This is a genomic window from Nonomuraea sp. NEAU-A123, assembly GCF_018603905.1.
GTDB lineage: Bacteria > Actinomycetota > Actinomycetes > Streptosporangiales > Streptosporangiaceae > Nonomuraea.
Map to the genome: position 1 here is coordinate 544,690 of NZ_JAHFZZ010000007.1, position 56,436 is coordinate 601,125.

54 protein-coding genes and 1 pseudogene (2 of these 55 cut by a window edge) are annotated in these 56,436 nt (G+C 68.8%); 26 read left to right on the plus strand and 29 right to left on the minus strand.

The annotated features are described in order from the left end of the window. The 3 genes in view from KLK06_RS24715 to KLK06_RS24725 are tightly spaced (at most 10 nt apart) and all read left to right on the plus strand, a layout consistent with a single transcriptional unit that may run on beyond the window. On the plus strand, positions 1 to 24 hold the end of the coding sequence (locus KLK06_RS24715; RefSeq protein ID WP_214637937.1) for an ABC transporter permease. 702 nt of this gene lie to the left of the window's left edge; the window shows 24 of its 726 coding nt (coding positions 703-726); its start codon lies off the left edge, out of view; the stop codon is at positions 22 to 24. A 10-nt stretch (positions 25 to 34) separates the two neighbouring features. After that, on the plus strand, positions 35 to 1,147 hold the full coding sequence (locus KLK06_RS61575) for a sensor histidine kinase (protein ID WP_214637938.1): 1,113 nt from the start codon (positions 35 to 37) through the stop codon (positions 1,145 to 1,147). Beyond that, a complete protein-coding gene (locus tag KLK06_RS24725) occupies positions 1,144 to 1,752 on the plus strand; it encodes a DNA-binding response regulator (RefSeq protein WP_214637939.1) in 609 nt (202 codons plus the stop codon). Before KLK06_RS61575 ends, KLK06_RS24725 begins: the two co-directional genes overlap by 4 nt. 52 nt (positions 1,753 to 1,804) lie before the next feature. Here KLK06_RS24725 and npdG read toward each other — a convergent pair whose 3' ends face one another. After that, positions 1,805 to 2,455 (minus strand): NADPH-dependent F420 reductase, encoded by a 651-nt coding sequence (gene npdG, locus KLK06_RS24730; RefSeq protein ID WP_214637940.1) that lies wholly within the window; start codon positions 2,453 to 2,455, stop codon positions 1,805 to 1,807. Positions 2,456 to 2,595: 140 nt separating this feature from the next. Between npdG and KLK06_RS24735 the strand changes: the two genes are divergently transcribed. Further along, positions 2,596 to 5,157, plus strand: a complete 2,562-nt coding sequence (locus KLK06_RS24735) for a M14 family zinc carboxypeptidase (protein ID WP_250905899.1) — start codon at positions 2,596 to 2,598, stop codon at positions 5,155 to 5,157. Between the two features lie 15 nt (positions 5,158 to 5,172). Here the strand turns inward: KLK06_RS24735 and KLK06_RS24740 are convergent, their stop codons facing one another. Further along, positions 5,173 to 5,475: a hypothetical protein gene (locus tag KLK06_RS24740; protein ID WP_250905900.1), complete on the minus strand. Its 303-nt coding sequence runs from the start codon at positions 5,473 to 5,475 to the stop codon at positions 5,173 to 5,175. Between the two features lie 733 nt (positions 5,476 to 6,208). Here KLK06_RS24740 and KLK06_RS24745 point away from each other — a divergent pair. Continuing rightward, a complete protein-coding gene (locus tag KLK06_RS24745) occupies positions 6,209 to 6,646 on the plus strand; it encodes a hypothetical protein (RefSeq protein ID WP_214637942.1) in 438 nt (145 codons plus the stop codon). Positions 6,647 to 6,746: 100 nt separating this feature from the next. Here KLK06_RS24745 and KLK06_RS60085 read toward each other — a convergent pair. Both KLK06_RS60085 and KLK06_RS24750 read right to left on the minus strand, forming a co-directional pair. Next, positions 6,747 to 6,914: pseudogene (locus KLK06_RS60085) on the minus strand (ATP-binding protein); the annotation flags it as partial. A 12-nt stretch (positions 6,915 to 6,926) separates the two neighbouring features. After that, entirely contained in the window at positions 6,927 to 8,111 is a 1,185-nt protein-coding gene (locus tag KLK06_RS24750; protein ID WP_214637943.1) for a DUF2786 domain-containing protein, read from the minus strand. Between the two features lie 193 nt (positions 8,112 to 8,304). On the opposite strand from KLK06_RS24750, the gene KLK06_RS24755 reads away from it, so the two are divergent. Further along, complete coding sequence (locus KLK06_RS24755; RefSeq protein ID WP_214637944.1) at positions 8,305 to 8,739, plus strand: hypothetical protein; 435 nt, start codon at positions 8,305 to 8,307, stop codon at positions 8,737 to 8,739. On the opposite strand, the gene KLK06_RS24760 is transcribed toward KLK06_RS24755, so the two are convergent. After that, positions 8,661 to 9,380 carry a DUF4429 domain-containing protein gene (locus KLK06_RS24760; protein ID WP_214637945.1) on the minus strand — a complete coding sequence of 240 codons (720 nt, stop codon included), beginning with the start codon at positions 9,378 to 9,380 and terminating at the stop codon, positions 8,661 to 8,663. The two genes, KLK06_RS24755 and KLK06_RS24760, sit on opposite strands and share 79 nt — an antisense overlap. Positions 9,381 to 9,864: 484 nt before the next feature. Here KLK06_RS24760 and KLK06_RS24765 point away from each other — a divergent pair, with 484 nt between their 5' ends. Further along, positions 9,865 to 11,280 carry a hypothetical protein gene (locus tag KLK06_RS24765; RefSeq protein WP_214637946.1) on the plus strand — a complete coding sequence of 472 codons (1,416 nt, stop codon included), beginning with the start codon at positions 9,865 to 9,867 and terminating at the stop codon, positions 11,278 to 11,280. 50 nt (positions 11,281 to 11,330) lie between these two features. Here KLK06_RS24765 and KLK06_RS24770 read toward each other — a convergent pair whose 3' ends face one another. The 4 genes from KLK06_RS24770 to KLK06_RS24785 form a co-directional block, all read right to left on the minus strand. After that, positions 11,331 to 11,675, minus strand: coding sequence for a hypothetical protein (locus KLK06_RS24770; protein ID WP_214637947.1), 345 nt, complete (start codon positions 11,673 to 11,675; stop codon positions 11,331 to 11,333). Positions 11,676 to 11,681: 6 nt separating this feature from the next. After that, complete coding sequence (locus KLK06_RS24775; RefSeq protein ID WP_214637948.1) at positions 11,682 to 12,155, minus strand: hypothetical protein; 474 nt, start codon at positions 12,153 to 12,155, stop codon at positions 11,682 to 11,684. 224 nt (positions 12,156 to 12,379) lie between these two features. Then, entirely contained in the window at positions 12,380 to 13,141 is a 762-nt protein-coding gene (locus KLK06_RS24780; RefSeq protein ID WP_214637949.1) for a damage-inducible protein, read from the minus strand. 23 nt (positions 13,142 to 13,164) lie between these two features. Continuing rightward, entirely contained in the window at positions 13,165 to 14,091 is a 927-nt protein-coding gene (locus tag KLK06_RS24785) for a DJ-1/PfpI family protein (RefSeq protein ID WP_308168434.1), read from the minus strand. A gap of 318 nt (positions 14,092 to 14,409) precedes the next feature. On the opposite strand from KLK06_RS24785, the gene KLK06_RS24790 reads away from it, so the two are divergent. Continuing rightward, positions 14,410 to 14,898: a DUF5946 family protein gene (locus KLK06_RS24790; RefSeq protein ID WP_214637950.1), complete on the plus strand. Its 489-nt coding sequence runs from the start codon at positions 14,410 to 14,412 to the stop codon at positions 14,896 to 14,898. Positions 14,899 to 14,990: 92 nt separating this feature from the next. Here KLK06_RS24790 and KLK06_RS24795 read toward each other — a convergent pair whose 3' ends face one another. Continuing rightward, complete coding sequence (locus KLK06_RS24795; protein ID WP_308168424.1) at positions 14,991 to 15,974, minus strand: LysR family transcriptional regulator; 984 nt, start codon at positions 15,972 to 15,974, stop codon at positions 14,991 to 14,993. Between the two features lie 36 nt (positions 15,975 to 16,010). Here KLK06_RS24795 and KLK06_RS24800 point away from each other — a divergent pair, with 36 nt between their 5' ends. The 5 genes from KLK06_RS24800 (at position 16,011) to KLK06_RS24820 (ending at position 21,632) form a co-directional block, all read left to right on the plus strand. Then, positions 16,011 to 16,520: a nuclear transport factor 2 family protein gene (locus KLK06_RS24800; RefSeq protein WP_214637951.1), complete on the plus strand. Its 510-nt coding sequence runs from the start codon at positions 16,011 to 16,013 to the stop codon at positions 16,518 to 16,520. Positions 16,521 to 16,552: 32 nt separating this feature from the next. After that, positions 16,553 to 17,860 (plus strand): FAD-binding oxidoreductase, encoded by a 1,308-nt coding sequence (locus tag KLK06_RS24805; protein WP_214637952.1) that lies wholly within the window; start codon positions 16,553 to 16,555, stop codon positions 17,858 to 17,860. A 471-nt stretch (positions 17,861 to 18,331) separates the two neighbouring features. Continuing rightward, a complete protein-coding gene (locus KLK06_RS24810; RefSeq protein ID WP_214637953.1) occupies positions 18,332 to 18,508 on the plus strand; it encodes a hypothetical protein in 177 nt (58 codons plus the stop codon). Positions 18,509 to 18,735: 227 nt separating this feature from the next. Beyond that, entirely contained in the window at positions 18,736 to 20,256 is a 1,521-nt protein-coding gene (locus tag KLK06_RS24815) for a hypothetical protein (protein WP_214637954.1), read from the plus strand. Positions 20,257 to 20,807: 551 nt separating this feature from the next. Then, entirely contained in the window at positions 20,808 to 21,632 is an 825-nt protein-coding gene (locus KLK06_RS24820; protein WP_214637955.1) for a class I SAM-dependent methyltransferase, read from the plus strand. A 45-nt stretch (positions 21,633 to 21,677) separates the two neighbouring features. Here KLK06_RS24820 and KLK06_RS24825 read toward each other — a convergent pair whose 3' ends face one another. The 4 genes from KLK06_RS24825 to KLK06_RS62415 form a co-directional block, all read right to left on the minus strand. After that, positions 21,678 to 21,935 (minus strand): DUF1330 domain-containing protein, encoded by a 258-nt coding sequence (locus KLK06_RS24825; protein ID WP_308168435.1) that lies wholly within the window; start codon positions 21,933 to 21,935, stop codon positions 21,678 to 21,680. A gap of 148 nt (positions 21,936 to 22,083) precedes the next feature. After that, complete coding sequence (locus tag KLK06_RS24830; RefSeq protein ID WP_214637956.1) at positions 22,084 to 23,538, minus strand: MFS transporter; 1,455 nt, start codon at positions 23,536 to 23,538, stop codon at positions 22,084 to 22,086. Between the two features lie 26 nt (positions 23,539 to 23,564). Next, complete coding sequence (locus KLK06_RS24835; protein WP_308168425.1) at positions 23,565 to 24,023, minus strand: MarR family transcriptional regulator; 459 nt, start codon at positions 24,021 to 24,023, stop codon at positions 23,565 to 23,567. Positions 24,024 to 24,091: 68 nt separating this feature from the next. Then, positions 24,092 to 25,006, minus strand: a complete 915-nt coding sequence (locus KLK06_RS62415; RefSeq protein ID WP_308168426.1) for a transposase — start codon at positions 25,004 to 25,006, stop codon at positions 24,092 to 24,094. A 625-nt stretch (positions 25,007 to 25,631) separates the two neighbouring features. Here KLK06_RS62415 and KLK06_RS24845 point away from each other — a divergent pair. Next, positions 25,632 to 26,042, plus strand: a complete 411-nt coding sequence (locus KLK06_RS24845; protein WP_214637958.1) for a hypothetical protein — start codon at positions 25,632 to 25,634, stop codon at positions 26,040 to 26,042. 300 nt (positions 26,043 to 26,342) lie between these two features. Here KLK06_RS24845 and KLK06_RS61585 read toward each other — a convergent pair whose 3' ends face one another. Then, a complete protein-coding gene (locus tag KLK06_RS61585) occupies positions 26,343 to 31,223 on the minus strand; it encodes an RHS repeat domain-containing protein (protein WP_214637959.1) in 4,881 nt (1,626 codons plus the stop codon). A 57-nt stretch (positions 31,224 to 31,280) separates the two neighbouring features. Then, positions 31,281 to 31,727 (minus strand): hypothetical protein, encoded by a 447-nt coding sequence (locus tag KLK06_RS24855; RefSeq protein ID WP_214637960.1) that lies wholly within the window; start codon positions 31,725 to 31,727, stop codon positions 31,281 to 31,283. A 10-nt stretch (positions 31,728 to 31,737) separates the two neighbouring features. Here KLK06_RS24855 and KLK06_RS24860 point away from each other — a divergent pair, with 10 nt between their 5' ends. Together KLK06_RS24860 and KLK06_RS24865 are read left to right on the plus strand one after the other, a co-directional pair. After that, positions 31,738 to 32,223, plus strand: coding sequence for a hypothetical protein (locus KLK06_RS24860; protein ID WP_214637961.1), 486 nt, complete (start codon positions 31,738 to 31,740; stop codon positions 32,221 to 32,223). Positions 32,224 to 32,526: 303 nt separating this feature from the next. Continuing rightward, on the plus strand, positions 32,527 to 33,951 hold the full coding sequence (locus KLK06_RS24865; protein ID WP_214637962.1) for a cellulase family glycosylhydrolase: 1,425 nt from the start codon (positions 32,527 to 32,529) through the stop codon (positions 33,949 to 33,951). Positions 33,952 to 34,222: 271 nt separating this feature from the next. On the opposite strand, the gene KLK06_RS24870 is transcribed toward KLK06_RS24865, so the two are convergent. Further along, complete coding sequence (locus KLK06_RS24870) at positions 34,223 to 35,422, minus strand: cysteine desulfurase-like protein (protein WP_214637963.1); 1,200 nt, start codon at positions 35,420 to 35,422, stop codon at positions 34,223 to 34,225. Positions 35,423 to 35,522: 100 nt separating this feature from the next. Here KLK06_RS24870 and KLK06_RS24875 point away from each other — a divergent pair, with 100 nt between their 5' ends. Further along, positions 35,523 to 36,488: a LysR family transcriptional regulator gene (locus KLK06_RS24875; RefSeq protein ID WP_214637964.1), complete on the plus strand. Its 966-nt coding sequence runs from the start codon at positions 35,523 to 35,525 to the stop codon at positions 36,486 to 36,488. Here KLK06_RS24875 and KLK06_RS24880 read toward each other — a convergent pair. Further along, the gene (locus KLK06_RS24880; protein ID WP_214637965.1) at positions 36,485 to 37,633 is read right to left on the minus strand and encodes a lipase family protein; all 1,149 of its coding nucleotides are present in this window, start codon (positions 37,631 to 37,633) and stop codon (positions 36,485 to 36,487) included. The genes KLK06_RS24875 and KLK06_RS24880 overlap by 4 nt on opposite strands. 211 nt (positions 37,634 to 37,844) lie before the next feature. Here KLK06_RS24880 and KLK06_RS24885 point away from each other — a divergent pair, with 211 nt between their 5' ends. Next, positions 37,845 to 38,423, plus strand: a complete 579-nt coding sequence (locus KLK06_RS24885; protein WP_214637966.1) for a hypothetical protein — start codon at positions 37,845 to 37,847, stop codon at positions 38,421 to 38,423. Between the two features lie 42 nt (positions 38,424 to 38,465). On the opposite strand, the gene KLK06_RS24890 is transcribed toward KLK06_RS24885, so the two are convergent. Then, positions 38,466 to 39,458, minus strand: coding sequence for a LysR family transcriptional regulator (locus KLK06_RS24890; RefSeq protein ID WP_214637967.1), 993 nt, complete (start codon positions 39,456 to 39,458; stop codon positions 38,466 to 38,468). 71 nt (positions 39,459 to 39,529) lie between these two features. Between KLK06_RS24890 and KLK06_RS24895 the strand changes: the two genes are divergently transcribed. Together KLK06_RS24895 and KLK06_RS24900 are read left to right on the plus strand one after the other, a co-directional pair. After that, positions 39,530 to 39,781, plus strand: coding sequence for a hypothetical protein (locus KLK06_RS24895; protein WP_214637968.1), 252 nt, complete (start codon positions 39,530 to 39,532; stop codon positions 39,779 to 39,781). Next, entirely contained in the window at positions 39,778 to 40,422 is a 645-nt protein-coding gene (locus KLK06_RS24900; RefSeq protein WP_214637969.1) for a cyclase family protein, read from the plus strand. The genes KLK06_RS24895 and KLK06_RS24900 overlap by 4 nt, the downstream gene beginning before the upstream one ends. Here the strand turns inward: KLK06_RS24900 and KLK06_RS24905 are convergent. The 3 genes from KLK06_RS24905 to KLK06_RS24915 all read right to left on the minus strand — a co-directional run bounded on the left by KLK06_RS24905 (position 40,397) and on the right by KLK06_RS24915 (position 42,716). Continuing rightward, positions 40,397 to 41,398, minus strand: coding sequence for an NAD(P)-dependent alcohol dehydrogenase (locus KLK06_RS24905; protein ID WP_214637970.1), 1,002 nt, complete (start codon positions 41,396 to 41,398; stop codon positions 40,397 to 40,399). The two genes, KLK06_RS24900 and KLK06_RS24905, sit on opposite strands and share 26 nt — an antisense overlap. A 386-nt stretch (positions 41,399 to 41,784) precedes the next feature. Further along, positions 41,785 to 42,135, minus strand: a complete 351-nt coding sequence (locus KLK06_RS24910) for a hypothetical protein (RefSeq protein WP_214637971.1) — start codon at positions 42,133 to 42,135, stop codon at positions 41,785 to 41,787. A 404-nt stretch (positions 42,136 to 42,539) separates the two neighbouring features. Continuing rightward, the gene (locus KLK06_RS24915) at positions 42,540 to 42,716 is read right to left on the minus strand and encodes a hypothetical protein (protein ID WP_214637972.1); all 177 of its coding nucleotides are present in this window, start codon (positions 42,714 to 42,716) and stop codon (positions 42,540 to 42,542) included. A gap of 32 nt (positions 42,717 to 42,748) precedes the next feature. On the opposite strand from KLK06_RS24915, the gene map reads away from it, so the two are divergent. After that, positions 42,749 to 43,597, plus strand: a complete 849-nt coding sequence (gene map / locus KLK06_RS24920) for a type I methionyl aminopeptidase (protein ID WP_214637973.1) — start codon at positions 42,749 to 42,751, stop codon at positions 43,595 to 43,597. On the opposite strand, the gene KLK06_RS24925 is transcribed toward map, so the two are convergent. The 5 genes from KLK06_RS24925 to KLK06_RS24945 form a co-directional block, all read right to left on the minus strand. After that, complete coding sequence (locus KLK06_RS24925) at positions 43,584 to 43,973, minus strand: sensor histidine kinase (protein WP_214637974.1); 390 nt, start codon at positions 43,971 to 43,973, stop codon at positions 43,584 to 43,586. The genes map and KLK06_RS24925 overlap by 14 nt on opposite strands. Before the next feature lie 205 nt (positions 43,974 to 44,178). After that, complete coding sequence (locus tag KLK06_RS24930) at positions 44,179 to 46,155, minus strand: bifunctional copper resistance protein CopD/cytochrome c oxidase assembly protein (protein ID WP_308168427.1); 1,977 nt, start codon at positions 46,153 to 46,155, stop codon at positions 44,179 to 44,181. After that, on the minus strand, positions 46,152 to 46,760 hold the full coding sequence (locus KLK06_RS24935; RefSeq protein ID WP_214637975.1) for a copper resistance CopC family protein: 609 nt from the start codon (positions 46,758 to 46,760) through the stop codon (positions 46,152 to 46,154). The genes KLK06_RS24930 and KLK06_RS24935 overlap by 4 nt, the downstream gene beginning before the upstream one ends. A gap of 44 nt (positions 46,761 to 46,804) precedes the next feature. After that, positions 46,805 to 48,088: a helix-turn-helix domain-containing protein gene (locus KLK06_RS24940; RefSeq protein ID WP_214637976.1), complete on the minus strand. Its 1,284-nt coding sequence runs from the start codon at positions 48,086 to 48,088 to the stop codon at positions 46,805 to 46,807. A gap of 238 nt (positions 48,089 to 48,326) precedes the next feature. Then, the gene (locus KLK06_RS24945; RefSeq protein WP_214637977.1) at positions 48,327 to 49,826 is read right to left on the minus strand and encodes a helix-turn-helix domain-containing protein; all 1,500 of its coding nucleotides are present in this window, start codon (positions 49,824 to 49,826) and stop codon (positions 48,327 to 48,329) included. Between the two features lie 93 nt (positions 49,827 to 49,919). On the opposite strand from KLK06_RS24945, the gene KLK06_RS24950 reads away from it, so the two are divergent. From KLK06_RS24950 to KLK06_RS24960, 3 genes are all read left to right on the plus strand, one after another. Beyond that, complete coding sequence (locus KLK06_RS24950) at positions 49,920 to 52,133, plus strand: molybdopterin cofactor-binding domain-containing protein (protein WP_214637978.1); 2,214 nt, start codon at positions 49,920 to 49,922, stop codon at positions 52,131 to 52,133. Beyond that, positions 52,117 to 52,347 (plus strand): EF-hand domain-containing protein, encoded by a 231-nt coding sequence (locus KLK06_RS24955; RefSeq protein ID WP_214637979.1) that lies wholly within the window; start codon positions 52,117 to 52,119, stop codon positions 52,345 to 52,347. The genes KLK06_RS24950 and KLK06_RS24955 overlap by 17 nt, the downstream gene beginning before the upstream one ends. A gap of 77 nt (positions 52,348 to 52,424) precedes the next feature. After that, positions 52,425 to 53,810, plus strand: coding sequence for an NCS2 family permease (locus KLK06_RS24960; protein ID WP_214637980.1), 1,386 nt, complete (start codon positions 52,425 to 52,427; stop codon positions 53,808 to 53,810). On the opposite strand, the gene KLK06_RS24965 is transcribed toward KLK06_RS24960, so the two are convergent. Beyond that, on the minus strand, positions 53,803 to 54,288 hold the full coding sequence (locus KLK06_RS24965) for an Rrf2 family transcriptional regulator (RefSeq protein ID WP_214637981.1): 486 nt from the start codon (positions 54,286 to 54,288) through the stop codon (positions 53,803 to 53,805). The genes KLK06_RS24960 and KLK06_RS24965 overlap by 8 nt on opposite strands. A gap of 82 nt (positions 54,289 to 54,370) precedes the next feature. Here KLK06_RS24965 and KLK06_RS24970 point away from each other — a divergent pair, with 82 nt between their 5' ends. Beyond that, positions 54,371 to 55,114, plus strand: a complete 744-nt coding sequence (locus KLK06_RS24970; RefSeq protein ID WP_214637982.1) for an SDR family oxidoreductase — start codon at positions 54,371 to 54,373, stop codon at positions 55,112 to 55,114. 38 nt (positions 55,115 to 55,152) lie between these two features. Here KLK06_RS24970 and KLK06_RS24975 read toward each other — a convergent pair whose 3' ends face one another. Then, entirely contained in the window at positions 55,153 to 56,151 is a 999-nt protein-coding gene (locus KLK06_RS24975) for an excalibur calcium-binding domain-containing protein (RefSeq protein WP_214637983.1), read from the minus strand. A 171-nt stretch (positions 56,152 to 56,322) separates the two neighbouring features. Between KLK06_RS24975 and ald the strand changes: the two genes are divergently transcribed. Beyond that, positions 56,323 to 56,436, plus strand: the beginning of a protein-coding gene (gene ald, locus KLK06_RS24980) for an alanine dehydrogenase (RefSeq protein WP_214637984.1). It continues 1,008 nt past the right edge of the window; only the first 114 of its 1,122 coding nucleotides appear in the window; the start codon lies at positions 56,323 to 56,325; the stop codon falls past the right edge of the window.

Here is a 56,436-nt window from a genome sequence, read left to right on the forward strand (position 1 = left end):
CGGTGGGAGCCCCGGCGGTCATAATGGGCCGGACATGAACTCCTCCTCCGCGCAGCGGCTCGCCCGTGTCCTGATCACGACCGTCTCGGTCGCGTACTCGCTCATCGGGCTCATCTACTTCACCAGCGGCCCGCGCAACGGGTTCGTGGCGAGCGCGGCCGTGATCGGCGTCGTCGTGACCCATTACCTGAACATGCGGGCGGGGTTGCGGGGCGAGCGGCCACCCCTGTTCCCGCTCACGCTGGTGCTGCAGGCGGTCGCCACGTACGCGCCGGACTACCTGCTCCCGTCCGGCTGGTCGGCCGTGTCGGCGCCGATGCTGGCCGGGACCCTGCTGGTCTTCCTGCCGCTGCGCTGGAGCGGTCCGCTGGTCGCCGCGATGACGCTGTGGGAGGGCGGCACGATCTTGTCCGTCAGCGCCAACCCGGTCGTCGCCCTCTTCTACGGCCTTTCCGTGGCCACGACCGGCGCGATGATCTACGCCATGGTCCGATTCGTCGGCGTGACCGTCGACCTCGAACAGGCCAGGGCGGAGCTCGCCGAGGCCGCCGTACTCAAGGAGCGCCTGCGCATCTCCCGCGACCTGCACGACGGGCTCGGCCGCAGCCTGACGGCGATCGCCCTCAAGGGCGACCTGGCCGGCCGCCTGATGGACCGCGACCCCGCCGCGGCGCGCGGCGAGGTGGGTGAGCTGGTGCAGGTGGCCAGGGAGGCGGCTCAGGATGTACGGCAGGTGGCGCGGGGGTATCGGGAGTTGTCGCTGGTGAGCGAGGTGGATCGGGGGGTGGCGCTGCTGGAGTCGTCGGGGGTTGGTTGTCAGGCGCACCTCGTCGATGCGGTGCTGCCCCGGCAGTCGGAGGCGGCGTTGGCGTGGGGCGTGCGGGAGGCGGTCACCAACGTCCTGCGTCATAGCCGTGCCACCACCTGCACGATCAGCACATCCCTGAGGGAGGGCCGGCTCCGGCTCGAAGTGGTCAACGACGGCGTCCTTGATCTCGGTGGCGACGACCCTGATGGCCGTTCGCCTCACGGAGGCGGCGGCGGGCTGACGGGGCTGGCGGAGCGGGCCGCCCAGGCGGGCGGGACGGCCACCGCCGCCGCGACCGGCACCGGCGGGTTCCGCCTGACGATGGAGGTGCCCGCGTGATCCGGGTGCTGCTGGCCGAGGACATGCACATGATCAGGGCGGCCCTCACGGCCCTGCTCCGCCTGGAGCCGGACATCGAGGTGGCGGCGGAGGTGACGCGCGGCGACGAGATCGTACCCGCCGCGCTGAAGACCCGCCCCGACGTGGCGATAGTGGACATCGACCTGCCGGTGATCGACGGCATCACCGCCGCCGCCGAGCTACGCGAACGCCTCCCGTCGTGCCGCATCCTGGTCCTCACGGCGATGGGCCGGCCCGGCCAGGTACGCCGGGCGCTCGCGGCGGGCATCGAGGCGTTCCTGGTCAAGGACGCGCCCGGCGACCGCCTCGCCGACGCCATCAGACGCACCGCCGCCGGGCTCCGGGTGCTGGACGCGGAGCTGGTGGCCTCGGCGATGGAGTACGGCGAGAGCCCCCTCACCCAGCGGGAGACCACCGTGCTGAAGGAGGCCGCCCGGGGCGCGTCGGCCGAGGAGATCGCCGCACGCCTCCACCTGTCGGCGGGCACGGTCCGCAACTACCTCACGGGGGCGATCACGAAGACGGGCGCCCGCAACAAGATCGACGCCATCCGCATCGCCGAAGACGCGGGCTGGCTCCCCTGACCGCTGTTCCTACGGCGGTCAGACGTCGGTGACGCCGTCCCCATGACGGCGGTCACACGTCGGTGACGCGCACCCCGGCGTGGGCCTTGTAACGGCGGTTAATGGAGATCAGGTTCGCCGTCAGCGCCTCGACCTGGAAGGCGTTGCGCAGCCGGCCGCCGTAGACACCGCGCACCCCGGGGATGACCGCCGCGAGCGCCTGCACCGTATCGGTGGCCTCGCGGTCGTCACCGAGCACCAGAACGTCCAGATCGACCTTTTCCACCGCCGGATCCATCAGCACCACGGCCGACACATGGTGGAACGCCGCCACCACCCGGCTGTCCGGCAGCACCGCCGCGGCCTGCTGGGCGGCACTCCCCTCCTCGACGGGCAGCGCGTAGGCGCCCTGCTTGTCGAACCCCAGCGGATTGACGCAGTCGACCACGATCTTGCCGGCCAGCTCGGTACGCAGCGACTCCAGCAGCGCCTTGTGCCCGTCGTACGGCACCGCGACGATCACCAGATCGGCCTCGGTGGCGACCACCGCGTTCTCAGCCCCCCGGGCACCGGACCCGATCGAATCGGCCGCCTCCTGAGCCCGCCCCGCGCTCCGCGAACCGATCAGCACCGGGTGCCCGGCCAGCGCGAACCGCCGCGCCAGCCCCTTCCCCTGGTCTCCGGTCCCGCCCAGAATCCCGATCGAAATGCCGCTCACAGTCATTCCGCATTCTTATCAGCCCGTTTCACGGCGGAGAACGCCGGGGGCTTACTGCGATCGTCGATCGGAGCCGCGGGCTGGTGCGCGGACCCGCTTCGTGGTACGGATCCGGCGAGATCACTTCCGTACTAGGGAGGTCTTCCTTGCGTTTATCCATCGCCCTCCTGAGCATCGCCGTGCTCCTCACCCCCACGGCCGCGACGGCCCACGCCGTCGAGCCGCCCCCACCGGCCGTACGGGACTTCGGCAACGGTCCCGAGCGGAACGAGGAGGCGGCAGGCGTGTCCGAGCAGACCGCCGAGACGCTCCGAGCCCCCACGGAGGAGCCGTACGGCTACTCCCACGAGCGGGACCGCGGCTACCCCCGCCAGAACCAGCTCCCGATCCCCGCCGAGAACCCCGCCGACGCCTCCATCAAGCTCGGCCTCGTGCCGTACCACGGCATCGCACCCAGGCTGAACGACCTGCAGCGGCGCAGCAAGCGGGTGAGCGCGGAGATCATCGGCCGCTCGTACCAGGGCCGCGACCTCTACCTCGTCACCGTCACCGCGCCCGAGAGCCGCGACGAGGCGCGCGAGCAGAGCAGGATCCGCGACCGCGTCCAGCACGATGCGGCAGCGGCCGCCCGCGACCGGGGGCTGCCCAGGAAGTACAAGGCGCCCCTGTTCATCAACAACAACATCCACGGCAACGAGTGGGAGGGCACCGACGCCGCTCTGCGGGTGATCGAGGAGCTCGCCACCAGCACGGATCCCGAGGTCGCCGACCTGCTCAGCCGCACTCGGCTGTACTTCAACGTCACCGCCAACCCCGACGGCCGCGTCAACGGGGTACGCGTCAACGGCGCGGGCTTCGACCTCAACCGCGACTTCGTCACCGCCTCGCAGCCCGAGGTGCGCGCGATGCGCCAGGTGATGATCGACACCCAGCCGGTCACCATGATCGACCTGCACGGCTACGTCAACGGCACGCTCATCGAGCCCACCACGCCACCGCACGGAGCCAACTACGAGTACGACCTGTTCATCAAGAACACCTACGCCAACGGGCTCGGCATGGAGGCCGCCATCAAGGCCCTGGGGCACACGCCCGAGGCCGACGGCGTGTACCCGCCGCAGATCCCGTTCCGCGACTCCGACGAGGGCTGGGACGACTGGCCGCCGATCTTCACCCCGCAGTACGCGCCGTTCCATGGCGCGGTCGCCGCGCACACCGTCGAGATCCCGCTGCGCGTCAACGGCTCCGACTACACCAATCTGCCCGTCGACGAGCTGCGCCGCCGCTCCGGGATCAACACCGCCATCGCCGCCGCCGCGATCCGGGCGACGTACGGCTTCGTGCGGGCCAGGCACGACCAGCTGATAGCCGACCAGATCGAGGTCTTCCGCCGGGGCACCGCGGGCGAGCCGTCCAGGACCGTGCCGCTCGGCATCGTGCCCGGCTTCGGCCCCGAGGACGTCTACAACACCACCTTCCCCCGCGCGTACGTGATCCCGGCGGGCGGCGGGCAGCGGTCCGCCACGGCCGCGGCCCGGCTGGTGGACCACCTCATCGCGAACGACGTCGAGGTGGGGCAGGCCAAGCGCTCGTTCCAGGCGGGCGGCAGGACGTACCCGGCGGGCTCGTACGTCGTGGACATGCGCCAACCCAAGCGCGGCCTGGCCAACGTGATGCTGGAGGCGGGCACCGACATCTCCCCCAGGGTCGATGCCATGTACGACATCTCCGGCTGGAGCCACGCCCTGCTCTGGGGCGCCACCGTGGACGGCGTCACCTCCCTCCAGACGCAGGCGGAGCCGGTCAAGGCCGCCGCCCCGACGGGCTCGGTCCCGAGAGGGCAAGGCCCGCTCGCGCTGAAGGTGATCGACGCCAAGGAGGTCATGGCGCTGAACGCGCTGCTGGCCCAGGGCGTCGCGGTGACCTGGTCGAACAACGGCACCGCGCTCATCCCGACCACCGCACGACAGGCCGCGCGCACCATGTCCGACCGGTACGGCGTGACGTTCACCCAAGCAGGCTCTGCCACGGGAACGCCGCTGTCCCAGGTGCGGATCGCGGCGGCCACCTCGGCGGATGAGCTGTTCACGCTGCGTGAGCTGGGCTTCCCCGTCACCCCGGTCTCCACGGCCACGCTCAACGCCGGCTTCGACTGGAGCGCAACCGACGTGCTCTTCGTCTCCAGCGGGCTGAGCTACCCGGCACTCAACCCGGCGGCCAAGGCGGCACTCGACGCGTTCCTCGCCTCAGGCGGCGTGGTCACCCGTGGCGGCACCGGCGCCGCCTTCAACACGGCCGCCGGACTGCTCACCGCGACGTCCGTCGCCGGACGCGGCGACGCCAACGGCGTCGCTCGCGTGGTCTCCTCAACCGGTCCCGTGGGCGGCGGCTCGCCCGGCTACTCGTTCGTGTACTCGCCGCGCTGGTTCACCGGGCTCGGCCCCGAGGTCACGGTCGAGCAGGCGTACGCGGCCGAGGGCCCGCTGGTCTCCGGCCACTGGCGCCCCAATCCCGACGGAACCGGCGGCCAGGACGCGGCCAGAGGCCAGGCGGCCGTGGTCAGCGGCCGTGACGAGCGGGGCGCGGCCGTGGTGCTGTTCGGCACCGAGCCGATGTTCCGCAACCATCCCAAGGGCCTGTTCCCGCAGGTGGCCAGAGCGCTGTACTGGTCGGCGTCGGTCACGGGCGCGGCCGTCACGACGCCCTGACCCCCTTCAGGTCCGCTACGCGAAGCGAGCCCACAGCGACCTGTGGGCTCGCACGCAGCTCGGGTGCGCGGTGGTGCCGAGCACATGGACGCGCCTGGTGGCGTGCTCGATGACCGCCAGGATGTACTGGCGTTGCCCGTTCAGGGTGATGGTCTCGATGAAATCGGCGGCCAGTAGGGCGTCGGCTTGGGAGCGCAGGAAGTCCGCCCAGGTGGTGGACGCCCGCTCGGGCACCGGATCAAGACCTTCCTGCTTGAGGATCTCCCACACTGTGGACGGCGCGACCTTGATGCCTAGGGTGGTGAGCTCGCCGTGCACCCGCCGGTAACCCCTGTCGGGGTTCTCCCGAACCAGACGCAGGATGAGAGCGCGGATGGACTGGACGGTGGGTGGGCGGCCAGGTGGCTTTGAACGACCCTTCCGGCCCCAAGGGAACGAGTCTTCTGGCCCCAGGCTCGGCACTAGTCATCAGGGGGGAGGCAGTACCGCGGGGGCCTATGGTGGGTGCAGTCGCTCCGTAACGCCTTCGTCGACCACTGGGTGGGGCGGAAAACGAGCTGGCCTCGGACGACACCGTCAAGGCGCAGCTCGACGCCGCCCGCCGCGACGACGACTTCGACACCGCCTACATCTACGCCGGCCAGGCGGTGGGGCTCGTGCGCGAGCGGCGCACGGCCGGGACGTGGTGGCCGAGTTCGACGGGGCGGAAATACTGCTGCGCCGCTTCGCCCCCGGCGGTGTCTGAGCGGGTCCGCTCCGCTTCGTGCTCTTGCTGCCAAATTTCCGGAATGTCAGGTGCGCCAGGCGGCGATGGGACACATTGATCACCATGTCTGCCTCCTTTGTGCCTTTTAAGAGGGTCGCGCTGGTGATCTGTATGGTCGCGTCGGCCCTTTCGGGATGCACCGCGTCCGGCGGCGGCTCCGTCGCCGCCTCGGCGAAGCCTTTGTCGGCCATGCCGTTGTGCCGTGCCCCTCAGGGGGCCGCGTTCGACCAGCGCGCTGAGCATGCGACGTCCAGGCCGGGAGACGACGCGATCGAAGGAGTCCGCGTGGATCAGCTGCCCGGCGGCCTGACGCATGGACTGGCCGTGCGCAATGGTGGCGCCGATCCGGCGAGGAGACTGACCCCTTCGGGTCCTCCTTTGTCGTTGTGGACGCACAGTTACCGGTGGCGAGATCCTTCCCGGCCGCTCAGCTATCTGGAAGTCGAAGTGAGCTGCGGGGATGCCGCCCGCGACCTAGGCACGTTCAGCACGCTGCACTCGGTCAGCTCCACGGCCTACATCACCAGCTGTGGGTACGGGATCGAGACCGACGAATCACGGCGGTCCGTAAAGGGGAAACCCGCGGTGGCGTGGAGCCAGAGCTCGCAGTGCCATGCGGTGATGTGGCTGGAACGGCCGGGCGCGGTGATCAAAGTCGAGGCGAGCGAAGACCTGCGGGCCGAGCTGAGCGGCGTGGTCGACGGCATCCGGGTGACGGGCTGACACCTTCAGCGCGAGTAAGTGGAACCTGTTCCGACGCAGGGTGCGGACGCACCCGGACGGTACCCCAGGTTATTTCACAGATGGACGCGCAGATTGATCGTCAGCCCACGGTGCGCTGCTCCGTGCGGGCGCGGGTCTGGGCCAGGCGGTAGGAGTCGGTGCCGGTCTCGATGATGTTGCCGCCGAAGGTGAGTCGATCGACGATGGCGGCGCAGAGGCAAGGGTCAGTGAAGGTCTTGGTCCAGGAGGAGAAGGATTCGTTGGAGGCGGGATACAGGCGCTATCGGTCTCGCGCTCCGAGGCTGGCCTGATCGGCGGCGGTACGGCCGGCCGCCCAGCCCTCCCGGTCCCAGGACGTGCGGACCGCGTGCGAGACCAGGTTCGGGAACATGCGCTCGACCGCGTGCTCCACCTCCTGTTCGCGGGCCGCCAGGACCGGCACCAGGTCGGTGCCCCGGCTGGCGCTCTCCTGTGAGACCGCACCCGCCGTGGCCTCGGCGAGCCGCTCCCCGATCCTGGAGGCGAACGCCGACAGGAATGACTGGCGGAACGTCTTGTTCCTCGACCGGCCGGTGCCGTGCTTCTTGGTGCCCGAGTTCACCAGCGCGGTCTGCGCCTGCACCAGCAGCGAGGTGAACAGCACCTCCACCCAGGACAGGTCCGCCCAGAATCCCAGCACGGTGGCGAACCCCAGCTCCTTCGACCAGATCACCCGGCACCTGTTGGCCTCGGCGATGAGGTCGAGCAGCACGGCCTTGGGCTGCTCGTACGGCGCGTCGATGCCGACCCGGATGCCCGCCGGGGCCTCACCTCCGCCTGGCTGTGCGTCCAGCATCGCCGCGTCGATGCTGTACTTCGCCATCAAGCTCTGCGCCGCCGACGTGAACGTCTCCGCCTCCGCCTCGTACGTCGTCGACTCCGCCTTGGCAAGCAGCGCCCGCACCCGCGCGAACGTCTTCTCGCTGACCGCGTGCGAGCGTGCCTGGACCCTACAGCGGGCGGCCCCGGGCCGCGGGCTCAACGACTCCAGCCGCGGCAGCCCGGTCAGCAACCCCAGCAGCTCCAGCCCACCGGAGACGGTCACCAGTCGGCTGGCCCCGTCGCGCGCCTGCCGCGCCGCCAGGTAGCCGCCCTTCCACCACACCGCGGCCTCCAGGCCGGCGAGTTGGTCGCGCCAGCGCTCATCCACCGTGGCCGGCGCGTAGGCCCGCATCTCCCAGGCGATGAGGTCAGCCGCCGCCCGCCCGTGCCAGTCGGTCAGCCGCCTGGCCGCGATCCTGACCACGTCGGCGGGCTGCCAGCCGTTCCGCCACAACCCCGAAATCGCACGGGTCACAACCTCCACCAGGACGCGATCGGCGTCGTCCCGGTCGGCCAGGAAGGCGGCGGCGGAGTCGAAGGCTGCCTCATCCTCGCGGGCAAGGGCCTCCATCGCCGCGCCGATCAGCTCATTAGCCTTACTCACATGTGCCGTCCACCTTGAAGAAAGTCCGCCAGAACCCTACCGCGACGGAGCCTCGTCCCCTGCTCACCGGCGCGGTGGAAGGCGGCGAGGTCCTGACCGACCCCGGCTGACCCTGTACCGCGTCAAAACGCAACCGCAACAGCTCTGACCTGTGGTTTGACGGGGTTCATACCCGCAGGAAAGATCGCGTCTTGTGCCTATTCGCCTGCTCTATCTGATCACGCTTCGAGTGTTCGGCTGGCTGATGTTGCTGGGCCGCGGCCAGGCGTCGAAGGACGCAGAGATCATGGTGTTGCGTCATGAGGTGGCGGTGCTGCGGCGGCAGGTCGGACGGCCGAAGCCGGACTGGGCCGATCGGGCTGTTCTTGCGGCGCTGGCTCAGTGGTTGCCGGCGGTGCTGCGCGGTCATCGGCTGGTCACTCCGGCAACGTTGCTGGCATGGCATCGTCGCTTGTGGCGCAAGGCCCGTGATGCGGGGGCGTTGAACGCGCTGGTGGCCAAGCCGTCCGGGCCGAAGACGCGCACAAAAGTCACATACGGGACAGCAGCTCAGCCTTCCGCCGCGACCTGTTCGATCATGGGAGCTTGTACGGCGGCCAGCACGGCGGCGGCGAAGGGCAGGGAGTGATGCGTGGCTCCCCAGCCAATGCCGAACACCACGGAGGCGGGATCATTGTTGGGGTTGGAGAGGGCCTGGTGCCCACGGATGCGCAGCCGCAACGACCCGCGAGCGTCCTCCAGTGCATGCCAATCGACGCCCTCGATCTCGGTGATCGGGTAACGCCGGTCACCTGCCGCGTACTTGGCCGGGGAAGCTCCGGACGAGAACCAGGTGAAGGTGACAGCCTGCCCGTCGAAGGCGGCCTCACCGTCCCATGCCTTGAAACTACGCGGCACCGAAGGACTGGCGATCAGGAACCGCTCAGCCGGACCGCGCTCGGACAGGGCCGCGCGCACCTCGTCGGCATACTGGTCGGCCAGCGTCTTCGTGGCGGCGGGCAGCACCAGCCGGTACGGATCGAGCGACTCCTGAAGCTGCCCCGTTGCCGCGGACATGACCGGATCGGCTCCCTCCCGGGGAACCACCCGCAACACCACCCTGCCGCGTGCACCAGGCTCCAGCATGACATCGGCCAGCGCGTCGTACGGCACGAACCGCTCACCGAGCTCCATGCTCAGTTTCGACGCCTTACCCGGCTCAGGCGTAATGCGCAGCCCGTCGTCCTCGAACTCCCACGCGCAACCTCGCCCCTTCAGTACGTCACCCATGCAAGCAAGGATAGGTGCCCGAACACTGGCGGCTGCGCAGACGGGCGGCCACCGCGACGAGCCGGGTGGGCCTGCGCACGTCGCTGCGCTACCCGCTCCCATGTCGGCCGCCGAGATGATCGGCTCCCCGCCCCGCTCCAGGGCCGCGACCGTGACGCTCCGTCCAGCAAGCCATCGTCGGATTCGAATACCCCGAAGGCATGGAACTCCTCGCCCTGCTGGCCAGGCAGGATCGCGGGGGCTGGCGGCCGCGACGGCAGGGTCACGAGGCCCGCGAGTCGGAAGTAGCCGGCCTGCCAGGTTCACCACCCAAGTGATCACCCGGGCGACAGGCCACTAGGTTGTCCCGTTCTTCAACGACCGCTTTCCCGGCGTTGTCCGGCCGGTTAGTTTCGATCATTAGATCTGGCATCTGATCGGACCTGCTCGCGGGCGCGATTCATCGCGCCCGCGGTGCGGTCCATGCAGCGGAGGAATCCCCCTGATGCGAGTTGTCCCACTGCTAACCGCGACGGTCGCCATCCTGACCGGCCTGACCAGCTTGGCCACCCCGGCCACGGCACAGGCCAAGCCGGCCGACACCACCCACACGCGACACATCGAGGTCCGCCGCGACCGCCCGGACCCGCGGGTGCCGGTCGTCGTACGAAAGTCCGGCGAGGCACTCATCGACCTGAACGCGTCCGCACCAGGCACCGACTGGGCGTCAGCGGGCGCCGAATCGGCGGTCGTGTCCATCTCGGTCGACAACCGATATGTCACCGACCTCGTGGTCTCCGGCGCCCAGCCCCTTCACCGGCAGCTCGCGCTGGGCCGACTCACCGCAGGGGTGCATCAGCTGCGTCTGCACTACGCCGGCGAGCGCTCCGCCGCGACGAGCAAGTCCGTAGTGGTGGACACGCTGCGAGTCTCGACGTATGCCAAGGAAAGTCCCGAGTACCAGGTGCTGCGGTACGCGCCTGTCGTCTATGGCCGCAACATCGCCGCCCTCGGAACCCCGTACCAGAACGCGACCACCGACACCCCGCTCATCGCCTGGCACGAGTCGGCACCGGCCCCCACACCCGGCCACACGAAGCTCACGTACTCGGTCGTGTGGAGCAACGAGGACGGCGGCACGAACACACCCGCACTGATGGCCCGCTGGGGCCGCACCACCGACATCGAGTGGATCTACAGCGTCGAAGTCGACGCGAACGGCGACCGGGTCGCGGGCAGCGACACCTACCAGGCCCCCGACCACCAGACGCTGCACTTCACCGGCCGGTACGAGAACGACCACGCCCTCCTGCAGACCTGTACCTCGAACAACAACATGTGCGACACCGTGGACGACCCCATGCGGTTCTTCCTGTCGTACCTGCCGACCCTCCCGGCCGACCAGGCCCGCGAGTACCTCATGGACGCCAACCCCTGGACGTACGAGATCATGGCCAAGGAGATGCTCCGCGAGGGCAAGATCGAAGCCCCCTCGGCCACCACACCGACCACGCCCGAGGTGAGCGACCAGCGCAACTACCTGTTCGCGGTGGTCAAGAAGACCACGCAGCCGGCCAACGCGGGGGCGTCCTGGGTCGGCGTCTCGCTCGGCGTACGCCTGGTCAGCGGCGACACCGTCTATCTGTCACACCACCTGGACCCGACCTGGTCCCTCCAGCGCGACGACCCAGCGGCGACCACGGTCGAACTGCCCGCGGGCACCACGGCTGACGACATCGCCGAGGTGACCGCCCACCGCGTCGTGGTCGGCATCGACACCGGCGCCACCGTGCACGTCACCGCGATCAAGCGCGGCTTCCTCCTCGGCCAGAACTACCTCCCCCAGCAGTCGTTCCTGACCTGGAACGGCGACGTCACCCTCGACAGCACCACCACCTCGGCTGTCCTCTGGCACCGCTGACCCCACCACGTGGCGGGCGCCGGATCGGCGCCCGCCTGCTGGATCGCACGCTAAATGAAGGCGAGCGTCACCATCCAGCACAGCAGCGCACCGAACGCGGTGACCAACCCGACCCGGATCCAGTGCGTGGCGAGCAGCAGACGCAGCAGCCGGCGGTCATTTCGACGGCTGAGGCGGATCTGGAGCGGCGCCCAGTACGTCGCGGTCGCGGCCAGCATGGCCGCCTCGACGGCGAGCGCGAGCCAGACGGCCCCAGCCCGGCACGTATGGCGACCGCAGGACGATGAGCAACACCGCGCCCAGGAGGGCGCTCCGCTGTGCGTGGTGAACAGGTTGACCAGCAGAACCAGCAAGGAGGCGGTCTCAACGCCGGCCGCGATCCGCAGTGTGCGCATGTCAGGTCACGCTCCCGTGGCCGCGCCGGGACGTACGATCATCAAAACGACGACGACCGCCCACAGCAGGTTGTAGCTGCCGGCGAGCATGGACAGCGTGCGCAGCCGGTCGGGGTCGCCGGATCCGGCGAGCGCGTCGCGCTGGCGCGGATAGATCTGCAGCGCCAGCAGGACGCCCGCGGCGGCGGTGAGGGCAATGGCGACGGTGATCCAGATCTCGCCACTGCGGCCCTGGACGAAGGCCAGGACGATACCGGCGGCCGGCACGATCAAACCGAACGCGCTATAGCCACGGGTGATGCGGTGCAGCGCGACGGCCACAGCGCGATTGCGTTCTTGCGCGGCTTCCGGCACAGGCGCGCCGACTGTGACGTCGGCGACAACCGGGAGATAGCGGGGAAACAGGCTCGTCGCGACCGCCGAGCCTCCGACGAACACGATGCCGGCCAGGACATGCACCGACAGCAACAAATGTTCCATGGGTTGTCTCTCTCTGGTTCAGGGCGCCTGGTGCTCAGCACGCAAGCATCAGGCGCCCTGATCGAGGGTCTAGGTAGCGAAGCGCGAGCCTGGTCGCTCGCTCTCCGGAAGGTTGTGCGGATCATCTGACATATGACGTATGACAACGTCGATCTGAATCAGCCACGTATGTTCATGGGCTCGGACAAGGGCAGCGGCTCAATGAGCCGTGCTGAGACGCGCCGTCAGTCGTCCCAGCCGCTGGCGTCGAGGAAGCCCTGCCAGGTGATGTACGGAGCCTCGGGATGCCGCTGGTGCAGGATCTCGCCAGGCAGGGTCATGGGCGGCGCCTTGCGCGGATCGGCGAGGCCCTGCGCGATGATGGCGTCGGTCAGGACGCGGGCGCCACCGTGGCGGGGATAGACGGCGTGCACGCGATCGGCATATCCGGCGGGCAGCTCCTCGGGGCCGCCGGTCAGGTCCAGCCCGATGCCGTTCTGGGCGACCGTGATCTCCGGCGGGCGCCGGCGAGCGAATACCGGCGACTGGTGGAACCCGCTGGAGGTGTGCAAAGCGATGCCGTCCCAGACGGTGTCGATGCGCCGGTCGGTGATGCCGTGCTCCTCCAGGAACCGGGCGGCGAAGTCGGCACCGTCGATCTCGAACCGCTGGCCGGTGTCGGCGCGTTCGGTCAGTCCCATGTCGTGCAGCACGCAGATGAGGAACATGACTTCGGCGTTGTAGTCGTGGCCCGGCCGAAGACCGGACTGCGCGGCGGCCGCTCGGCCGAACAGGAAGCTGCGCAGGCTGTGATTGCGCAGGTACGGCTCCTGCGCGTCCGTCACCAGCCGGTGGGCCGCCTGGGCGATACGCGTGGTGGGAAAGGACAGGTCAGCGTTCTGATCCCCGGCGTCGGCGGCGGAAGCACCAGGCATACCGACCGTCAGACCCGCCAGGCCGGCGAGACCGGCTCCCAGTAACGTGCGGCGGGGCAGGAAAGAGCTCATACGGTCTCCTTGAGACAGTCATGTCATTGGATGAATGAGATGGCGCGGGAGGTGCGGAAGCGTTGGCGATACTCGGTCGGGGTCGTGCCGAGCACGTGCAGGAACGCCCGGCGCATCGACTCATCGGAGCCGAAACCACAGCTACGGGCGACCGAGGCCACCCCGACGGCACTGGTCTCCAGAAGGACCTGCGCCGCCTCCACCCGGACCCGCTCGACGTACTGACCGGGGGTGAGCCCGACCTCACGACGGAACAACCGGGTCAGATGACGCTCGCTCACCGCGGCACGGGCCGCCATCGCGGCGAGGCTGTGGTTCGCCGCCGGTTCGACCGCGACCGCGTCCAGGAGCCGCCGCAACGCGGGGTGGCGTGGCGTGGCGACGGCCTGACGAACGCTGAACTGCGACTGGCCGCCAGGGCGTTGCAGGAACACGACCATGTATTTCGCCACCGCCCGCGCGACGTCCGAACCGTGGTCCTCCTCGACCAGGGCGAGCGCCAGATCGATCCCGGCGGTGACCCCGGCCGAGGTCACCACCGGCCCATCACGAACGTAGATCGCATCGGGCTCCACGGTGACCCGTGGAAACCGGGACGCCAGATCAGCGCAGGCGGCCCAGTGCGTCGTGGCCCGCCGCCCATCGAGCAGCCCCGCCTCCGCCAGCAGCAACGCACCCGTGCACACCGAGGCCACCCGACGCGCGCGATGACCGATCTCGCGCAGCAGGCTCAGGTACGCCGCGTCAGGGCGGTCACCGTCGGGGGGCGCGTATCCCGGCACCAGCAACGTGTCGACCGGCCCCTCGACATCGCCCAGAGCCAGGTCCGCCCCCAAAGGCACACCGATGTCCGTGCGTACGGGCCGCCCATCTACGGAAGCAAGCCGTATCTGGTAGCCGCCGGACCCATGCAGAACTTGCACTGGTCCGGCTACGTCCAGCAGCACCACCCCGTCATAGACGGCCACAACCACATCTCCCACCCCACCAGCCTCGCCGCCCCCGGAAAAGTCCACAAGGACGACTAGCCCACAGATCCGGACATTGCGGGTGCGTTCAAATTATTATCCCAAGCGAAAAGCAGTCCTTCGCGAATCCGGTATTCTGGAATATCAGGGAGTAATTAAAGTTTCACCCAACGGCTCCCCACACAAATTCACTGACACCGAGTTTCGGGTCTTCGTACAGGTAGTAAACGACCGAGAAGTCGCCGGCCCGACGCCGAAATCTGTCGACAACGCTGTCGCCGGCCACCTATGTTGCAGACCATGACAGATAGCTCCAGCATGAGTCAGTGCGACTGCGGTGCGATTGCCGGCCCGCTGGGCGTGTGCGTGGACTATTACCACGGAATCCTGGCCGAAGAGCAGGCCGATCCTCAGATGTACAGGTGGCACGCGCCTGTGGTCTGCGCGTATCTCCTTCAGCATCCTTCCAGAGCTCATGAGAAGTACCTTGACGGTCAGTTCCGCCAACTACAGCTCTACGTGGACAAGGGCATTGACGCGCTGCTTCGCGTGGCGGCTCATCAGGTGGCGCGCAACAGGCGCGGGACGCAGTCGGGCTACGACATGGCGCCGTTGGCGGCATACGCGCCGCTCCCGCCGGATCGACCTCCTGGGCACTTCCGCGCTACGTTCTGCGAATTGCCGTTCAGGGACGGCAGCTTCGTGTCTGATGGGCATCTGGCATACGGACACCGCATCGAAACCATCGCCGAAGCGACTGTGGAGTCCTGGAGATCCGCTCAAGCCTGATGCGCAAAAACTCGCGCGACATTATCCGCGCCTACTGCTCCAGCGGCGCACCTTGTCCGTCTTCGGCACGAGCACCCGCTGGCAGCGGCCGTTCATGAAGAAGTGACCAGGTCGTGAGCGGCCTCGGCGAAGGCGCGGACCCGGGCGGTGGCGCCATCGGCCCGCCACAGCAGCCCCCATCGCAGCGGCGGGGCATCGCTGATGCGGACGTAGGCGACGTCGGGGCGCGCGTAGTAGCGCCTGGCCTGGGCTCCGACGGGGAAAGCGCCGTGCCCGGCGCCGATGAGGGTGAGCATCTCGTTGAACGTCGAGGCCGCGGGTCCCGGCTCGATCGGTCGTCCGCTGGGGGTGGTATGCGGGGTACGGTCCTGTCGCAACGAGACGGGCAGGGTGTCCGGCAACTGGAGCAGCTTCACCCTGGCCAGATCGTCGAGCGAGATCGACGTACGGCGGGCGAACGCATGCTGGGACGGCACGGCCAGCATGCGCGCCTCGGACACCAGCACCGGACCGGTGACGATGCCCGGCTCCTCGATGGGGAACGTCCCCAGCGCCAGGTCGATCTGGCCGTCACGCAGCCAAGGCATGAGATCGACCATCTGCGCTTCACGAAGCTGAACCTCGCAGTCCGGCAGACGCCGGCGGAACAACTCGGCGGCCCCGGCGAGCAGTTGCCCGCCCGCCGCACCGACGAAGGCCACCCGCAAGGTGCCGGTCAGGCCGCGGCCGGCGTCGATCGCCCGCGCGAATGCGGCGGCGATCTGGTCCCAGGCGGGCCGGACCTCCTCATATAGCTGGCGCCCCGCCCGCGTCAGCTCCACGCGACGGCTGGTACGGGTGAACAACGGCACCCCGGTCCGGCGCTCCAGCTTGGCGATCGTCTGGCTGATCCGGGCGGTCGACACGCGCAGCCGCTCAGCGGTACGGCCGAAGTGCAGTTCCTCGGCCAAGGTCAGGAACGCGTCCAGTTCATGCCGCTCGAGCATCTCACCCCCCAGATCGTTAACCGCTGCTTCACGATCCTTCCACAGGGCCGCGTTGATCGGCCCCTCGCGCCAGACGAAAGTGGTCCGCACCAGCCACCTCCTCTCTGAACCGCATGGGAGCAAGCCATGTACGTCACCGCTGAACGTGCCCTCTCCGCCCTGCCGAACGACGCGAACGCCCTCGTCCAAGAACTGCGGGACCGCGCCGAGATCCTGGACGCGCTGTACCGTTTCGGCCTGGGCCAAGACCTCAAGGACAAGGCCCTGTTCGCCTCCGCCTTCGCCGCCGAAGCGGAACTCGACTTCCGCCCCGCCGCCGCCAAGTGGGGCGGCCGGCCACCGGTGATGTCCGGACGGGACACGATCACCGACACCATCCTGGCGATGTTCACCGGCCGGGTGGACACCACCCACCAGGTCACCAACCCCCGCATCACCATAAACGGGGACACTGCGCGGCTGACCGCCCTGGTGGAGGCCCAGCATCTGCTCGCCGCCGACCACGCCGTCTTCGCCCTGCTGAAGAACCCCTACGAGGCCGATCTGGTCCGCGACGACGACCGCTGGGTCATCCGCCGCCTGCGCATCGACAACGCCTGGTACACCGGCGACCCCACCGCGATCTTCGGCGCCTGACGAGCACCCCTGCCACCGAGTTCGGAGGAAAAATGAGCAACAAGCTGAACGACCTGCGCGCTCTCGTCCGAGGACGCATCCTGCTCCCCGGAGACGACGGCTTCGACCAGGCCCGGCGCCCCTGGAACCTGGCCATCGAACAGTCGGTTCCCGCCGTGGTGGAAGTGGCCGACGCCGACGACGTCGCGGCCGTGGTCCGCTATGCCCATGCCCGCGGCCTGGCCGTTGCGACCCAGCCCAACGGCCACGGCGCCACCCCGGACCTCGACGGCGCCATCCTGCTGCGCACCCGGCGGCTGAACACCCTGGAGATCGACCCCGCCGCCCGGCATGCCCGCATCGGCGCGGGCCTGTCCTCGGGCAGCCTCCAAGCCGCCGCCGCGCCGCATGGCCTGACCGGCCTGCCCGGCAGTTCCCCGGTCGTCAGCGTCGCCGGCGTCGCCCTCGGCGGCGGACTGAGCTGGTTCGGCCGCAAACACGGCTGGGTCGCCGACCACGTCACCACCTTCGACATCGTGGACGCCGAAGGCCGGCAGCGACGGCTCACCGCCGACACCGACCCCGACCTGTTCTGGGCCCTGCGCGGCGGTGGCGGCTCCTTCGCCATCGTCACCGCCCTCGAACTCGCCCTCCACCCCGCTCCGCACCTGTACGGAGGGCGCATGTCATGGGCCGCCCAGCACGCCCCGGACGTGATGGACGCCTACCGCCGGATCACCGCCACCGCCCCCGACGACCTCACCCTCTGGCTGGACCTGCTGCACTTCCCCGGCTCCGCACCCATGATCACCATCGACGCCACCTATCTCGGCCACGCCGCCACGGCCCGCGCCCTGCTCAGCCCCCTGGACCACCTGCCCCACCCCCTCACCGACAGCAGACGTCCCATGACGGTCACCGAACTCAGCACCATCACTGCCGAACCCACCGACCCCGGCGCGGGCTCCTCACGTGGCGAACTGCTCACCGACCTGGATGACCGGGTGGCGAAGACCCTGCTGGCCGACCCCATCGCCCCGCTGATGAGCGTGCAGATACGCCACCTCGGCGGTGCTTTCGCCCTCCCCTCCGAGACTCCCCATGGCCCGCTGACCGAGCCCTACGCGCTCTACCTGTTCGGCGTCCCAACCGACCCGGCGACCGCGGCGGCCGTCACCGCCAGACAACGCGCACTCACCGACGCCCTACCCGTCAGCGGACGCAAACCCTTCACCTTCCTCAGCCCAGGCGAGACACCGGCCGACGCCTTCACGCCTGCCGCATTGGATCGCCTGCGCGACCTCAAACGCCACCACGACCCGTACAACACCCTCCGTGCCAACTTCCCCATCCTCAGCTGAACGCATCCATCCATCCTCCGTCTCCAGCAAGACGCCATCGACACCCTCAGCACCACCCTCGACGAACCGCCAAGCACCAAGCGGCGACGGCCTCCATCCGCCGACGTTGCCCACTTCTCTCCTACGGCATCAGCGGCTTGAACGCACCTTCGGCAATTTGCCCGCGGGCACAACGGCTGACGACATCGCCGAAGTGACCGCCCACCGCGTCGTCGTCGGCACCGACACGCCAGTAACGGGCGGTCGTTTTGGCGCTCTAGGCATAATATGGCCGTCCTTTAAGATGCTTTCGGCACAGTGATTCGCTGCGGAGATCTCGGCTAAGAGCACGTCTTGACCGTCTCGATCACCGAATATACGCTGCATCCAAATTATGGCCCGCCTTTATCATCTCTTCGGCCGTCACTAAGGATGTGGTGTCGATGGCTGCCAGCCCGGAGACTGGGGCAGCGGTGCCATACGCCGTACCGGATGTTCCTGCTGCCCCCGACGTTCGCGGGCGTGCTACGTGAGGTGGTGGACGCGGCCCGCACTGACGGCCGCCACGAGCTGCGGGACTGCTGGCATGTCGTGCTCCCCACCGCCCGCCCCACGCTGGCGATCCTCGCCAGCTTCGGCTTCATCTCGGTCCGGAACAACCTCGTCTGACCCTTAGTGGTGCTGAACGACTCCTCGAAGTACCCGATCGCGCTCGGGGTCGCCTGCCTGTGCCGGGATCACCGGCACAGATGTCCGCACGCTCGCCGCCGGGACGATCATCTGGATCATCCGGTCGTGGTCATCCCCATGCTCATGCAACGTCACGTCCTCGAAGGCACGCGCGGCGCGGTAAAAGGCTGACGCCGCCCTCCCTCCCACCCCCCGGAGATGGTCGAATGAAGCTGTCCCGCAGGCGAATGTTCAGCAACCTGATCGTGGCCGCCGCACTAGTGCTGCCCGCTCCGGTCGCCGCCGAGAGCGTGTGGCTCACCAAGTACAAGGCGCTCGAGGCGCAGATCGGCCAAGCCGCCTACACCGATCCGAACAGCGCGAACCTGGCATGGAACGAGAGCTACATCATGCGTAGCTACCTCGACGTCTACGCCGCGACTCGGGACACCGCCTGGCTGGACAAGATCGTCACACATGCGGACACGATCATCGTGAACGCCGACGATGTCGACGGCGACGGCTTCCGCGGCTGGGGCACGAGCCAGTATTCACCGCCCGAACTGGCCAATCCGGGCTTCGAGACGGCGGCTTCCGGCGATGCCACCCTGCCCGCCAACTGGAGCAGGTTCCAGGACACCGGGAGCCATGTCTACCGGACGACGGATGTTCCCGGAAGCAGCACGGGCACCCAGTCCGTGCGAGTGGTGTCCGATCAGACGAAGTGGAAGAAGCTCCGACAGAAGATCGGCGCAAGTTACGAGGGCGGCACCAGGCATGTCCTGCGAGGCTGGGGCAAGCGCACCGGCTCGGTCGTCGGGCGCGTCGTACTGCGGGACGCGTCCACGACGCTGTGCATGCTGGAGTACACCACCAGCACCTGGACGCTGAAGCAGACCACCTGCGACATTCCGGCCGGGCGGTCGCCGGAGGTGTGGCTGGAGCATGCCTCGTACACAGTCAGCGGCTCCGCCTATTTCGACGATGTCCGGCTCAGCGGGATTTTTCCCTACATCGTGCACGACGGCATGATCGGCATACCGATCGCAGAATTCATCAGACTCGTCGCCAAGAATCCAGCTTTATCGGGATATAGCGCTAAAGCTGCCGCCTACCAGACGTTCCTGGAGACCGAGATCATCCCCCGCTGGGAACAGAGCGCCTACCTCGGCAACACCTGGAACGGCACTTCCTACCAGCAGCCACCCAACGTCGACACCTTCAGCCACACCAGGGTCTCCAACGACCTGCCCTTCAACATGTCCCTGGCATTCGCCAACCTGCTCACGATCCTGCACGAGGTCAACGGCAACCCCGCCTACCTTGCCAGAGCCACCAAAATCGCCCAATGGACCAAAAGCAAGCTCACCAACTCCGCCGACGCCTACATCTGGAACTACAGCCCCTACGCCACCCAGAAAGAGGACCTGTCGCACGGCAACGTAGATCTGTCCGCCTTCGTGGAGTTCTACCGACGCGGTCAGGTCTTCACGGCCGCGGACATGACCGCCTTCAAGAACACCCTCACAACCAAGATGTGGAACGGCTCCGCCACCGCCCCCGTCTTCTCCCTCTACGTCGACGGCACAGGAGTGCCCAACGGCGTCGACTACTTCCTGCACTCCTGGCTGGAACTCACCGAGTTCGACAGACAGGTATGGACGCTCACCGCCACCAAGTACACGACATTCACCCCCACGAACGCCCCGCACCTCATCACACTGGCACGCCTGCTGACATGGGAATGAGACCGTAGCTCGTTACGGCGGCCAGAACCTGTCGGCATGGTGCCCACGGGTCGAACAGCCGCGGCGTTTGTGCGCATGGCCGCTCACCCACTGCGGTGGCGGCTGCCGACTGAGTCGGCGGCAAGCGACTATCGGGTCCGCGAGTTCCACTGCGCATCTGCCTGCTTGGCAAGCCATCGATCGCTTTCGTCGACGATCTACTTGTCCGGCCCGTTTCGGGTGCGTCGGATGAACCGCCTGCCGCCCGTGTGGCACAGTTCGTAGAAGGGGCTGCTGCACTCACACGTCCACGCGACGACCCGCACCTCCCGGCCGGTGTCGATTGGCACGTTCCACGCCACCTGCTCAACGTGCGACTGCGCCGGGGACGGGCGGGCGCTGATGCAGTGCGGAGGAAACCACGCCTGATCAACCGTCCAGGACACTCCGAAGCACCTCACTCTGCGCCCTCACATCCTTACCGCACAGGCAGACGTGCCGCTTTTCGTGGACATCTCCGCCGACTCCCCGCCGCGCTCGCCACGGCCCGTCAGGACACCGTCACGGCGGCCATGGCACCGCTGGCCGAGATGTTCGCCGACGCCGGCGGCATGGTCCAGCTGAGCCGTGAGCAGGCTCGCGGCCGGGCCGACGACTTCGAGATCATCGAGTACATCCTGCGCGGTCAGCCCGGAGGCGTACCCGGCACCTGGGGCCACCACTTCGACGACTACCTCCTGCACGCTCCCATCACCGACCAGCACCGCAACAAGATTGCCCACCAGGCCGCACTCATCGAGTCCGCACTCGGGAGCGACCCGGCGGACGTCCCGAGCACGGCCCCCGCGCGCGCCACCGGCCGCCGCATCCTGCTGATAGCGTCCGGAGGCGCCGCCGACCTGCGCCGGGTCGACCCGGCTCTCCTGCACCCCGCCGACCGCCTGGTCCTCAACGACGTCGACCCCGACGCCCTCCAGTACGCCCTCACGCACCTGCCGCCCGCGACCCGCGCCCAGACCGCCGCGGCCCCCGGCAACGTCCTGCGCACCGCCGCCCACCTGGCCGCCGACCACGGCCCCTTCGACCTGGTCCTGGCCGGAGGCCTCTTCGACTACCTCGAAGAACGCTTCGCCCGAGCCCTGATCCGCACCACTCTGTCCCGCCTGTGCCGCCCCGGAGGCACGTTCTACTTCTCCAACATCGCGACCCCGAGCCCCTACGCCGCCCTGATGACCCACATCAGCCGCTGGAACCTCGTCGAACGCACCCCCGCCGACATCGAGGCCGACGTCCGTGCCGCCGCGCCGCCGGGAACCGTCGCCGGACTGGACATCACCGCCGATGCCACTGGCCTGACGCTGTTCGCGACGGTGCGGCGCGCTGACGAGCCGGGGTGATCCCCGCAGCCGGCATCGTGTTCGTCGCCGACGCAGCATCGGTCGTCAGTCGAGGCCTTCGATGATGCGGAAGTCGCGCTCGACGCCGTCAGCAAGTGCGGCCAGCGCCTCCTGGTAGGCCGCACTCGCATGTGCGGCGACCGCCTGTTCGAAGCTGTCGAACTCGATCAGGACGGTGCGCTCGGCGATTCCGGCGTCGTGTGCGACGACCCGGCTGCCGCGGGCGAGCAGCCGCCCGCCCGCGGCCTCGACGGCTGGACCAGCCAGCTTGTTGTAGGCAGCCAGCTTCTCGGGGTCCGCAATCGTGCGGTAGGCGCTGACTCAATAGCCCTTGACCACGGTACCTCCTGTGTTCGGAATTGATGCTCAGAAGCATGCTCAGATCCATGGCCAGCGCGCTGTGGGTCAGCGAGCCGACGGAGACGGCGTCGAAGTCGGACGGCTTCGATCCTCAGCTTCCGGTTCGACTCGACCGGCCCAGGCCCGGCACACCGACTGGGGCTGTGATCGGATTGGTCTCGGGTGAGCGTCGGCGGGCGAGGGCGAGGCTGGCCATCGTCGTGATCGCCATCGCGGCGACGCCGACCAGCGCCGCGGTCGTGTAGGCGTCGTCGTTCGGGAAGAGGCGGCCCGTGGCGGTGCCGGCGGCCAGGACCAGACCGCCGATGGCGCTGCCCAGGGAGTACCCGACGCTGCGGACGACGTAGTTGAAGCTCATGGCGCTCGACGTCTCGCTCTTGGGGGTGACGGCCAGGATGACGCCGGGCATGACGGCCGAGAAGCTGCCGACGCCGAAGCCCAGCACGCCCATGGCCGCGAGCAGTTCGGCCAGGTTGGACCGGGCGGTGGCGAACAGGACGAACCCGCCGCCGACGATGGCGGCGCTGCCGGCCAGGAGCAGGGGGCCGTCGATCCGTTCGCGGACCCGCGGCGTGAGCTTGCCGGCGACGAACCCCAGCACGGAGAACGGGATGAGGACCAGCCCCGCCACGAAGGTGGTCAGCCCGAAGCCGTAGCCGGCGCTGTGCGGCGTCTGCGCGTAGCGGGTGATGAGCGTGAGCAGGAGGTACATGCCGCTCCCGCCGACGAACATGGCGATGTTCGCCCCGGCGACCGCCGGGTGCCGTACCGCCCGGACGTCGACCAGGGGCGTCTTGGTTCGCAGTTCGGAAACGGTCCAGACGCAGAGCAGGAGTACGGCGGCGACGGCAAGGGTCACCGCCACGGCGAGGTGTCGGCTCCACAGGCTCCTCTCGCCGGCCAGGAACAGGACGAGGAGCAGTCCACCCGCCAGGACGAGCGCACCGGCCACGTTCACGTGAGCGGAGCGGCCTTCGGGAGCTGCGGGCATGGAGCGCCACGCGGTCACGAAGGCGATGGCGGTGACGAGCAGGCCGAGGCCGTAGGCGGCCCGCAGTCCGCCGAACTCGGCGAGCAGCGCGGCCAGCGGGTAGCCGACGCCGGCTCCGATGATGGAGACCACTGAGATCAGGGCGATCGTGGCCGCGCTGCGCTCCTCGGGGAGATGGTCGCGGGCCACGCCCATCATCAGCGCCGTGAGACCGAGTCCGACGCCTTGGGCCGCTCTGCCCACGAGCAGCCAGGCGAACGGCAGCGGCAGCACGGTGAGCGCGCTGCCGACGACGACGATCGCCAGCGTGGCGAGAATCGTGGCCCGCCGGTGCGGACCGGCTCCGAGCCGGCCGAGGACGGGTGTGGCGACGGCGCCGCTGAGCAGGGCGATGGTCAGCGTCCACTGCGCGCTGTCGAGGGAGACGTGGAACGTGGTCGCCACGCTCGTGATGAGCGGCGTCCCGAGGCTGGCGACCGCCGCCACGACCAGGGCGATGAACATCAGGGCGGGGACCAGCAGACGTGCCTCGGAACGTATCAGGGCAGTGCTCATGGGCTGGTCATGAGCCTGGGCCGCGGTCACCGGTCCGACTCCTGTCGGGCGTGGCTTTCGAGCTCCGCCAGATGCAGCAGCGCCGGAAGGGCTGCTGCCAAGGCCTCGACCTCGTCACCGGTGAGTTCGTCGATCAACCGCGTGTACGCGTCGACGCCCGCCTGGCGTCGCGTCCGGACGTACGACGCGCCGGCCTCGGTCAGGCACACCAGCGTGACCCGCTTGTCGGACGGATCGCCCTTCCGCTCGACCAGCCCGGATTCCTCCATCACCCGGACCAGGACGGTCATCGCGGGCTGGGTGACGCCCTCGGCCACCGCCAGATCGGTGATCCGTCGCGGGCCGGTCTTGTCCAGGGTGGCCAAGGTGGCGGCGGACGTCAGGCTCATGTCGCGGGGAAGGCGTCTCACGGCCCTGGTGGCCAGACCGTAGAGGGCTGACCCGATGGCATCGGAAGCGCCGTGCGCGGCGTCTCGGCGACTCACGCCTGAAGCATAGCAGCTTTATATGAATCCTTTATGCATCTCCCGATCAGGGTTCGGCGATACTTGACTTACAACGCGTTCGCGTAAAGATGAACGGCGTCGGTTTTGATCGCCCTGTTGATCCCTTCGGAGGCGGCGTTGGTGACGCCGGTCGTGATCGCGGCGAGGATCTGCGGCCACCACGTGCTGACGTGCGGCAGCGAGTCGCGCACCGCTGCTTTGAACACGGTGCACATGTCGATCGCGACCACCTGGACCCCGGCCCGCCACTGGCGAGTCTGAGCGCCGATCCACGCCGACACACTCGCCGCGGTGCGGCCCTCGACCTGCCCCAGCAGCCCGGCACCGCCGACCAGGTCAACCAGCCCGACATGCCACCGGTCGGCGACGACTTCCCAGATCTCACCGCCGTCGGGCGCCTCGACCAGGCGGAACTTCGCCTTCCCGCGTCGGGTCTCGTCGATCCCCAGGTGCGTCACCGGCGGCGTGTCCTTCGGCAGCGCAGCCGCGGCCGTGAACGCGGTGTTCGCCACCGGCCACGACACCTCGAAGTCGCGCGCGGCCTGCACCACCGTCCGTCCGCGGTCGGCGACCGCTTCCCCGACCGAGGTACGCAGCCGCGACGTCAACCGCGACCGCGGTGGGATCGACGGCAGCGCCTCGGTGAACGTCTTGCGCCGGCACTGCTCGTTGACGCACCGCCATCGGCGTTTGGTCCAGGTCAGACCGGTTCGCCGCCCGGCCACGGGCAGGTCCCGCGGACGAGTGCGTACCCAGGAGTGCGGCCGCCCGGACCGCACCCCACAGTCGGGACAGCATCGGGCCTGCTCATCGCAGGTGACCGGGCCAGCATCGGAATGTCGTCGGCGCCGACCTCGACGCCGACCACCTCCACCCCGACCAAGCCGAACAGCCGCGTCGTATGTTGGACAAGCCCGTGGCCCTTCACGTGATCCTTCAAGCGTCGCAACTCGAAGAATCACAGAGCGTCACGGGCGTTCTGCACCCGTCAAGACCCTGACAGCGGACCGTGCCCACCGGGCACGGTTAAGTTCGAAGACCCGCCAAGGTACGGCGCAAGGGCGGCGCGGTCGACGTCATCGTCTGGCGCACCCCCACCGCCCGGCTGCTGCCCCGCTTGCTCGACGCTCACCGACCGGCGCGCCCGCGTCCCGCTGCCGCCGGCCGACATCGACCCCGGCACCGGCCGGGCCCGGCTGTCCTACCGGCGCGCCGCCGCGCTGGCGGCCGTCCAGCAGTCGGTCACCACGGTGACCGCAGCCGCCGTAGGCCGGCCTCCACCCCCGCTCAGCGCCACGGCGTAACCCAGCACGCGCGCCCCCCTCGCCTATCGACGCGCGGGAGGAGCCCCACGCCGGGGAGCATTACCGCTCGACAGGAGGACCCCTCGCACACCCCTGCCGCCGACCCCTCTCCTACACGCGCACGCGCGTAGGAGGGCCGGACCGATGTTCACGCGGCGCGGGTTGAACATCCGCGCGGACATCCCGTGAACATGTCCGCGAACGAGACCCGGATCCCCGCCCGGCAGGGACAACTGCCTGCCCGCTCGGCATTCGCGCGAGGCGAGCCGGGAACACCAGCGTCGTGGAGATCGCCTTACGGGCGCAGCGAGCGGGCGCGTCTCTGGCGCGCTGGCTGGCGCCCTGGACGTTCGTCGACTGGTCGGCGGCGCGGGTCACCTCCGAACTGACCCGCGCAGTGGTCGCCTGGGGAGTGGCTCACCGATGGCGGGTACGGCGGGAAGTGCCCAGCCTCGCCGGGCTGCCCGGCGATCACCCAGACCGGCCGGGTTACCTCGACGTGGTGTGCGAACGCCTGGACGGACCGCCGATCGCCATCGCCATCGCCATCGAGATCGAGATCGAGATCGAGATCGAGATCGAGATCGAGATCGAGATCGAGATCGAGATCGAGATCGAGATCGAGATCGAGATCGAGATCGAGATCGAGATCGAGATCGAGATCGAGATCGAGATCGACCGGACCGTGCCATGAAAGTGTGAATTTGGGTTACTTCCATGGCACGCTGTACTCCGCTGTAGTGCAACAGGTCACTCCAACTCGGTTATCCAGGATCGGAGGTCCTCAGAGTCATGGAGATAACTGTCTGGCCCATCCTTAAGATCGGCTCCGGACAGCGTTTGCAGAGAATCCCAGACAACCATATCCGATATCTTTGCATCCTCTAGATCTAGCATTAGCCGCTCGGCCCACGAGGAAACATCCTCTCGGGTACGACGCCCTTCTATCATGTCTTTGATCGCGTTGCGCATGGTGTCGCGCGTGGGCTCCACACTACCACTTCCCAGTATAGTTTCCGTCTTTATCGAACGTATAGTGTACCTTCTTTCCGCCCGTAATGCTTTCTTCGGGTCGAGCCTGGCGGATTCTTCCGGATCCATCTATGGTTTCCTGCCAGGTCCGCTTTGCGCCCGTACTAGGATCCCATTCGCGGACAGTGCGGCGCCCGACCATTTCGCCTGGCTTGTTTGCGGGCTTTATTTCTCCATAGTATCTTACCCGCCCGTTATCCAGTTTTCGATATCCAGCTTTGCCGTACTTCTCCAGTTGACCAAGATGCTGCCTGAGGCGCTCAGCATTTGCAGCGCTGGACGGTCCATCTGCGGTTCGACCTCCTGGACGAGGACTACCACCCTTTGGCGCCTCTGCACGCCCCCGTGATGCCACTGCGACGATGGCTAGTTCAATAGTGCCTTCGCCTTCGCCTAGAAGGCCATCAGGTTCAGCTTTTCCACGTGAACACGGAGGCTCAGAGCAGCCATATTTCCGGAAATTCTTCTCGATTTGCGATTTCCGATAAGCATCCCTATCGAGATTCTTTTCCTTTGAAGACTGCCGCTTCCTAGCTGCACTTCTGGCGGCTTGTTCACGATCCTTCCGATCCTGATTGCTCCGATACTGCTGGTAGGCTCGCCGGTTCCTATTCTCCGTTTTTGTCCAAGTCTTTGATTTCTTTGCGCCGCTGGCCTTGTGAGTCTTGGAGAATGTCTTGTCGGATTTGGCGTTGCCGGTGTCGACGCGGCGGCCGTCGGGGTCGGATTGGTCGACGGGGTTGTTGGCGGCGTAGCTGTAGGGGTTGGCCCATTCGGGGGTCCGGAGGTCGAGTTCGGGGTCGGTGGAGATGAGTTTGGCGATGGCGGGGTCGTAGTAGCGGGCGCCGAGGTAGGTGAGGTCGGTGGAGGCGTCTTCGATCTTGCCGAGGAAGCCGCGGTCGGTGAAGGGCAGGTCGTCGGTGCCGCGGCGCTTGCCGAAGGGTGTGTAGCGTTCGCGGCTGACCGCGCCGGTGGCGTCGTTGACGGCCAGTTGGGTGCTGCCGTGCTGGCCGGCGAGCAGCCAGGTCACACCGCCGGCGTCACGCATGGCGATCTGGGATCCGTCGCTGGCGCTGTAGTAGCGCTTGCCGGCGACCAGACCGCCGGATAGACGCAGCTCCATCGGGCCTAGGTACAGGGTGGTGCTGCCGTCAGGGTCGCGGCGGATCAGCCGCTCGCCGTCGGCGTCGTAGACCATCGAGGTCTGCTTGCCGTCGATGGTGGCCTGTGCAAGCTGACCGAGCTGGTCGAAGTCGAAGGTGGCCTGCTTGCCGCCGACGGTGCGCGCCGATAACTGACCGGCCGCGTCGTAGGCATAGGTGTCGGTGCCTGCGGGGCGGGTGATGGCGGTGACGGCGTTGGGCCGGACGGCGGTGGAGCCGGGGGCGGGATAGGTGTAGGTGGCGGCCTGGCCGTTATCGGTCAGGCTGGTGATGTTGCCGACCTTGTCGTAGGAGTAGGCCTGGCTGTAGGGGTCGATGCCCTTGGCGTCGCCGGTGCCGGTACACGAACTCGCGGTGGTGGTGTAGGCCGTCTTCAGCCGGAGTAGGCCGTCGTAGGTGAAGCATTCGGACTGGCCGTCGGTGGTCCCGGGGATGGCCGAGGCGGCGTCCAGGACGCGAGTGATGTTGCCGCCGACGTTGTAGCTGTAGCGGTCGTCCTGGATGGTGTCGGGTGTGGTGGTGTCAGCCTTGGCCTGCGTGGAGACGCGGGAGAGCCAGTCGGTGACGGTGTCGCGTTCGAGAGCGCGTTTGATCTGACCGTTTGCGCCGAGCGAGCGGGTGGCGAGTTTGCCGGTGGGGGTGAAGGTGGTGTCCTTGACGTAGGTGAAGCCACCGGCCAGGTCGGAGGTCAGCCCTTGGGCGAAGCCGAGGTCGGTGTAGGCGAAGGTGAGCTTCTCCGCACCCAGGCCACCCGCGTCGGGCAGTCCCTGCTCGCGTAGATTCCCGGCGGCGTCGTAGGTAGAGGTGAAGGCGTAGTCGCGGCCAAGGTTGCCTTCACTGGCCGGGATGGTGAGCTTGGTGGCGGTAGGCCGGTAGTCACTGTCATACGACGTGACGGTCTGGGTGTAGGGCTGTCCTCCGGTGTAGCGGGTGGCGGCACTGGGCTGGCCCTTGGCGACGGTGTCGTAGCTCCACTCGGCGAGCTTGGTGCCGGTGGATACCTCCCCGGCCCATTGGATGGTGCGGCGGCCGAGGTCGTCGTAGCTGTTGGAGACCTTCTGGTTCTTGCCGTTGGTGCTGAACGTCAGCCTGCCGGCGAGGTCGTAGCCGTAGCTCGAGGCACCCGCGTCCGGGTCGGTGGCGGCGGTGCGGCGGCCCAGCCAGTCGAAGGTGAAGGTGCGGACGTTGCCGTTGGCGTCCGTCATCGAGGTGAGGTTGTCGTTCAGGTCGTAGCCGTAGCTGCTGTCCTGGTGGGTGCTGGCGTCGGCCCACTCCTCGACCTTCACCGCGCGGTCGAAGACGTCGGTGACGGTCGCGGTCTTGCCGCCGACCGGAGGTGTCACCTCGGTACGGTCCAGGCCGGGGTAGGCGGTGCTGGTGCGGCGCAGCTCGGCATCGAGGTGGTAGGCGATCGTGGCGACCGGCCGTTCCTGGTCGTCGTAAACGCTCTTGGTCCACTGCGGCAGGCTGGTCAGCGCGGGGTTGAGCAGCCCGCTGCCCGGCTGGCCGGTGTTGTGCACCGGCTCGGAGACCGCAGCGGTCAGGCCGCGCGCATCGTAGGTGGTGGCGGTGACGATCCGGCCGCCGGACGGCGAGTCGGTCTGCGCCTCGCGAGCCCGCCCCAAACCGTCCTCGTAGCTGATGGCACTGGTGTACTTCGTGCCGGTCAGCAGCTGCTTGACGGTCGTCTTGATCGGCGCGGTCGGCTGACCTAACCAGCCATCCCAAGCAATGTCATAGGCCACGGTCGCACTCGGGGTGCCGCCACTGCGCGGCTGGCCCGGCTTCCACAACGCGGTGGTACGGCCGAGCGCGTCATAGTCGATCTCGGTGGTCTTGGCGTTGGCGTCAGTGACCGCGACCGCATCGCCCAGGCGGTGCGAAAGCCGGGCGGTGACGGTGTGGCCGAGCGGGTTGGTGGTGGTGACGCCGGTGCTGGGCCAGCCAACGGGCGGAGTGTACGTAGTCGAGGTGGTCTTGTTGAGCGGGTCCACGCTGGTCAGCTGCCGACCGTACTCGTCGAAGGTGGCCTTGGTAGTGGAGATGGTGGAGGCGCCTGCGTAGGAGCGGACCTCGGTGAGGTTGCCGTCGCTGGGCTTGTTGGTCGCCGGGTCGGTGCCCAGGTCGTACAGGTTGATCGTCTTACCGATCAGCGCGCCCGCCGTGCAGTCGTCCCCGGACCGTTCCTCCACGACGGAGGGGAAGTTGACCAGCCACTGGCCGGTGTCGGCGTTGCGGGCATAGCTGGTGGCGGTGCACGTGTTGTCGGTGGTGACGCCGTCCTGGCCGTAGTCGTTGACCTTGATCGGCAGGCCGTCGGCGTTGTAGGCGGTCTTGGAGTCGGTGTAGCGCCAGGTTCCGCCCGTTATCTTCTCCCGCGCTCGCTCGCGGGTCTGTAACACCAGCGCGGGATCCATGGTGCCGGGCCCGTTGCCGGTGGTCTGGATCGTGTACTCCCACCGGGTCGAGTCGACCTCGGTGTAGGCGCGGGGGCTGAGCGCGGTCATCTTCCACGACTGCTCCTGCAGCACGTTGCCCTGCAGGATCGGCTTGTCCACGACGGTGCCGCCGTCGAAGTCGGTGACGGTTCCGCCGGTGCCGCGCAGGAAGTTGCGGGTGGTGACGGTGTAGGCCGACGGGTCGGTGCCGGAGCCGTCGATGGTGCGGACCTGGCTGTAGCCGCGCCAGTCCGAGGTCGGTGGCGCCTGGTCCGGCTCGGCGAACTGGATCGGCTTGGCCCAGAGCGGGCTGCCGATGAACTCGTACTGATGCACCATGTCGGGCGATGCGCCGACCATGTCGCGTTCGACGATCTTGACCGCGAGTTGCTTGAAGAAGCGCGACCAGCTCTCATAACCGGAGTCGGGATCGCCGTAGTCCACGTCGTAGCAGTCGCCGACCTTGTCGGTGAAATAGTTGGACCCGTCGCGGCCCTTGCCGCCACCGCACGCGTCGGCCTGGCCGTAGCTGACCTCGGTGCGGCCGCCCATGCCGTTGGCGATGGAGGCGATGCGCGGCACCATTCGCCATGACAGCAGGTCGGTCCAGTCCGACATCGAGTCGTAGTCCATCTTGCCGGCCAGCATCACCGCGTCGAAGTCCAGCGAGGGCAGCGTGATGGACGGGCTGGCGGCCTGGCCGGTCTGCTGCACCTTGTCCAGCCACAGCACTGGGTCATCGGCCGGGCCGAAGTCGGTGCGCTGGTAGATCCAGGTCTGTGTCAGGTCCAGCCGGTCCACCGGGTCCCAGCTTCCCGAGGTGGGGTTCAGTGATTCGGTCTGCACGGTGGTCAGCTTGCGGGTGGAGTAGAACGCGAGCGCGCTGTTGTTGCAGTTGGCTGCCTGTGCGCACTGCAGGTCGGTTGGCACGTCGACGCCGCCGCGATCGGCGGTGGTGAAGGTGGTACGCGCGGTCGGCACGCTCCCCGACACCTGGGTGTTGTGGCCCCACTGCACCTTGGCCAGCGCCCCGCCCCGGTCATAGGGCAGCACCCGATACAGCTCGTGCGCGCACGAGGGCAGGCAGAAGTAGTTGCTCTCCCGGGTGTAGGAGTAGTCGATCACGTTCTCGTTGCGGTCGATCTCCTGGTCCAGGTTCCACCGCCACACGCCGGTGCAGGTCGGCGGAATGTCGTTGGCCAGGTAGCGGTCGTAACACGGCTCGCCCGAGTCGTTGCCCACGTACGGCACCTGCCACTGGGCGTCCTTGGTGTAGCCGAACCGCCAGACCTGCCCCTCCTAGTTGGTGATCTTCCAGTACGGCTGGGCGTCGGCTCCCCCGGTGACCTGCTCGATCTTCCAGCCGAAGTCCGGAACCGTCTTCCACCCGCCCGCGGTGCGGTCCTTGACGATCTGCGCCGAACGGCCACCCGCCGACAGCACCAGCTCCGACTGCGAATTGTCGTTCGTGGAGGTGTCCTCGTCGGTCTGATCCGGCGACTCCCAGCACAACGCCTCCCCGCCGATCCCCCTCTCCTCGGCGGTCCAGATCAACTCCGCGGTGTTGTCGTCGTAGAAGTTGTCGACATAACAGCGCCGGTAACGCCGCTCGATGAACCCGGAACTCAGGTCCCAGCCCGCCCCCACCACACCGGACTGGTTGTTGCTCCACTGGCCCGCTGATCGGCAGGACTGGCAGGACGTCGGCCTTCCTGGTCCTGATCTGGTGTCGCTGAGCGACTGCATAGTGGACCTGGTGCCAGTAGATCCCAGTGGCTGGGACGACTGGTTCGCCAGCCCTCAGGAGGCTGAGATCGCACGCGATCAGGCGGGCAAGCCGGGCTTGCACGTGCTCGGGGTCGGATTCGCCACTGCCGATGTTCCCGGGCTGCTGGCCGATATCGCCGACGGCGGCTGGGACACATCGGCCGGGAGCCTCCCGGAACGGCTGGCCCGGCACGAGAAGTTCCCCTACCCCGGCAGCCAGCGGTTGGGGTTCGAGCTGGTCGGCTTCGACAGCGGGTGCTGGCACACCTGGACCTGCTTGGGAGGCCTCGTCGCCGACGTCCACCGGGCCACCGGTGTCCAGCTGGGACGCTGGGGGCTGATCCAGGACGAGCAGGACGCGCGCCGGGCCGCTCAATGGCTCACCGACTCAGGTCTCGGCGACCCCAAGGTATTTCTCTGGGCAGCCGCACTGCTCGCGGACGTCACACGAGCGAACCTCCAGACCGAGGAGTAGTGCAGCACCCGAGATCCACGATCTCGGCTTCCCGACCATTTCTGCCGCCTAGCGGGTGTGGAACTTTCATGGTCACGTGAGTCCCGGCGAGCCGCAGGGGCCGTCGTTCTCACCGTACTTTAGGCAGATTTGACCAGCTTGGCAGGCCGCTTAACGGTTAGAGGGGCTGGGCTGGGCTTTGTCGGCCTTGGCGGGGCGGTGTGGCAACAGCTGTACGGGTGCAGCGGCTCTGCGTACATTCTGGGTGCGTTTCAGGAGGCCCTGATCTGCCGACCGTTGCGAAGGTCAGCGAGGAGATTCGAGATGAGATCGAAGCCGTGGCTTGCCTCGGTCGGCGCGGCGTTCGTCGCCGTGGCCGTATCGTTGTGCGCCGTCATGTTCACCGCCATCCAGCCTGCGCATGCGGCTGTGGGGCTCCACATCAGCGGTACGAACATCGTCGAGGCCAACGGCCAGAAGCTCATCATGCGCGGGGTCAACCACCCCCATGTCTGGTACACGAACCAGACCAGTTCATTCGCCAACATCAAGGCGCTCGGGGCCAACACCGTGCGGGTGGTGCTGGGCAGCGGCAAGCGGTGGGGTCCGTCCACCGACGTCGCGAACGTGATCTCCCTGTGCAAGCAGAATCGGCTGATCTGTGTCCTGGAGGTGCACGACACCACCGGGTACGGAGAGGACGGCGCGGCCGCGACGCTGGACGAGGCGGTCAACTACTGGATCAGCCAGAAGAGCACACTCGTGGGCCAGGAGAGCTACGTCGTCATCAACATCGGCAACGAGCCGATCGGCAACACCAACGCCGGCCAGTGGACCAGCGCGACCACCGCCGCCATCCAGAAGATGCGCAGCAACGGCTTCGAGCACCTGCTCATGGTCGACGCCCCGAACTGGGGCCAGGACTGGCAGTACATCATGCGAGACAACGCCCAGACGATCCTGAACGCCGACAGCCAGCGGAACACGGTGCTGTCCATCCACATGTACGCCGTGTTCAACACCGCCACGGCGATCACCGACTACCTCAACCGGTTCCAGACCAACGGGTGGCCGCTGGTCATCGGCGAGTTCGGCTGGCGGTTCAGCGCCAGCGAGGTCGATCACGAAACATTGCTGTCCGAGGCGGTGTCCCGAGGGCTCGGCTACCTCGGCTGGTCCTGGAGCGGCAACACCGACCCGATCCTGGACATGGCGACCGGCTTCAACCCCAACCAGCTCACCACCTGGGGCCAGCGGATCTTCAACGGCGCCAACGGCATCAAGGCCACCGCCAAGGAGGCCACCATCTACGGCGGCCCCACCCCGACCGTCACCCCGACCGTCACCCCGACCGTCACCCCGACCGTCACCCCGACCGTCACCCCGACCGTCACCCCGACCGTCACCCCGACGATCACGCCCACGCCGTCAGGCTCGTGCCGCGTGGCGTACGTGATGAACACCTGGAACACCGGATTCACCGCCAACATCACGATCATCAACACCGGCAGCTCGGCGACCAGCGGCTGGCGGCTGGTGTTCAGCCTGCCCAGCGGCCAGACCATCACCAACGGCTGGAGCGCGTCGTACGCGCCGACCAGCGGCCAGGTCACCGCCACCAACGCCGCCTGGAACAGCAACCTCGCGCCGGGCGGCTCCACCACCATCGGCTTCCAGGCCACTCACACCGGCAACACCGCCGCCCCCACCTCTTTCACCCTCAACGGAGCCGCCTGCCAGGTGGCATGACCTGTCATCGATCCATGATGTGCCGCCCGCCGTCCGCGACCGGCGGGCGGCACGTCGTTCTGACCGCCGCTCATTCCGCCCATCCTGAACGCTTCGCCAGTTCGGCGGTCTCCTCCAGCCTTCGATCAGCTCACTGTCGAGGACCATGCCGACGGACCCGCGCCTGCGTAGGTGAGTGTCTGGGGCTCGGTATCGGCTCTGTGCGCGGTTGTGTCGACAGAGATCGTGCTGCGCAGGTCGTGTCGCTTACACGGTGGCGGAGTTCTTTGAGTCAGAGGAAAGCGGCGAGGCCATCGAGGAGCCGGTCCACGTCATCGGCGGTGTTGTACGGTGCCAGACCCACTCGCACGGCGGGGTCCTTGAGCTTCAGCGCGGTGAAGGGCTCGTGGGCGTAGAACGACCCGGCCACTGCCACCACGTCGCGCGCGGCCAAGCGTGCCTGGGCCTCGCGTGCGTCGCGGTCCTCGAGGGTCATGAGGAGCGTCGGGGTGCGGTCGGGGGCGTTCGAGTGCAGGGTGATCGCGTCGCCGAAGGCCCGCAGACCCTCCTGCAGTCTCGTCCGCAGCGACTGCTCGTGCTCATGCATGGAGCCCAGCGACCGCGTCAGCCGCTCCCTGCGCGAGGTCCCCGTACCCGGGTCCATAGCCGCCAGGAAGTCGACGGCGGCGGTGGCGCCCGCCAGGATCTCGTAGGGGAGCGTGCCGAACTCGAAACGCTCCGGCACGGTGTCAGGGGACGGCACGAGCTTGTCCGGGCGCAGGGTTTCGAGGAACTCGGGTGCTGCCGCTAGTACGCCGCAGTGCGGTCCCAGGAACTTGTACGGCGAGCAGACGAACAGATCGGCTCCGAGGGCGGGCACGTCCACGAGGTGGTGCGCGGCGTAGTGGACTCCGTCCACGTACACCAGGGCGCCGACTTCGTGGGCCCGGTCGGCGATCCGGCGGACGGGTGGCTTGGTGCCCAGCACGTTGGAGGCCGCCGTGACCGCGACCAGCCTGGTGCGCGGTGAGAGGGCCCGGTCGTACGAGTCGAGGTCCAGCTCCGTGGTGTCGGCGTCGATCTCGATCCAGCGGACCGTCACTCCGGCGCGCTCGGCCGCCTGGATCCAGGGACGGACGTTGGCGTCGTGGTCCAGACGGCTGAGGATGATCTCGTCGCCGGCTTTCCAGCCCTTGGCCAGGTGGTGTGAGAAGTCGTAGGTGAGCTGGGTGGCGCTGCGGCCGTGGACGATGCCGTTCGCGGGCATGTGGAGCAGGTCGGCGTAGGCGGCGCGGAAGTCCGCGACGGCGCGCTCGGCGTTGAGCTCGGACGGGCTGATGGTTCCCCGGTTGGACAGGGGGCCGGTCAGCGTCGCGGCGATGGCGTCCGCGACGGGGCGGGGGGTCTGCGTTCCGGCCGGCCCGTCGAAGTAGGCGAGGCCGGTCTCGAGGGAGGGGAAATGGGCCCGGAGGGCGGTGAGGTCGATGGCCATAGTTTCCACTTTCTGTCCGGGCGCGTCGGGGTGCCTTTACTCTGGCGTCGACCTCGCGACCACGTAAAGCGATGGATCTCGAAGAGAAAGTTCATAATCCATGAAGTCTCAGCCGGATCTGAAGCTCCTGGCCACCTTCCTGGCCGTGGTGCGCCAGGGCTCGATGGCCGAGGCCGCGGCGGCGCTCGGCTACGTGCCCTCGGCGGTGTCCCAGCACATCGCCGCACTGGAACGCGACATGGGCATCGAACTGATCGTCCGCCGCCCCGGTAGTCGGCTGATCCTCACCGCGGCCGGCCGGTCCCTCGCCCAGGCGACCGAGACGCTTTTCGATGCGACCGCGCGGTTCCAGGACACCGCCAACGGCATCGCGAACCGCGAGATCGCCGAACTGCGCGTCGGGACCTACCCCAGCGCCATGACCTACCTGCTCCCGGAGGTCCTGTCCACGCTCAGGGCTCGCCGCCCGGGTCCCCGGATCCGTCTCATCGTCGTGGAGACGGAGGAAGGGGTGCCGAGGGTGAAGTCGGGGGACATGGACCTGCTCGTCGCCTACCGCTACCTGCCAGAGGACCCACCGGCCCCGTCCGAGGCGTTGACGATCACCGTCCTGGGGCGCGAACCGCTGGTCCTGGTCACGGGTGCCGAGCCGGGGCGCCGACACCCGGTGGAGCTGGCCGAATGCCTGGAACGGGAGTGGGTCTCCGGCCACGCGCACAATCCCGACCGGCGTCTGCTGCTCCGCTGGGCCGGAGAGCTCGGGATCGCGCCCCAGGTGACACTGGAGACCGAGGACCTGCACAGCATGCTCGCCATGATCCGAGCCGGCCTGGCGGTGGGCCTGATCCCGGCCACGATCCTCGGCGCAGGACACGACGCCGGAATCGAGAGGGTCGTTCTACCACCCGGGGTCGCTCCGCTCCACCGGGAGATCCTCGCCGTCAGCAGACCCGGCGCCCGTCCCCCGATCGTCAACGAGCTGGTCACGCTCCTGGCCGGTGCCGTGGAAGGGGCACCGGGCCCGGCGCAGGATGGAGGGGTACGCGCCGAGCCCGGTGAGATCTAGCAGTTGCCGAGCGCCGGCAACCCGAGGACGCGAAGCCCGAGCCACTCGATGGCCAGCGGCCCACCCTCAACAGCCCCCGTCACATGACTGGGCGCTGGAAGTGACACCCACCGCACGTTGACCCCCGCCCGGCAGTACTCCGAACGCAACGTGGCCGAGATCGCCTGCGGAATGATCTCATCCCCCTGAGCGTGGTAGATGAACATCGGCACCCGCGGCGCGATCGCCCCGAGCCGGTTCTCATTGAGCCGAGCCAGCCACTTGGGCTGGTTCATCAGATCCACGGAACTCAGGTCGGAGAACCGAAGACCGGCCAGCTTGCCCTCCAGGTCGCCCACACAATCATCGGCGGCGTCCGCGAGCAGGGCGCGCCCCCGGTCGTTGAGGTCGGCTTGAATGTTGAGCTCCGGATAGGCGGCGTCCAAGCCGATCCCGGCCGCGGCGGCCAGGCCGAAATTGGCATCGCCGTCGAGGTGGGTCGCCACCGCGCGCAGGTCGGCGGGGACTCCGCCCGCGGCCACGCCCTTGAGCTTCAGCTCCGACGCGTACGACGGCTGGAGCTGGGCGGCCCAGGCGGCCGACGCGCCGCCCTGCGAGTAGCCCATCACCGCGACGGGCCCGCCGGTGGACAGGCCCGAGCCCGACACCCGCGTCGCGGCCCTGATCGAGTCCAGTACGGCGTGACCCTGCGAGATCCCGGCCATGTACGTGTGCACGCCGGGCGTGCCGAGGCCCTCGTAGTCGGTGATGGCCACCGCGAACCCCTTGAGCAGGAACAGACTGACCAGCGCGAGCTCGGCCTCACCGCCCTGACTCATACTGACCGAGGGCGCGCACTGGTCGCCGAGGCCGTGAGTGCCGGTCGCGTACCCGATGATCGGGCGCTTGCCCAGCGGGTAGCTCGCCTTGGGTACGAGCAGGGTGCCGGACACGGCGTTCAGCGAGCCGGTGGCGGAGGTCGAGCGGTAGAGCAGGTGCCAGGCGTTCACCGGGACTTCGAGCAGCTTGCCCGGCAGCAGGTAGACGGTGGTGGGCTGGGCGGTGACCACGTCCCCCGCCGCGGCCGCGTGGGCCGGCTGGGTCGCGACGAAGGACGCGATCAGTACGATGATCATGGACAGGCTGACGCGGACACGTAACCTCATGTGCCACCCCTCTCCGTGGGGTTCACTCATGGGAAGGCGGCGCCGCGAGCCGATCGTTACCCGTCGGTAACCCCATGTCAAGGCCCGAAATATCAGCGATCCCGAGCCGGTCTCAGACTGCCTCCCACGCCACATAACACTGGCCACCACCGCATCACCGGGCCGCCGGGAAACGGTGAACTCAACCGCGAGCGTCGGGCACCATGGACGGATGGACGCTGGTTCGGTGACCTTTCTGCGCGAACTCCTCGCCGAGACCGGCTGGGTGGAGCGCACCCGCGAGCTCGGCATGGCGCTGCGGACCACCCGCTCGCCCGGCGGCCTGCTGCTGGTGGGCACACCCGACGGCGAGCCGTGGCATCTCACCGCGCACCTCTCGGACGAGGCCCGGCTGTCCGACCTGCCGCAGCTCGCCCCCACGCTGGTCCGCTGGGCACCGCGCACGGACGGCCCGGCCCATCTGCGGGTCGGGCTCGACCGGATCCAGCAGGCGGGGCGGGGCGAGACGCTGTTCGTGGTGGCCGAGCAGGAGGCGCCCGAGCCGCTGCTCGAACGGGTCGATGACGCCCGCCGTACGGGGGCGACGATCTTGGCGTTGGAGGGGGGCGACACGGCGCTGAAGGGGCTGGCGCACGACGCGATCGCCGTGCCGCGGCTCGGGCCGATCACCTTCGACGGCGCCCAGCACCTGGTCAGCATGGCCGCGGGCGAGCTGCCGCAACGTCCGGGGCTGCGCGAGCGCCTGGCCCGCCTGTTGGAGAGGGTGAACGGCCCACAGGTCGCCGACTGACGACGGCCGGGCCGCTACGTGCCAAGCGGCCAGGCCGGGTCGCTACGAGTCGAGCGGCCGGGCGGTGGTCTGGGGATGGCCGACGGGATGGCCGACGGGGTGACCGATGAGGTGGCCGACCAGGTTGGCGTCGAGCGCGGCGGTGGCGTCCTCGATCGCGCCGATCACGACCGCCTGCACCGGATCCGGCTCTCCCGATCTCGTACGGCTGACCCGCGTGACGGCATCCAACCGCCGCGACCCCACGTCCCGCACTTCGCTCACCCGCACCTCCCCCTCCGGCACGTCGAGCAGGGCGAGCGACGGCACGATCGCCACCCCGTACCCGGCCGTCACCAGCGCCAGCGTGGGATCGAACTCGGTGATGACGTGCACCTTGCGCGGCTCGAACCCATGCAGCCCGGCGAGCCGGTCGAGCGCCTGGCCGCAGGCCTGCTCGGGTTCGCTCGCCACCCACGGCAGCTCCGCCAGGTCGGCGACCGTACGCGGTTCGGGCCAGCCGGGCGGCACCACGATGCGGTACTCGTCCACGTAGAGGGCACGGGTGGCCAGCGACGGCTGCGCCAGCACCGGCAGGCTCATGTCCTGCTCGGTGATCAGCACGTCCACGGCCCCCAGCCGCAACTCCTGCAGCGCGGGCGGCCCGTACACCTCGTGGATGACTGGGATGATCTTGGGGTGGCGGGCGGCGAGGTCGCGCATGGCGGGCAGCAGCAGGTGCTTGATCGCCGTCGGGAAGGCGGCGATCCGCACCGGTCCGGCCAGCCGTTCGGTGAAGCGGGTGAGCTCACGCCGGGCCTCGGCCAGCTCGTCCTCGACGCGTTCGGCGTATCCGGCGAGCACCCGGCCCGCCGGGGTGAGCGAGACGCGGCGCTGCGAGCGGTCGATGAGGGCGAGGCCCACCTCGCGTTCGAGCTGGGCGAGCTGCTGGGAGACGGCCGACGGCGTCAGGAACAGGGCTTCGGCCGCGCGCATGACGCCGCCGCGACGGGCGACCTCATGCAGGACACGCAGCCGGCGGGGGTCGATGTCCATGCAGGTCAGCTTACGCTAACCTTTAGCAATCTTTATTTGCGCTTCAGCGCAAAAAATCCTGACAATGGCGCATGAGCTTCCTCGTTGCCGTCGTCGGCTGGCTCGGCGCGGCGTTACTGCTGTTCGGGTACGCCATGATCACCGCGTCACGGATGTCCAGTGACGGCGCCCCCTACCAGCTCGTCAACCTGGCCGGCTCGATCGGCCTGATGGTCAACAGCGCCTGCAACGCCGCCTGGCCCTCGGCCGGCCTGAACCTGGTCTGGGCCCTGATCGGCACCACGGCCCTCTACAAGCTCGTCAAGATCGGAATCGCCAAATGATCGTCGAACTCAGCCACCGCATCACTGACGGCATGGTGACCTACCCGGGCATCCCTGGGCCGGTGATCGGCACGCACCTCAGCAGGGAGTCCTCGCGCGAGGTCTACGAGCCGGGTACCGAGTTCCACATCGGGATGATCACGCTGGCCGCCAACACCGGCACCTACCTGGACACTCCGCACCACCGCTACGCCGACGGGCCGGACCTGTCACAGGTCCCGCTGAGCAAGCTCGCCGACCTGCCGGGACTGGTGGTACGCTCCGAGGGCGTCAGGCAGGTCGTCCTCGACGAGGGGCTGGACGTGCGCGGCCGGGCCGTACTGATCCAGACCGGGTGGGACCGGCACTTCGGCACCGACAAGTATCAGCACGGGCACCCCTATCTCGCGCCCGAGTCGGCGGCCTGGCTGGTCGAGCAGGGCGCGGCGCTGGTCGGCATCGACTCGCTGAACATCGACGACACCCCCTCGCGCGGCCCTCGCCCGGCGCACTCGGTGCTGCTTCAGGCGGGCATCCCGCTGGTCGAGCACCTGACCGGACTCGCGGCGCTGCCGGATGAGGGCTTCCGCTTCCACGCCGCACCGCCGATGGTGGCGGGCATGGGGACGTTCCCCGTCAGGGCGTACGCGGTGATCCCTTAGCGTCCATGGTGATGATGATCTTCCCGGTGGGGTGGCCTTCGGCGAGGTAGCGGATGGCGTCCGCGGTGTCGGCGAGGGGGTAGGTGCGGCCGACCACCGGGGTGACCACGCCGGACTCGATCAGTTGCGTGAGCTCCTCCAGCTCCTGGGCGCGTTCCTTGGAGGCCAGGCCGCGCAGGTGCTGACTGGTGAACATCGAGACGAAGGGCGCACGCATCTGGCGGGTGTAGCCACCGAGCAGTCCGCCGGCGTCATGCCCGCCGCCGGCCAGCACCAGCGTCCCGCGCGGGGTCAGGGCGCGCCGCAGCAGCGACAGCGGGCGGCACCCGGCGATGTCGATGATCACGTCATAGCTCGGCCCGTCGCGGTCGACCTCCTCGCGGGTGTAGTCGATGACCTCATCGGCGCCGAGCGAGCGCACCAGGTCAACCTTGCCGGTGCCGCACACGCCGGTCACCCGCGCGCCGGACGCCTTGGCGATCTGCACCGCGAACGACCCGATGCCGCCGGCCGCGCCGATGACCATCACCTTCTGCCCCGCCCGCACCCGGCCGCCGTCGCGGACGCACTCCAGCGCGGTCACCCCGGAGATGGGCACCGCGGCGGCCTGCTCGAACGACAGCCTGGGCGGCTTGGGGGCGAGCCGCCCGCTTGCGGCGGCGGTGTATTCGGCGAACGTGCCGCCCGAGCTGGTGCCGTACACCTCGTCACCGGGCTGGAACCGCCGCACGCCGGAGCCGACCGCCACCACCACCCCGGCCAGCGCCCGGCCGCGCACCGCCACCTTGGGCTTCGTCAGCCCGAACGCGACCCGCGCCCCGTACGGCCGGCCGGTCATGCAGATCCACACGCCCGGGTCCACCCCGGCGGCACGTACCTGGACCAGCACCTGGTCCTCCCCGATCGACGGCTGGTCCACCTCGCGTAACTGGAGAACATCGGCCGTGCCGTACACGTCCTGGGCGATCGCTTTCATGATGAAGCTCCTCGATGTACAGAATCTTTGACACCTCGAAAGTAGCAAATCCTTGACCTCATGTCTAGAAACTTTTACATCGCCCCGCAGCGGAGGGCCGGCCCCCGAGCGCGGAAGCGGCCACCGCTGTGATCATTCAGGTGCGATCTGAAGATCATGCGGTGGCCGCGCGGACCCCGGCCCTCCTGACGCGGGCCCAGATTCACTGACGCGCCGAATTCAGGTAGACGCCGAAACGTCGATTGAGAAAAGCCTGCAGCTACTAATAAAAGAATAACTCCGGAAAGCAGACTACGGCGAGCCGCCGCCCGGTCCGCGGCCCGCCGTAGCCTTACTATGCTCTGCGTCCCATCACGTCCGGGCTCTCAACCGAGCCCGGTCGCGAGTCATTTGCAGGTGGACGCGATGCAGATGTTGATCTTCTTGATGATGACCGTCGGGTTGAACGACGCGTAGGTGTTGAAGACCGAGTCCTTGATGACCGCGAAGTTCACCGTGGTCTTGTTGAGGTTGTTCTGGAGGATGCCGATCTCGTTGCCGTTGAGAGCGCGGTTACCCGTGATGTTGATCTTCACTGGGATCCCGGCGACCGTGTTGTTGCAGGTGACGACGTTGGCGAGACCATTGGAGCAGGAGTAGCCGCCGGTGGCCTGCGCCATGGAGGCGCCACCCACCAGCGCGGAGCCGAAGAGGCCGAGCATGAGTGCGACCGAGGCCACTCGCGTGTTCGTCTTCATGGAATTAGCCATCCCTCTCTTTGTGGTTTTCACCGCGGTCCATTGCCATCCCCATCTGGAGCTCCGGACCGCCGGCAGACGATGCGAAAACAATTCAATTTCTACATCGGAGCCGTTCCCCCTTTCGCTGCCTTGGACTTTATATCTCACGCTCTCCGCCGATGACTAGTCCAGATTTTTTCGGCTAATCGCCGTCGACGTTTCGACCCGTAGCCTTATGCGAGGTACATACGTATTTTTGGGCGCGCTTGTCCGCAAAAGGACTGATCTATTTTGGGCGCGTTTGTCCGATGCAATGAATTGGAGTCACAGGGAATCGGTCTCAGACGGCGCCAAGCGGGCAGCACAAAACCTGACATCGGCCCTCACGTCCGCCGATGCCAGGAGCTGCGGAGATCGTCAGCCTAGTCGTCGTCCCCGTCGGCCTCGTCCCACGCCTTGTTGCGGTCGGAGGCGCGCTTCAGGGCGCCGGCTGCCTCCTGCTCGCTCTCGTAGGGGCCCATGCGGTCCTTGTTCGGGCAGCCCTGGTCGGGCTCGACACGCATGTGCTTGAGGCAGAACCACCACTGGCCATCGCTCACGGGATCAATCCTGCCCCGTAGACTTGGGTTTCATGACGACATTGCTCCAGCCAGGGCGAGTTTCGCCCATCCGAAAGGTCCCCGCGCACATCCAGCGGCCGGAGTACGTCGGCAAGAAGCGCCCCAAGATCGGCGAATCCGACGTCAAAACCCCGGAGACGATCGAGCGGATGCGGGTGGCCGGCCGGATCGCGGCGCAGGCGCTGGAGGAGGTCGGCAAGCACGCTCAGCCCGGTGTCACGACCGACGAGCTGGACCGGATCGGCCACGAGTTCCTCATCGACCACGGCGCCTACCCGAGCACGCTCGGCTACAAGGGCTACCCCAAGTCGCTGTGCACGTCGATCAACGAGGTGATCTGCCACGGCATCCCCGACGACACCGTGCTGCGGGACGGCGACATCGTCAACGTCGACATCACCGCCTACATCGGCGGCGTCCACGGTGACACCGACGCGACCTACCTGGTGGGCGACGTCGACGAGGAGTCGCGGCTGCTGGTCGAGCGCACGCGCGAGGCGACGATGCGGGCGATCAAGGCGGTCGCGCCGGGCCGGCAGCTCAACGTGGTGGGGCGGGTCATCGAGGCGTACGCCAAGCGGTTCGGCTACGGCGTGGTGCGCGACTTCACCGGGCACGGCATCGGCACCACCTTCCACTCGGGCCTGATGGTGCCGCACTACGACGACCCGTCGCTGAAGGTCGAGCTGGTGCCGGGCATGACGTTCACGATCGAGCCGATGCTGACGCTGGGCACGATCGACTACGACATCTGGCCCGACAAGTGGACCGCCGTGACCAAGGACCGCAAGCGCACGGCGCAGTTCGAGCACACGCTCGTGGTGACCGATACGGGCAGCGAGATCCTCACCCTCGCCTAGGCACCACGCCGCTGACGGTGGTGCCCTCCCCCTGCGTGCCGGTGACCGACAGGCTGCCGCCCAGTTCGGTGAACGTGGCCCGCATCCGCGCGATGCCGCGGCCCGCCCTGAGCGTGGCGAAGCCTTCGCCGTGGTCCCGGATCGTCATCCGGAGGCCGCTCTTGCCCGAGGTCACCGCGACGGAGACGAGTCTCGCGCCGCTGTGGGTCTCGACGTTGCTGAGCGCCTCGCGCATGGCGGCCAGGACGCCCGCCGCGATGCGCGACGGCACGTCGGCCGAGGGCAGTGCCCAGGTCTCGACGGCGATGCCCGTGCGCTCCGACCACTCCGCCAAGTAGGTCTCCAGCGCCTCCGCCAGGCTTTGCCCCCCGCGCATGCGCGTCTCTTTCGACAACTCTTATCGCCTCTCTGAGCACATGGGCGCCCCATCGGCCCCCATGCCGATGTCCCATGCGCGTGCGCGCAATCCCCCTCCAGGCTTACGCACACAGCTCATGAGGTTATGCCCGTCTCCCCTGCGAGCAAGGCTACCCGGCGGTTCGGTTACGCGCTGATGAGGATAGAAGGCCATGGCCGAACGGCTATGAGCCGCTGTCACCACGATTGAGCTTGGCGAGGTAGTCGTTGTAGGAGTCGAGTTCGGGGTCGCCCGCGCCCGCGCGATCGGCCTTGCGGTCGGCCCGCCGCGCCTGCCGCTCGTCGTCCTGGTACCACTGCAGGGCTATCGCCAGCAGCACCATCAGGGTCGGGATCTCGCCGAACCCCCACGCGATCGCGCCGCCGTTCTGCTGATCCTCCAGCAGCGGCCCGCCCCACGTACGGCCGAGCTGGTCGTACCAGCCGGAGGCCATCACGGTGCCGGTCATCATCAGCGCGATCCCGAAGAACGCGTGGAAGGGCATCGTGACGAAGAGCACCAGCAACTTGCCCACGTACGGCAGGCGGTGCGGAGCCGGGTCGACACCGATGATCGTCCAGAAGAACAGCGAGCCGCTGAGCAGGAAGTGCAGGGTCATGAAGATGTGCCCGAGGTGCTCCTCCATGGCCGACTCGAACAGCGGCGTGAAGTACAGCGCGTACGTCGAGGCGATGAAGATGGCCGTCGCGATGCCCGGATGGCCGACCACCTTGACGAACCCGCTGTGCAGGATCGTCGTCAGCCACTCACGCGGCCCCCGGTCGCCGCGCTTGGCGGCCGGCTTGAGCGCGCGCAGCGCCAGCGTGACGGGACCGCCGAGGACCAGCAGGATGGGCACGACCATGGACAGCGTCATGTGCTCGACCATGTGCACGTCGAACATGACCTTGGCGTAGCGGGCCACACCGCTCTGGGTGGCCACGATCAGCAGCGCCACCCCGCCGAACCAGGCGGAGGTGCGGCCCCACGACCAGTGGTCGCCGCGCCGCATCAGCCTGATGACCCCGGCCGCGTAGAGGCCGGCCAGGACGGCGGCGACCACCGCGAAGAACAGGTCGAGCCACCAGAGCGAGGCCAGGTTGCCGAGCGTGATCGGCGGCGGCATCGGGAACCCGAGCAGGTCGAAGGCCCGGTCGGCGGGCAGGCTGACCGGCGGCGGCGCGGTGCGCGAGAGCACGACGGCCAGACCCATGGTGGCGGACATGAGCAGCAGCTCGCCACCGGCCAGCCTGGCGAACGCGCCGTGGCGGCCCGCGGAGAGCCCGGCCAGGGTGCGCTGCCGGTGCCACCAGCCCACGTAACCGAGCAGGACGAACGCGATGATCTTCGCCACGATCAGCACGCCGTACGCCGACGTCCACAGGTCGGAGACGGCGGTCAGCCGGGCCAGCACGCTGAACACCCCGGACACGCCGACCCCGATGTAGCACCACAGAGCGAGCCTGGAGAACCTGGCCGCGGCGATCTCCAACTGCGGCAGCTTCCGTACGGCGTGCAGCGCCACCACGGCGAGGCCGCCCACCCACAGCGACAGCGTGAGCAAGTGCAGCGCCAGCCCCGAGGTGGCCAGGTCATGGTTGGGCGAGGAGGAGGAGTGACCGGTGAGCGCCGGGGGCAGCAGCGTGGCCAGCGCGAGCACCAGCAGGCCCGCCGCGGCCCCGGCGGTGATGGCGCCCCGCGAGAACAGCGCGATGGCCACCCCGAACAGCACCACGAGCGTGAGCGAGATGCCCTGGCTGTACTGGGTGGCGAAGCCGGTGAGGTAGTTGGACTCGAAGACCTCGGTGACCGGGCGGGCGAAGAAGTCGGCCGCCCCGAACACGATCGCGGCGAACGCGGCGGCCGCCCAGGACAGCGCGCTCCAGGAGGCGGCCTTGACGTAGCCGAGCGCGGTCTTGCCGAGCAGGCCCTTGTCGTTGGGCAGCAGGGTGGCCGCGGCCAGCAGCAGGCCGATGGTGACCACGCCCGCCGCGTCCATCCACAGCTTGGAGACCGGCAGCCCCCATCGGGTGATCGGGCCGGCGTCGGGCAGACCGGGGATGATCCGGGGGAACGCCGCGCCGCCGGCGACCATGGCGATCACCAGGGCGACGAGCGCCGCCCCCACCGCCGCGAGCGCGAGACGCGCGGCCCGGGTCACGGCTTCTTCTTGTCCGCGGGCGGCTTCTTCCGCGCGCTGAACAGGAAGCCGATGCCGATGCCGACGAGCGCGCCGACCACGATGAGCAGCCACACGGGGAACGACGCCGAGGTCGCGGACTCCGCGGCCACCGCCCGGTCGGCCGGCGCCTGCGACGCCGGAGCCGGCGAGGCCGCCTGGGAAGCCGGCGCCTGGGTGACGGGCGCCTGCGACTCCTCGCTCGCGGAAGGCGACGGCGACGGCGCCCCCTTGACCGTGAACGGGATCTCCCCCTCGATCGGATGACCGTCGGAGGAGACGACGCGGTAGGCGATCGTGTACTTCCCGTTGGGCAGCGTGCCCTTCAGCTCCTGCGTCACCACCTTGCCGCCGGCGTGGGGGTCGCCGCTCTGGTACGCGGTGCCGCCGGGGCCGCGCACGATCACGACCGGGATGCGTACGGGGGAGGTGAACTCGAGCCTGACCTTGTCGATGGACTCGACCGTGGCGCCCTTGGCCGGGTCGCTGCTCTTGAGAGCGTCGTGGGCCAGAGCCGGTCCTGCGGTGCCCAGCAGGACCAGGGCGGCGAGAAGCGCGGTAAGAGCCGCGAACGGGGATCTCTTCATGACACCCCCAAGGCTACCGACGTCGCCGCCCGGTCCCGACCTCGCTACAGGCCCGCGCAGGCCAGCGCCCGCTGGTAGGCCTCCACGGCGCTGTCGGCGTCGCCGAGCTGCTCCATGGTCTCGGCGGCGGCGTACCAGACTCCGGCGACCTTGCCGGTGTCGGGCAGCGGGCTGATCCACTGGCGCACGATGTCGAGCTCGTGCTCCGCCTCGCCGAACCTGCCGAGGGCGCCATAGGTGCGGCTGAGCACGAGGCGCAGCTCCGCGCCCAGCGTCTTGGCGGTCTCGGGCAGCAGTTCGGTGCCGGATCGCACATACCTGAGCGCCTGCTCGTAGTTGCCGTCGAGGATCTCGGCGCGGCCCAGCTCCACCAGGCAGCCGGCGCGGTCGGCGGTGCTCGCCGAGGTCTGGGCCAGCTCCTGGTCCGCCTTGAGGAGCAACTGGCGGGCCTCCTTGCGGGCCGACGGCCTGACTCTGAGCAGCAGGGCGGCGTACGCGTGGCGCATCCTGGCGAGGTTGCGCGGCTGGCCGTACTCCGACTGGACGGCCAGTGCCCGCTCGGCGAAGCCGAGGGCCTCCTCGCCGTGTCCGGTGGTCTCGGCGACGACGGCGGCGTTCCAGCAGGCGGCGACCGTCGATCTCGGCGTGCCGAGCAGGTCGGCCGCGTTCAGCAGCTCGGCGGCGAACTGGCGGGCGCGCAGCAGATCGCCGCGCAGCATGTACGCCCCCAGCAGGGTGGCGCCCAGCTCGATGATCAGGTCGGACCAGGCCGGCCGGTTCGCGCCGCCCAGGATGCGCTCACCGATGGCGACGGCCTCGGTCAGCCTGTCGCTGCGGTGGTAGAGGCGGCACAGCGCGATGGACACCTCGATGCGGCGGTCGGCCGGGATGTCCTCCTCGTTGATGCGATCGAGGATGGCGATGGCTCCGGCGAGGTCGCCACATGCCTCGGTGGCCAGGGCGAGCCCGAATTCTGTGTCTTGACGGAGAGACGTCAGACCTGTCAGGTTATTGTTCGCCATCAACTCGGCGAAGCGAGACCGGGCCTCGGAGACCTCGCCATTCTCCAGGGCCAGCCGCGCGTAGCCGAGTGCGAGCTCGATGTCCTCCATCTGCTCGGCGGTCACGCCGTTGACCAGATAGGAGAGTGAGCAGTCCAGCTTCTGAGCCAGCAACTCCAGGACGGCGGGAGTCGGGGTACGCTTGCCACTCTCAATCAAGGAGACGTAGCTGTCCGAAAGTTCGGGATGCGCGAGTTGCGCCTGTGACAGGCCACGCTGTCGCCGAACCGTCTTAATCCGGAGTCCGACCAGGTCAGATGTGGTCACAGTCGCCGCTCCTTGAGATGATGAACCGCTATACCCATAGGCGAGGGAGATCCCACATGCGCATGCGACTTATCTTGGCCGCACTTGCTGCCATGGCCGCGACCGTTCTGGTCGCAGGAGGCAATGCTACGACTGCAAACGCCCAAACGTCTCCTGCTGTCAGCTTCGATATCCCGCTATGCTGCTAGGCCATCGCTGACCGCACGTGCCATGAACACGGCCTCCGGCGATGCCGAGGTCAACCCGCCCGGAGGGCCAGGAAGAAGTCCACGCGGTCCGTCATCGTCGACAGGTCGCGGCCGGTCAGGTCCTCCACCCGTCTGATCCGGTAACGGACCGTGTTGACGTGCACGTGCATCCGCTCGGCGCACGCGTTCCACGAGCCGGCGCAGTCGAGGAACGTGCTGAGCGTCCGCACCAGCTCTGACTGGTGCCGCCCGTCGTAGTCGAGCAGCGGCGCGAGCAGCCGATCGGCGAACGAGCGCCGCACGTCGCCGGGAGTGGTGGCCAGCAGCAGGGCGTGGGTGTAGATCTCGTCGCTGGTCACCACGCCGCCACCCCGCGCCTCCGCCAGCCGCCTGGCGTGCCCGGCCTCCTCGGCCCCGCCCTTCACGGCCGCCGCACCGGTGAGCGCACCGCTCAATCCGACGCAGACCCGCGTGCCGGGCAGCGCGGAGAGCACCTCCACCCCGGTGCGCAACCGCTCGGTCACCCCGCTCACCGTCGAGCCCCGCAACGGCACCAGCGCCACCGCGCCGTCCGGCCGTACCGCCGCGACGACCTCGCGACCCAGCAGCTCCTCCACCACCTGCCCGCCCAGCGCCGCCGCGTCCGTCCCGCCCACCGGATCCGGCCCGCCCGGCCTGCCCGCCGGGAGGACGGTGACGTTCACGATCGCGTACGGCTCGGCGGCGTCGAGCCCGCAGGTGCGGAGGCCGGCGTCCAGCTCGGCCGGCCCCGCCTCCGCCAGCGCGGCCGTGACGAGCTGCGCGGCCAGCCGCCGTTCGACCCGGCGGCCCTCCTCCATCCGGCTGCGCTCGAGCGCGACGCAGTCCGCCAGCTCGTAGCCGAGGTCGGGCCGGTCCATCAGGTCACCGTCGCAGGCCAGCACCCAGCCCGCGGCCCGGTGGCCGCGCCCGACGCCGAAGATCGTGTGCTCGCCGGCGAGACAGGGCAGCCGGGACGCCGTCAGGTACGCGCGGGCCGGCCGTACCGGATCCTCGAGGGAACCCACGATCACCTGGCCGGAGGCGGAGACGACGGCGCCCGTGACGCCGAGGTCGGCCGCGGTCAGCGCGAACAGCTCCGGCAGCGCGGCGCCCTCGGCGACGGCGGCGAGCAGCCGGCGGTGGCGGCCGAGCGCGTCGCGCACGTCGCCGGACAGGCGGGGCACGACGAGCTCGGCGACCGTACGGAACGAGACCTCGGTGGGCACCTCGATGAGCGTCAGCCCGGCCTCGGCGCACGCCGCCACGACGTCGGCCGGAATGTGGCCGAGCCACGCCTGGCCCGCCCCGAGGGCGGCCACCCCGGCGTCGACCAGCGCGGCGACGAAGCGGGCGGCGTCGTCCGGCGTGCCGCGCCACATCATCCCGGTCAGCACCAGCTCCCCGCCCGACAGGTAGCGTCCGGGCTCGGGCAGGTCGGTGATGTGCACGCCGGTGAACTCCGTGGCCGGGTCGCCGGTCAGGAGACTGAGGCGCAGCTCGCCGATGGCCAGCAGGTCACTGATGCGCACTTGGAGGAATATACAAGTCGATCGGGCAAGCTCTGACCGCGATTTAACGTCACACGCATAGGACCGCCCGCACGCCGGTGCTCTACTCGGAGGATGACCGAAACGGAGAGCGTGACGCGGCGGCTCGGGGCCCTGGGCGTGGGCGAGAGCGCGCGGCGGCCCGACGCGACGCTGAAGGTCACCGGCGAGTTCGCGTACGCCTCCGACCTGTGGCTCGACGGCATGGTGTGGGGCGCGACGCTGCGCAGCCCGCACCCTTCGGCGTGGATCCGGTCGATCGACGTCGGGCCCGCGCTGGCGATCCCCGGGGTGTTCACGGTGCTGACGCACGAGGACGTGCCCGGCGAGAAGTTCTACGGCCTGGAGCTGAAGGATCAGCCCGTGCTCGCCATCGACCAGGTCCGCTACCAGGGCGAGCCGGTCGCGGTGGTGGGCGCCGACCATCCGGAGACCGCGCGCAGGGCCGCCGCGGCGATCGTGGTCGAGTACGAGCCCCGTCCCGCCGTGACAGACCCCCGCGAGTCCCGAGATTTCGTCCGGCGGCAGCCGGTGCGGGTGGGCGACACCTTCGAGGCGGACGTCGTGGTGACGGCCGAATACGAGGTCGGCATGCAGGACCAGGCATTCCTCGGTCCCGAGTCCGGCCTGGCCGTCCCCGCCGAGGACGGCGGCGTGGACCTGTACATCGCCACCCAGTGGCTGCACGTGGACCGCGACCAGCTCGCCCCCTGCCTCGGCCTGCCGCCGGAGAAGGTACGGCTGACGCTGTCGGGCGTCGGCGGCGCGTTCGGCGCCCGCGAGGACCTGTCGATGCAGGCCCACGCCTGCATGCTGGCGCTCCGGCTGAACCGCCCCGTGAAGATCGTCTACAGCCGGGAGGAGTCGTTCTACGGCCACGTACACCGCCACCCCGCCTGGATGCGCTACGAGCACGGCGCCACCCGCGACGGCAAGCTCGTCTACGTCAAGGCCGACATCCTGCTCGACGGCGGCGCGTACTGCTCCTCCTCCCCCGCCGTGGTCGGCAACGCCGCCTCGCTCGGCGCCGGTCCGTACGAGGTGCCGAACGTCCGGATCGACGCTACCGGCGTCTACACCAACAACCCGCCGTGCGGGGCGATGCGCGGGTTCGGCGCGGTGCAGGCCTGCTACGCCTACGAGTCGCAGATGGATCTCCTGGCCGAGGCGTGCGGCCTGTCGCCCATCGAGATCCGGGTACGCAACGCGGTGTCGCAGGGCTCGTCGCTGGTCACCGGCCAGATCATCGACTCGCCCGCGCCCCTGGCCGGCATGCTCCGCGACCTCGCCGCGATGCCCCTCCCGCCTGCTCAGGGAACCGATCTGCGCGCATTGCCGGGCGGGGTCTCGCAGACCACCCACGGCGAGTCCGTACGGCGCGGCGTCGGCTACGGCGTCGGCATCAAGAACATCTGCTTCTCCGAAGGCTTCGACGACTACTCGACGGCCAGGGTCCGGGCCGAGCTGATCGGCGGCGAACCGCACGTCACCGTGCACACCGCGGCGGCCGAGGTGGGCCAGGGCCTGGTGACGATCCAGGCCCAGATCGCCAGGACCGAGCTGGGCGTCGAGGACGTGACCGTGGCCACGGCCGACACGACGGTGGGCTCGGCGGGCTCGTCCTCGGCCTCCCGGCAGTCCTACGTCACCGGCGGGGCGGTGAAGGCGGCCTGCGAGGCGGTACGGGCGCGCTTCGAGGGACTGCCTGCTAGGGAGGCGCTGGAGAAGTACGGGCCGATCGAGGAGACGCGGGAGTACCGGCACCGGCCCACGTTCCCGATGGACCCCGAGACCGGGCAGGGCGACTCGCACACCCAGCTCGCCCTGTGCGTGCACCGGGCCGTGGTGGACGTGGACGTCGAGCTGGGCCTGGTCAAGGTGGTCGAGCTGGCGGCCGTACAGGATGTCGGGCGGATCCTGAACCCGCAGGCGCTGGAGGGCCAGATCCACGGCGGCTCGGCGCAGGGACTCGGGCTGGCGCTGATGGAGGAGATCCAGCTACGTGACGGGCGGCTGCTGAACCCGTCGTTCACCGACTACCTGATCCCCACCATCCTCGACATGCCGCCGATGGCGCTGAAGATCCTCGAAAATCCCGACCCCGCCGCGCCGTACGGCCTGCGTGGCGCGGGTGAGCCGCCGACGCTCTCGTCCACGCCCGCCATCGCGGCGGCGGTGCGGGCGGCGACCGGGCGGCGGTTGACGCGCGTTCCCATCAGACCCGAAGATATCGCCCTGTTTAATAAGGGGATTGACTACGGGGAGGAATCCGATGACCAGCGCACGTGACGCCGCCAAGGCGGAGTTCGAGCGGTTCGACACCGACGGCGACGGCCTGCTGTCGACCAGCGAGATCAGGCAGGTCAACGCGGCCCTCGGCGGGCACGGCGTCGACGACGGTGAGATCAGCGCGTTCATCGACGCCGCCGACAAGGACGGCGACGGCCGGATCGGCCTGGAGGAGTTCGTCGCCCTGCTGGGCGGCGGCAAGCACGAAGCATGACGTACCGGCGGCCCGAGGCGTGATCACGTTCCGGGCCGGGTAGGGCATCCGGCACTCCCCCTTGATCGCGAGGGGGGATGGCCGTGCTCGACAGGTTCTTCGAGCTCTCCGGCCGGTCGACGACGGTCGGGCGCGAGGTGCGCGGCGGGGTCACCACGTTCATGGCGATGGCCTACATCATCCTGCTCAACCCGATCATCCTGGCCGGAGCCCGGGACATCACCGGCGCCAGGCTCTCCATCGTTCAGCTCACCACCTCGACCGCGCTGGCGGCGGCCATCTCGACGCTGCTCATGGCGTTCATCGGCAACGCGCCGCTCGGGCTGGCGGCCGGGCTCGGCCTGAACGCGGTGGTGGCCTACCAGGCCGCGCCGTTCATGACCTGGGCCCAGGCGATGGGCCTGGTCGTCCTCGAAGGTCTGGCGATCATCATCCTGGCCGTGACCGGCCTGCGCACCCTGATCATGAACGCGATCCCGCTGGCGCTCAAACACGCGATCAGCGTGGGGATCGGGCTGTTCATCGCGCTGATCGGGCTGGTCGACGCGGGTTTCGTGGCGCCGGGCTCCGGCACTCCCGTACAGCTCGGCGCGACCGGGCACCTGTCGGGCTGGCCCGTCACGGTGTTCTGCTTCGGACTGCTCCTGATGATCGTCCTGTACGTACGCAGGACCCCGGCGGCCATCCTCATCAGCATCGCGGTGACCGCCGTGCTGGCCGTGGTGGTGAACTCGCTGGCCACCATAGACCCCAAGTCGTGGGGTGTGGTGGTGCCCCGGATGCCGGCGTCGCTCGTCGCGGCGCCTGACTTCGGGCTGGTGGGGCGGTTCGATCTGTTCGGGGGATTCGTGAGTGCGGGGGCGCTGACGGCGGCCGTGGTGCTGTTCACGCTGGTGCTGTCCGGGTTCTTCGACGCGATGGGCACGATCATCGGCGTCAGCGACGAGGCCGGGCTGGTGGACGAGCAGGGGCGGGTGCCGCGGCTGGGCGCGATCCTCACCGTGGACGGCGTCGCGGGCATGGTCGGCGGGTCGGTCAGCGCGTCGGCGAACACCGTCTTCGTGGAGTCGGCCGCCGGCGTGGGCGAGGGGGCGCGGACCGGGCTGGCCAGCGTGGTGACCGGGGCGCTGCTGGGTCTGGCCCTGCTGTTCACGCCGCTGGCCGGGATGGTCCCCGCGGCCGCGGCGGCGCCCGCACTGGTGCTCGTCGGGGCGCTGATGATGACGCAGAGCAGGAACGTGCCCTGGGGCGATCCGGAGCTGGCCGTACCCGCGTTCCTGACGATCGCGCTGATGCCGTTCACCTACTCGATCACGAACGGGGTCGGGGCCGGGGTGATCGCCTACACGCTGCTCAAGGCGGCTCGGGGGAAGTTCGCCGAGATCCCGTGGCTGCTGTGGGTGGTCTCGCTGATCTTCGTGGCCTATTTCGGGATCACCGCGCTAGAGGAGCTGTTCAGGTAGCGGAGCGCGTCGTGCTCGCCAGGCGTGATCGGGTCCGGGCCGGCGCCGTCAGGGGCAGTGTGGTGAGGATGTCGGCCAGTGAGACCCCGTCGAGGCTGCGCCGCCACGCGTCGTGCGCCTCGCGCATCTTCTCGGAGAGGATGCAGACGCGCAGGCACTCCTCGGGCAGCAACGCACCCCGCCCCTGCTGGCGGATCTCGCGGCACTCATACGGGGAGGACGCGCCGTCGACCGCCTCCACGATCTGTAGCAGCGTGATCTCGGCAGCCGGCCGCCCGAGCCGGAACCCGCCACGCGGGCCCGTCGACGCCGCCAACACCCCAGCCTTGGCCAGCGCCTGCAACTGCTTGGCGAGATAGGGCGCGGGAAGGTCGTAGTAATCCGCGAGCTGCGCGGCCGACGCGGTAGCCCCAGGCTCGAGCTGCGCCAGCGTCGTGGCGCAGTGCAACAGCCATTCGGTGCTCACAGGCAGCTTCACGGGACCCAGCATATCCCGGATATTGAGGATCTGTTTAGTCCGAGATATGGTCGGCGCGTATCGGAATGAAGGAGAGCTCACCATGCGGATCGCAGTCGCCGGCGCGACCGGGAACATCGGTTCCCTGACCGTCGCCGCCCTCAACCGGGAGGGACACGATGTCATACCCATCAGCCGCTCGCTCGGCGTGGACCTCGTAACCGGTGACGGGCTCGACGATGCCCTCACCGGGGTAGAGGCGCTCATCGACGTCACCAACGGCCCCGCGGCCGACCGGGACGAGACGGTGGCGTACTTCACCGCCACCACACGCAACCTGCTCGCCGCCGAGGAGCGGGCCGGCGTCCGGCACCACGTGCTGCTCTCGATCGTCGGGATCGACCAGATCGAGGGCAACGCGCACTATGCCGGCAAGCGGGAGCAGGAACGCCTGGTGGCCGCCGGAGCGGTGCCGTGGACGATCGTCCCGGCCACGCAGTTCCACGACTTCGCCGCGATGGTGGCGAGCTGGACCGCGCAGGACGGTGTCGCCACCATCGCGCCACTGCTCGTTCAGCCGATCGCGCCGGCGGACGTGGCCGACGTATTGGCCGAGATCACGGTGGGCGCGCCGAGGGGGCGCTACATGGACGTCGCGGGGCCCGAGCCGCAAGACCTCGTCGACATGGCCCGGCGCACCAACCAGGCGCGCGGGCTGGAGGTGAAACTCGTGCCGACGTGGTCGGGGTTGTTCGGGCCGTCGATGGCGGGCGACGTGCTGCTGCCCGGCGACGGTGCCCGCATCGCGCCGACCACCTTCGACGAGTGGCTCGCGGGACAGCGCTAGAGCCTTCTCCGCCGACCTGCTACTTGCGGAATACAGCGCTAGCGGATGTCGGCGGTGTTGCAGGCCACGCCGTTCTTGTCGACGTCGGTGTACCAGGCGTACTCGGGGTGACGGCCCTTGTAGTAGGGGCCGTCGCCGGCGGCGACGGCCTCCTTGCAGCTGGCGTAGCGCGTGTCCAGGGGTCTCTGGGTGCCGCGGACGGGAGAGGTGGCGCGGCCGTCCGTGGCGGAGGAGGTCGAGGTCGGAGCTCCCGCGTTGGGCGCGCCCGTAGTGGTGGATCCCGTGTTCGGTGCTCCCGTACTCGTGGTGCCCGTGTTCGGCACGGTGCCGGCCGGGTCCGAGGTCGGCGCTCCACCGGTCGGCGCTCCACCCGTCGGTGCCCCACCGGTTGGTGCCCCATTCGTTGGCGCGCCACCCGTCGGTGTCCCATCGGCCGGTGCTCCGGCGGTCGGTGAGGTGCTGAGCAGGCTGGCGGTCAGCGCTTCGGCCTCCTCCTTGCCGAAGCCCGCGATGCTCAGGCTGTCACCGTCCATGGGCTGCGTGACGATCGGCGCCGCCAGAACGGTCTTGGGCACCAGGACGACCGCCACCTGCCGCTGGTCGGTCACCAGCTCGTCGATGAGGTCCGACACCTTCTGCTTGAACGCGGGCGCGATCGCGATGCGCACCGAATAGGTGCCGTCCTTCTCGCGTACCGCCTCGATCCGCTGCACGGCGTTGACCGTGACCCCGTCCTCCAGCAGGTAACAGGTGGTCTGCTCCTTGTCGAGCACGGCCGTGACACCCGGGCACGGCGCCGGTTTGGTCTCCCTGACCGGCGCGAAGTGGATCGGCGTCGCCAGCCGCTGCGGCGGGACGGCGCCCAGGAACGGCGAGTCGGGACTCTTGGTCATCAGGACGGCGACCGTGCCCAGCACCCCGGCGATGAGCACGAAGACGACCAGCGAGACGATCAACACGATGGTGGTTAATCTGCTGGCCTTGGGTTCTCCGGGCTCTCCGGGCTCCGCGGGCGGCGGCTCTTCCGGCATCTCCATCGTTGGCGACCCCATCCTGACGTTCGGGCTGCGGGTGAGCCTATCGAGGACAGGCCGAAGCGGGGTAATCAGCCGAACATTCCTCGCCTTCCCGTAAAAAGCGAGGAAGAATGGAGAAAGAGTTACAGATTGTCGATGGATCCTCCCGGCCGTCAGGAAGAAAGTAAACATATGAAGGTCGGTGTTCCCCGCGAGGTCAAGGACAACGAGCACCGCGTCGCACTCACCCCCGCGGGCGTCCACGAGCTGGTACGGCACGGCCACCAGGTCTACGTCGAGCACGAG

What these genes read in the sequence shown, in the direction of transcription:
- KLK06_RS24875 (WP_214637964.1), top strand. Translation starts at nt 35,523, where the DNA reads ATGAAGTCTCAGCCGGATCTGAAGCTCCTGGCCACCTTCCTGGCCGTG.
- KLK06_RS24885 (WP_214637966.1), top strand. Translation starts at nt 37,845, where the DNA reads ATGGACGCTGGTTCGGTGACCTTTCTGCGCGAACTCCTCGCCGAGACC.
- KLK06_RS24870 (WP_214637963.1), bottom strand. Translation starts at nt 35,422, where the DNA reads ATGGCCATCGACCTCACCGCCCTCCGGGCCCATTTCCCCTCCCTCGAG.
- npdG (WP_214637940.1), bottom strand. Translation starts at nt 2,455, where the DNA reads ATGACTGTGAGCGGCATTTCGATCGGGATTCTGGGCGGGACCGGAGAC.
- KLK06_RS24890 (WP_214637967.1), bottom strand. Translation starts at nt 39,458, where the DNA reads ATGGACATCGACCCCCGCCGGCTGCGTGTCCTGCATGAGGTCGCCCGT.
- KLK06_RS24765 (WP_214637946.1), top strand. Translation starts at nt 9,865, where the DNA reads ATGCGAGTTGTCCCACTGCTAACCGCGACGGTCGCCATCCTGACCGGC.
- KLK06_RS24900 (WP_214637969.1), top strand. Translation starts at nt 39,778, where the DNA reads ATGATCGTCGAACTCAGCCACCGCATCACTGACGGCATGGTGACCTAC.
- KLK06_RS24975 (WP_214637983.1), bottom strand. Translation starts at nt 56,151, where the DNA reads ATGGAGATGCCGGAAGAGCCGCCGCCCGCGGAGCCCGGAGAGCCCGGA.
- KLK06_RS24925 (WP_214637974.1), bottom strand. Translation starts at nt 43,973, where the DNA reads ATGCGCGGGGGGCAAAGCCTGGCGGAGGCGCTGGAGACCTACTTGGCG.
- KLK06_RS61575 (WP_214637938.1), top strand. Translation starts at nt 35, where the DNA reads ATGAACTCCTCCTCCGCGCAGCGGCTCGCCCGTGTCCTGATCACGACC.
- KLK06_RS24895 (WP_214637968.1), top strand. Translation starts at nt 39,530, where the DNA reads ATGAGCTTCCTCGTTGCCGTCGTCGGCTGGCTCGGCGCGGCGTTACTG.
- KLK06_RS24800 (WP_214637951.1), top strand. Translation starts at nt 16,011, where the DNA reads ATGTACGTCACCGCTGAACGTGCCCTCTCCGCCCTGCCGAACGACGCG.
- KLK06_RS24815 (WP_214637954.1), top strand. Translation starts at nt 18,736, where the DNA reads ATGAAGCTGTCCCGCAGGCGAATGTTCAGCAACCTGATCGTGGCCGCC.
- KLK06_RS24810 (WP_214637953.1), top strand. Translation starts at nt 18,332, where the DNA reads ATGTTCCTGCTGCCCCCGACGTTCGCGGGCGTGCTACGTGAGGTGGTG.
- KLK06_RS24960 (WP_214637980.1), top strand. Translation starts at nt 52,425, where the DNA reads ATGGCCGTGCTCGACAGGTTCTTCGAGCTCTCCGGCCGGTCGACGACG.
- KLK06_RS24865 (WP_214637962.1), top strand. Translation starts at nt 32,527, where the DNA reads ATGAGATCGAAGCCGTGGCTTGCCTCGGTCGGCGCGGCGTTCGTCGCC.
- KLK06_RS24820 (WP_214637955.1), top strand. Translation starts at nt 20,808, where the DNA reads ATGGCACCGCTGGCCGAGATGTTCGCCGACGCCGGCGGCATGGTCCAG.
- KLK06_RS24955 (WP_214637979.1), top strand. Translation starts at nt 52,117, where the DNA reads ATGACCAGCGCACGTGACGCCGCCAAGGCGGAGTTCGAGCGGTTCGAC.
- KLK06_RS24830 (WP_214637956.1), bottom strand. Translation starts at nt 23,538, where the DNA reads ATGAGCACTGCCCTGATACGTTCCGAGGCACGTCTGCTGGTCCCCGCC.
- KLK06_RS24805 (WP_214637952.1), top strand. Translation starts at nt 16,553, where the DNA reads ATGAGCAACAAGCTGAACGACCTGCGCGCTCTCGTCCGAGGACGCATC.
- KLK06_RS24780 (WP_214637949.1), bottom strand. Translation starts at nt 13,141, where the DNA reads ATGAGCTCTTTCCTGCCCCGCCGCACGTTACTGGGAGCCGGTCTCGCC.
- KLK06_RS24970 (WP_214637982.1), top strand. Translation starts at nt 54,371, where the DNA reads ATGCGGATCGCAGTCGCCGGCGCGACCGGGAACATCGGTTCCCTGACC.
- KLK06_RS24770 (WP_214637947.1), bottom strand. Translation starts at nt 11,675, where the DNA reads ATGCGCACACTGCGGATCGCGGCCGGCGTTGAGACCGCCTCCTTGCTG.
- map (WP_214637973.1), top strand. Translation starts at nt 42,749, where the DNA reads ATGACGACATTGCTCCAGCCAGGGCGAGTTTCGCCCATCCGAAAGGTC.
- KLK06_RS24935 (WP_214637975.1), bottom strand. Translation starts at nt 46,760, where the DNA reads ATGAAGAGATCCCCGTTCGCGGCTCTTACCGCGCTTCTCGCCGCCCTG.
- KLK06_RS24775 (WP_214637948.1), bottom strand. Translation starts at nt 12,155, where the DNA reads ATGGAACATTTGTTGCTGTCGGTGCATGTCCTGGCCGGCATCGTGTTC.
- KLK06_RS24760 (WP_214637945.1), bottom strand. Translation starts at nt 9,380, where the DNA reads ATGGGTGACGTACTGAAGGGGCGAGGTTGCGCGTGGGAGTTCGAGGAC.
- KLK06_RS24905 (WP_214637970.1), bottom strand. Translation starts at nt 41,398, where the DNA reads ATGAAAGCGATCGCCCAGGACGTGTACGGCACGGCCGATGTTCTCCAG.
- KLK06_RS24855 (WP_214637960.1), bottom strand. Translation starts at nt 31,727, where the DNA reads ATGCAGTCGCTCAGCGACACCAGATCAGGACCAGGAAGGCCGACGTCC.
- KLK06_RS24910 (WP_214637971.1), bottom strand. Translation starts at nt 42,135, where the DNA reads ATGAAGACGAACACGCGAGTGGCCTCGGTCGCACTCATGCTCGGCCTC.
- KLK06_RS24790 (WP_214637950.1), top strand. Translation starts at nt 14,410, where the DNA reads ATGACAGATAGCTCCAGCATGAGTCAGTGCGACTGCGGTGCGATTGCC.
- KLK06_RS24950 (WP_214637978.1), top strand. Translation starts at nt 49,920, where the DNA reads ATGACCGAAACGGAGAGCGTGACGCGGCGGCTCGGGGCCCTGGGCGTG.
- KLK06_RS24880 (WP_214637965.1), bottom strand. Translation starts at nt 37,633, where the DNA reads ATGAGGTTACGTGTCCGCGTCAGCCTGTCCATGATCATCGTACTGATC.